The following is a 57,671-nucleotide window of genomic DNA, read 5'->3' on the forward strand; positions in this document are numbered from 1 at the left end:
CTGATCGAAGACCTGCGCGTTGAGGTGAAAAAACGCAAAATTGAGGATGCGGCTGAGCTGCAGCCTGTATTGTCCGAGAAACTGACGGGTCTTCTTCGCGGTGAACAGAATAACGAATTGAAAATGAACCCGGATGGCATTACCGTCATTTTGTTCGTTGGTGTTAACGGTGTTGGTAAAACAACAACGATTGGCAAGCTGGCACATCGATTTAAACAGCAAGGTAAAAAAGTCATCATGGCAGCTGGAGATACGTTCCGTGCCGGAGCCATAGAACAGCTGGAAGTATGGGGGCAACGTGCCGGTGTCGATGTGATCAAACAGCAATCTGGTTCTGATCCAGCAGCGGTTATGTATGATGCGGTACAAGCAGCGAAACAACGGGGTGCGGATGTTCTGCTCTGTGATACAGCAGGTCGTCTGCAAAACAAATCGAACCTGATGGACGAGCTTAACAAGATCTATCGTGTCATTCAGCGTGAAATTCCGGATGCTCCGCATGAAGTACTGATGGTACTGGATGCAACAACAGGTCAAAATGCTTTAAACCAAGCCAAACTTTTCGGTGAGAAAAGCGGCGTAACTGGCCTCGTACTGACGAAACTGGATGGAACAGCCAAAGGGGGGATCGTTGTTGCGATCCGTCAGGAGCTGGACTTGCCTGTGAAGCTCGTAGGACTGGGTGAGAAAATTGATGATCTGCAGCCGTTTGACTCGGAGCAATTTGTGCATGCTTTGTTCGCCGGATTAATCCAGGAACAGCCAGCGGAAAGTGCTGAAGAAGAGGAAGCTAATTCCTAGAATCATTAATAATAGAATGAATTAATAATGTTAACCGTATTGCCAGTGATATACGTGATAAGTGTCACGTGTAATGTCACTGGCAATACGTGTATAATGGAGGAATAAAGCAGGCAATGTTAAAGGGTTAGAAAGGACGGTTGAAAATGGCCAATACGTATACCTATTCTCGCCGTGAAGAAGTCGCCAATGCGGTGACACATGGAATCGGCGCTGCACTCAGTGTAGCTGCACTGGTGATATTGATTGTATTTTCAAGTATGAAAGGCACGGCTTGGCATGTGGTCAGTTTCACGATCTACGGGATCACCATGCTGCTGCTCTATACAAGCTCTACACTCGTGCATGCATGGAAAGATGGAAAAGTGAAAGATTTATTTGAGATTTTCGACCATTCTTCCATTTATTTGTTTATTGCGGGATCGTACACTCCGCTTTTGTTTATTGCTGTTCGCGGTACACTTGGATGGACCCTGTTTGGTATAATCTGGGGAATCGCATTATTCGGCGTGATCTTTAAGGCATTTTTTACGAAAAAGTTTCTATTCATGTCCACGATTTTCTATATTGCGATGGGCTGGCTGATCGTTATTGCCTGGCAACCTCTTATGGCTGCCATTCCTACAGGCGGCATTGTGTTGCTGGTTGCTGGAGGCCTGATGTATACACTGGGTACGCTCTTTTATGTATGGCGTGGATTTCCGTACCACCATGCGATTTGGCATCTCTTTGTGTTAGCAGGCAGTATTCTTCATTTCTTTATGGTACTGCTGTACCTGACACCACTTCGTTAGAACACCATAAACGGATGCATCTCCACGGACTGAGACGCATTCGTTTTTTCTTCTACATAGAGGTGGGTCGCAGGGACACAGATAGAATTTGCTTGTAGTGAAAAAGGGTATAAACCACCCGTTAAACATCGAAATAACGTATCATCAGAGCTGTTTTTATTGTGACAAGTATTTTTGCTTGACAACCTGATTTGTTTTAGGTATTATTAGGAACGTTGCAAGAGTGTAAAGTGTTTTTCCTTGACGAAGGGAGTGCCCCGATGTGAGTCAAGAAAATCGGCTTGAGAAGACAAACCGGATTAACTTGCTGTTTGCTTTTTATGAATTGTTACTTACCGAGAAACAGCAGACTTTTCTAAAGTATTACTTTCATGACGATTTCTCACTTGGTGAAATTGCAGCCGAGTTTGAGATCAGCCGCCAGGCGGTATACGAGCATATCAAGCGTGCCGAACAAGTGCTGGAAAATTACGAAAGCAAGCTGGGCTTGCTAGAAAAGCATGAACGGCGTAATCGCAATCTTGAAGATTTGCAAAATGCATTGGAACGCGCAGGCGTCTCCATTGATAACAACAAACAAATACACGATATCGTTGCTCAGCTTAGTGAATGATAATTGGCTGAGCGGAACGTATCGGTCTTGAAAACAGTATTAAAGCTTAAGGAGGTGGGATCATGGCATTTGAAGGATTAACGACCCGATTACAGAATGTGTTCAGCAAGCTGCGCGGCAAAGGCAAGGTGTCTGATGAAGATGTAGCCGAGGCTATGCGCGAGGTACGTCTGGCATTGCTCGAAGCGGATGTAAACTTCAAAGTGGTCAAGGAATTCATCGCCAAGGTGAAAGAGAAGGCTGTTGGCAAAGAAGTGATGGAGAGCTTCACGCCAGGAATGGTCATCATCGACATCGTTAACAAGGAACTAACGGATTTGATGGGTGGAAGCCAAGCGAAACTGGCTAAAGCAAACAAACCGCCTACGGTGCTGATGATGGTTGGTTTGCAGGGTGCTGGTAAAACAACCACATCGGGTAAACTGGCTAAAATGCTGCAAAAGCAAAACAGCAGACCATTGCTTGTTGCAGGAGATATTTATCGTCCGGCAGCGATCAAACAGTTGCAAGTACTTGGCGAGCAGATCAAAGCGCCGGTATTCACACTGGGAGATCAGACAAGCCCTGTTGAGATCGCACGTCAAGGTCTACAACATGCCAAAGATAACGGTAATGACTATGTTATTATCGATACAGCTGGACGTCTGCATGTTGATGAAGAACTGATGGAAGAACTTCGCCAGATTCACAGCGTAGTGAATCCGGATGAAGTACTGCTTGTTGTAGACAGCATGACAGGTCAGGATGCGGTTAACGTAGCAGAACACTTTAACCAGCAGCTTAATCTGACCGGGGTTGTCCTGACAAAGCTGGATGGAGATACTCGTGGTGGTGCTGCGCTTTCCGTCAAAGCAGTTACGGGTTGTCCAATCAAGTTTGCTTCCCTTGGAGAGAAACTTGACGCTTTGGAGCCGTTCCACCCGGAACGTATGGCTTCACGGATCCTCGGTATGGGTGATATGTTATCTCTGATTGAGAAAGCACAATTAAACATTGATACCGATAAAGCCAAGGAAATGGAACGGAAGATGCGTAATGCAGAATTCACGTTTGAAGATTTCCTGGAGCAGATGGATCAAGTGAAAAAGCTGGGACCAATCGACCAGATCATGGATATGATTCCCGGCATGGGCAAGATGAAACAAGCCAAGGATCTGAAGGTTGATGATAAACAGATGGGCCGGATCGAAGCGATCGTTTACTCAATGACGACCGAAGAGAAACGTAACCCGGACATGATCAACCATAGCCGCCGGAAGCGTATTGCTACCGGAAGCGGAACATCTCTGGCTGAAGTAAATCGTCTGATCAAGCAATTTGATGAGATGCGCCGCATGATGAAACAGTTCTCGGATATGATGGGACCTAAAGGCGGCGGTAAAAATAAAGCTATGAAGCAGCTTAAAGGTATGGGTAAAGGAATGAAGTTTCCTTTCCGTTGATTTAAGCGAAGCTGGATCATATACAGATTTCATTGAAGGAGGTGAATTTTCAAATGGCAGTTCGTATTCGTCTGAAACGTATGGGTGCTCACAAAGCTCCTTTCTACCGCGTAGTGGTATCGGATTCCCGTTCCCCACGTGACGGTCGTTTTATCGAGGAGATCGGTTACTACAACCCGGTTGAACAACCGGCTGTTGTTAAGATCGATGAAGATAAAGCATTGGCATGGCTTCAAAACGGTGCACAAGCATCTGACACTGTCCGCAACTTGCTTAGCAAAGCGGGCGTGATGAAGAAGTTCCACGAGTCTAAATTATCTAAATAAAGTGCTGATTCGGAGGGTCATCTATGGAAGAATTAGTAAGCATAATTGCTAAGGCTTTAGTCGATCATCCGGAAGATGTGACGGTTCGGACGGTTGAGAAAGACCGGCTTGTCGTTTATGAGTTAACCGTTCATCCTGACGATGTCGGGAAGGTAATTGGTAAACAGGGACGAATCGCGAAATCACTTCGTACGGTCGTCACATCAGCAGCAGTTAAGATGGATAAACGGGTTACCGTTGATATCATATCTTAAAGATATACGAAAGGGGGTTAGGATGCATGTCCTAGCCCCTTTTCGTGCATGCTGAACTTAATATGTTGAATTAGATATTGAATTAAAATATTTTGGGTATGAGTGACTTCGGAGCAGTGCAGGGGACGGGATCGATTCTGGAGAAGCGTTAGCGTTCGCCTTTATCACCTCATTTTCACCTTTTAAATTAAGTTCGAAAAATGAGGGGGTAACAGCGATCGAAAGAACGAACCGTCGCCGGAACGACCGTACGAGAGTCGAAGTAGCTGTTTAGTTTGATTTAATTTCGTAGGAGGAACGTATGGCAGAGTTTATGAATGTAGGTAAAATCGTTAATACGCATGGAATTCGCGGTGAGGTGAGAATCATGCCTATAACCGATTTCCCAGAAGTGCGTTTCGCGAAAAATGCAGAGTTGTTTTTCTTTACACCAGATAATCATCCAGTCATTGTTAACGTGGAATCTGCACGTTTGCATAAAAATATGTATATTCTTCGTCTGAAAGAGTATGGCAATATTAATGAAGTAGAGAAGTTTAAAGGCGGTATGGCCAAAGTGTTAAAAGAGAACCTCGCTGAGCTGGAGGAAGGTGAATACTACTTCCATCAAATCGTTGGGTGTTCGGTTATCACCGAAGAGGGTGAAACGCTTGGAACTATCTCTGAAATTTTGACTCCGGGTGCCAATGATGTATGGGTTGTCAAAACGCCAGCAGGTAAAGAAGTGCTGATTCCCGTTATTGATGATGTAGTACTTGATGTGGACATCGAACAGCAGCAAGTGAAGATTCACCTGATGGAAGGGCTGCTGTAACATGAAAGTGGATGTATTAACACTCTTCCCGGAGATGTTTGATGGCGTATTCGGAGCAAGCATTCTGGGTAAAGCCCAAACGAAGGGGCTGGTGTCCCTCGGTGCAACCAACTTCCGTAATTATGCCACAAATAAACATAATACGGTCGATGATGCTCCTTACGGTGGGGGTGGAGGCATGGTGCTAAAACCAGATCCGATCTTTGCTGCTGTTGAAGATGTACTGGAGCAACGCGGAGAAGCCGCGGCAACCATGAAAGCTCCACGTATCATTTTAATGTGTCCGCAAGGTGAGACGTTTACACAGAAAAAAGCAGAAGAACTTGTACAGGAAGATCATTTGATTTTTATATGTGGACATTATGAAGGTTACGATGAGCGCATTCGCGAATTTCTCGTGACGGATGAACTATCCATTGGTGATTACGTACTCACGGGTGGGGAGTTACCTGCTATGGTTGCGATCGACAGCATCGTACGTCTTATACCCGGTGTGCTTGGCAATGAGACAAGTGCTGTGACGGATTCATTCAGTACTGGACTCCTCGAATATCCACACTACACACGTCCACCCGAGTTTAGGGGCATGAAAGTACCGGATATGCTGTTGTCGGGACATCATCTGAACATTGAGGCATGGCGCAGAGAACAGTCGTTGCTTCGTACGCTGGAGCGCAGACCGGAGATGTTGGAAACGGCTGATTTGACGGATAAAGAACGTATTTGGTTGAAAAAGATACGCTCAAACCGTAAACATAGCACAGAATAAGTATATGTATCGTATAAACACGTAAATATATCTTTTTATAGAGTTTGAAAAAGCCAACCTTGATACCAAAGGTTGGCTTTTCTTATGTGTTTTGTAAAGAAAGCTGGATATTCATTGGGTAATTTTATAAAATGGAGATATATTTTAAAACTTAGTTTCATTAAGTGAAACAAAGGCGGTGTAAGAATGAATTACAATATTATTGGTCTTGATCATATTCAGCTCGCAGCACCTGAATCTTGTGAAGCGGAGGCACGTCATTTTTTCAATAAAGTACTGGGCTGGACGGAGATTCCCAAACCTGAAATTCTGAGAAAACGGGGTGGTGTATGGTTCGAGTGTGGCAGACACCAAGTGCATATTGGCGTACAAAAAGATTTTATTCCCGCTACAAAAGCTCATCCGGCATTTCATGTACAACATTTGGATCAGTTGCGTGATCATCTCATTCATAACCAAATTCATATTGTCGATGACGAAGCAAGGGCAGATGAAGGTGTAAGACGTTTTTATATAAATGATCCTTTTGGCAATCGTCTTGAGTTTTTAGAGTGGGCTTAAAATCATTCATTTAAATCGTTTAATTACGTAGGCACTTTTTTGCAGCTTTGAACATTTTTGCATGACCACATAATAGGGTTGTAAAAAACAGGGGTTTTCTTTATGGTGAACTCAGCTGGATTTGAATAACAACGATAAGCTGAGGAGGAAGATGATGAGCATTCAGCCTTATGAAATCGCCAGACTAAATATTAGCCAAGCCGGAGAACGCTGCAAAATGCTTTTGGGAGATCTAAACGGGGATGGCAGACTTGAAATGTTGCTGGTACAGGCAGATGGGGGTATAGACGATCGGTATGTCCCGCATCAGGTATGTTGTTTGACTGCATTTGATCTGGAAGGAACATTACTGTGGCAGGTCGGAACTCCTGATCCCGATGCAGGGGGTCCGGGTTCAGACTATCCCGCTCAGGTAGCAGATTGGGATGGAGATGGAAATAATGAAGTATTGTGTGTCATGGACAAACAATTTCTCGTGTTGGATGGCCGGACCGGAGAGATTAAAGAAACACGTGATCTGCCAGGTGATGAAGCACATGACTGCATTATTCTCACCAACCTGACGGGTAACCAGCAGAAAATGGACATTATACTGAAAGACCGCTATAAGACGTTATGGGCACTCGACCATGATTTTAATTTGTTATGGAAGCATGAAGGGAATCCGGGACATTTTCCATGGGTATATGACATCGATGGAGATGGGAAAGATGAAGTGATGGCCGGATATGACATGCTGGATCATGATGGGACGTTGTTATGGTCTTGTCATAATCTCGATGATCATGCTGACTGTATATGGTTTGGCGACGTTGATGGTGATGGGGAAGTCGAGATTGTTATCGGTGGCAGTGTTACGGTCATGATGGACCGCTATGGTAATGAGAAGTGGCGTTATGAAGATTCGATTGAATCACAGCATATTGCATTAGGCCATTTTTGTACTGGAATGATAGGTTTACAGATTGCAGGTCTGGACCGGATTGTCCGTGGGGATGAGAATGGTAAGGATGGAATGTTCATGTTGGATAGCGCAGGGCAAGAAATATGGAAAGAAAACCGCACGACTCCTGGCTGGTTAACCATTATAGAGCCTGTATGTAACTGGGATGAAGGTGGACTCGATTATATTTTGGCGTATCGCAGAGGTGGAGATGTGTTGCCTTCTTTGGTAGATGGAGATATGAAAACGGTTACTGAATTCCCGAAAGAGGGATATGCGGTACATGCAGACCTGGTTCAGACGGGGAAAGAACAGATCATCATCTATGACGCAGAGGAAGCAGTGATTTATTCCAGCTCTTCGATGACATTATCACTTACCGATGCAAAAAGAGCCAAGCCACAGCTAAAAAGGCTGTATAACTCGACTCTGTATCCGGGCGGTGAAGTTAAAATCTAGGTTTTACTGGTCATTCTCCGATGCAGATGATTCGTTCTGCGGACTGGATTCGGGTTGAAGCAAGGTCGCCAAATCAGTACCTGTCGTTACCGTCAAGCGAGGCAGCTTCATGGGATGATCTCCTGGATGCACAAATCCAGACTTTACGGTAAAAGCCATGCGATATCCATGTTGCTGTAACTTGTAGATCATCTGTGTGCTGGTATAACCAAAAGGATAGGCCAAATAAGGTGTGTCTATTCCGGTTTGCTTCATATGCTGGATATCATCATCCAGAAGACTGGTGTCCAGACCGACAGGAACACTGTTACCACAGCGCATAAATCCCTTGTGATGCAGGTTATAGGTATGGCTATTGAATTCAAATACGTCAGTTGCTGCCTGCATCTCTGGTTTGGAGATGAAACTGTTAATGGCGGGCTCAAATTCCGAAGGTTGATCTTGAATTTTACTGCCTATGACAAACAGCGAGGCATGAAAATTATATTTCTGAAGCACAGGGTAAGCTAATGTATAATTGTTCTGGTATCCATCATCAAAGGTAATCACAACGGACTTCTGTGGCAGGGAAATCTTCCCGCTAACATATTGCTCAAGCTGATCCAGTGTAATCGTTTGGTAGCCTTCATCATGCAGGTATTTCATATTTTGCTCAAAATCCTCCAGATTAATGATGGATTTATTATCTGTCTCTTGATTATTCAATTTGGGCTCTATGTAATGATACATCAGCACAGGAACTTCTGTAGCGGTACCTTGTTCAATTCTAAAGGTAGAACGATCCAGCGCAGATTGGTTAGAGAAGTCAGTGTGTGACAGCTCGAATGCTTTGCGTTTGACTATGTCCCAGGATGTGCAGGCTTTGTGTGACAGTGCATTCGTTGGGTGAGTTACGGCATATGAATATAGTGTAATGGAGCATGTGAGCATGGCGAGTAGGGCAAGTGTGATCTTTTTCCAATATTTCATAAGTCTTGGGATTCTCCTTTTAAAGTGGTCAATAAGTTATATCATAGACGATATTACTACACTGGAAGTTACAGTATTTTTTCCTGTATCAGGTTGACTTGCAGATGAGAGCGTTGATTCACTTTCCATACGGGAGAATGTATTTTAGAATGAAGTTAACATGTGATGGATGAGTTTCAGAGTGGCAGATTGAACAATAGGCATCTGTTTAATTTCTCTTGTGTTTTGATATGCTGCGTGATACAATAAGTCTGTTATGTGGAATACGGCGGTCCTCTATGGATGATGAAGGAGACAAGGTGATCTCTGGAAGAAGTATGAACGCCTGTATGGAAGGAGGGAGTCATAGATGAATATCGTTCAAGCGATTACACAAGAACAACTTCGCAAGGATCTTCCGAGTTTTCGTCCTGGTGACACTTTGAAAGTGCACGTTAAGGTAATCGAGGGAACTCGCGAGCGTATCCAATTGTTCGAAGGTGTTGTGATTAAACGCCGTGGTGGTGGAATCAGTGAGACTTTTACAGTTCGTAAAATTTCTTACGGTGTAGGTGTGGAAAGAGCTTTCCCGCTTCATTCCCCTAAAATCGATAGAATCGAAGTGGCTCGCCGTGGTAAAGTTCGTCGTGCGAAGCTTTATTATCTTCGTGAACTACGCGGTAAAGCAGCGAGAATTAAAGAAATTCGTTAATATAACGGATACCGGGGAGGGCTTGGAGACAAGCCCTTTTCGTTTTTGTCCGGGAAAAGTTGAACCGGAGGTACACTTCCGAGTAAAATGGTATGGCAACACATGCGGGGAATAGTCCGGGAGGCTTGTAAAATCAGTTATTGATAACATTTGAATTGTGGATTAAATGTACTGTAATGCTTGGTGAAAGATTACATAACTGATGTGAATGTTTTGTATCCATCCATTGAGTTATTGGAACGATACAGAATGCTGGATGTGTGTACTGCTATAAACATGTACTGTGAAGAGAGGAAGATCTTGAATGGAACAAGAAGTTCAACATGACCAGGGCAATCCTGCCGAAGAGAAAAACAGTCGATCCAAAAAAGCCAAAAATGAAATTGTTGAATGGCTTAAAGCCATTGTTATCGCATTAGTTCTCGTCATTCTCATTCGGTGGTTGCTCTTCAAACCGTTTGTTGTGGACGGTCCGTCCATGCAGCCGAACTTTGAAACGGGTGAACGTGTGATCGTCAACGAAATCTTATATGATATCAGAGAACCGAAGCGCGGTGAAGTTATCGTCTTCCACGTACCATCCGAAGGTCGAGATTTCATTAAACGTGTTATTGCTGTAGAAGGTGATACCGTTGAGGTTCAAGACGATACCGTGATGGTTAACGGTAAAAAGGTTGATGAAACGTATATTCAAGGAGCCATTGATGCAGCTGAAGCAAATGGTGGAACCTATAACGTGAAGGATTTCCCGAATGAACAGTTCCCTGATGGCAAAGTGCCGGCAGGTCATGTGTTTGTCATGGGAGATAACCGTCCAAATAGTACAGACAGCCGTATGATCGGTTATGTTTCGTTAAAAGATATTATTGGTCGTGCAGATGTGATTTTCTGGCCGATCGGTGAGATTAAGTGGATCAACCACTGAAATTGAAGTAAATAATGAGGTGAAGACAAGTTGACGATACAATGGTTTCCAGGTCATATGACTCGAGCCAGACGCCAGATTCAGGATAAGTTAAAGCTCATCGACGTGGTCATCGAACTATTGGATGCCCGTCTGCCTGTCTCCAGCCGTAATCCAATGATTGACGAAATATTGCTGGATAAACCCCGGATGATTTTGTTGAACAAATCGGATTTGGCAGATGCAAAAGTGACGCAAGAATGGATTGAATATTTCAAAAAAGAAGGAATTACCGCTTTTCCTGTAGATGCTTCGACGGGAACCAATGTTAAAGATATTCCCGTGCAGGCCAAGCTTCTTCTTAAAGAAAAAATTGACCGTCAAATTGCCAAAGGGATTAATCCTCGTGCGGTTCGCGGGTTGATCGTAGGGATTCCCAATGTAGGTAAATCAACACTGATTAACCGACTGGCTGGACGGAGTATTGCGTTAACAGGAGATCGTCCTGGTGTGACGAAGGGGCAACAGTGGATCAAGGTAGGCAAAGAAATGGAGTTATTGGATACTCCAGGTATTCTTTGGCCTAAGTTCGAAGATCAAAATGTAGGTTATCGTCTTGCCGTAACTGGTGCGATCAAAGAGGAAATTTTGAATGCAGAGGATATCGCCTTTTTTGGAATCAGTTACCTGATGCGTTATTACTGGGACGCTTTGGAAGAGAGATACGGACTTCAGGATTTCTCCAAGGATGCAGATGATTCAGATAGTGTTATTGCAATTATGGAACAAGTCGGCCGTATACGTGGTTGCATTGTAAGCGGTGGACGCATTGATCTGGAAAAGGCATCACGAGCATTTCTGCGTGAACTGCGAGCGGGTAAAATGGGACGTTTCTCTATGGAAGCTCCTTATTAAAAAATGGACTCTACACGATGAAGATCATTATCTTCATTTGTTCATTTCATATATACAAGTGCCGAAAGAAGCGGCCGTTACCGGATTACCGGGAGCGGTCGTTTTTTGTGTATACAAACGCGGAAGTAGAGCTGGAACATACGTCGAAAACGATAAAATGGAAGAGGATTGAAGAACAGTACGCTTTATGGAATTGGCCGAACTATATATCAGGTGCATCTAAATCGTGCTATGATAAATGGTGGTGCAATTTAAATTAGACGAGGTCTGATATATTCAATTTAAACCATCAAATACCGATAAATGAAGACATCACTATCTTTATATTATAAATCTCAAGGATAAGTTTTACTGAGAGAGACAGGTTGTACAGAACAAAAGACAGAGGATCTACGTCTATTATAAAAAGTTGTAAGTGATACGTATGCTGAAAAAGCGTGGGTAGAGGAGATGAGCGTTATGGTTGAAAATAATGAAGAGATCGGGTTGAATCTACTGGATACTCCGATTGGACCAAAGAAGAAAAAAGAAGTCAGTGAACCTCGAGATCTGTTGCTCTATGAGCGGGAGTATTGGGACAGTGGATTTGAACGTATTGCTGGTATTGATGAGGTGGGACGGGGCTGTTTGTTTGGGGATGTTGTGGCAGCGGCAGTTATTTTACCGAAGGATCTCATCCTGGAAGGTGTGAATGACTCCAAGAAATTAACGGAGAAAAAACGTGATGCATTATATGACGTCATTATGGAAAAAGCGCTGGCGGTAGGTATCGGGTACGCGGATGCAGAGACAATTGATAGGCTTAACATCAAGCAGGCTGCGAGACTTGCGATGAAACGAGCTGTTGAAGCATTGGGAGAAACTCCTGATTATATGCTGGTGGATGCCGAGAAGGTGGATGTGAATGTACCTCAACTGTCCATCATTAAAGGTGACGCCAATAGTCAATCGATCGCAGCGGCATCTATTATTGCCAAGGTAACGCGAGATCGACTATGTAAGGAAGAATGGGATACATTATATCCGGAATATGGTTTGTCGATACATAAAGGATATGCAACAAAAGTTCATCGGGAGCAAATTATGGCATTGGGGGCAACCCCGATGCATCGACGCAGTTTTCTGGGCAACCTGCTTGGAGAGCAGCAATCGTTGTTTTAACACAGGTTTGAAGAAAGGAGGGGGAGAGATTTGAATATCGGTTCCATGATAAAGGGGTTAATGGGAGACAGTAAGCCCGGCAATGCCAAACCGCTTGAATTAAAGGAAGGTCAGGTGGTTCGTGGCTCCGTCGTTAGTGTATCCGATGATGGGGGAGAAGCAGTTCTGCAGATTCAAGGTGTGCAAGTGCGCGCCAAGTTGGAGACTCCACTCCGTCCGGGTGAGACCACGTTGCTTCAAGTGCAGCCTCCAGGTGAAAATGGCATAACGGTAATGAAACCTATGTCGGGAACACTTGCTGAGCTGCCACAAGCTTCGCTGAACAACCTGCTCAAGGATGTAGGACTGCCGGATACAAAAGGGAACCGGGAACTGTTACTTGCCATGCAGCGTAGCGGAGTGCCGCTCACAAAGGATAATGTGGCTATGGTCCAGAATATGATGACTGCCAAACCTGCACAGGTCCCTGTGGAAGAATGGGTGCAGGCGACAGGGATTGCTTTTCAGCGTGGTCTTCCGGTTACGGCGGAAACAGTAAAAGGATTACACCAGACGGTGTTTGGCCCCCCTCTGCACCAGTTGTTAAGCGGGTTGGCTGATCAGTTGGAAACGATGTTGACACAAACAACAGGTAAACCGGTACTGACTGGAGAACAATCTGCAACGTTGAAGCCATCTGTTATGGCTGGTGTGCCTGTCGTACTAAATGGAGCACAGGCGGAAGAAGGATTGGCTGCATCAGGCAATGGTCGTCAGGTGACTGGAACCGGAACTGGAGCACCAGCTTTGTCGACGCAGCAAGGACAAGCGGCGTTGGCAGGAGGGATCTCCACGACGGATGGTGGGGCAGAGGATGCAGGTACTGTGGTGAAAGGAAATATGCAGACCGGTGGAGGTACAGGAAATGCTGAAGCCGGGGCCAAGGCAGTTGCCAGCAACGTTGAAACGGCTGGCAAAGGAGGCGCAGGTATTCCGTCTGGAACCGGAATACCTGGCGAGAGCCCGCGCGGGGCTGACGCGGGGCAAGCTGGGAGCCGCCCGGGTACAGCGGGGGCGGCAGCAGAATCTGTGGCTGGCCGTGTAATTGCAGGCCAGCCTGAAACAGGCGCGGCCGGTCGGACTGACGGCCGCGCTGAAACGCCTGCTGCTGCGGGGACTCCGTCCGCAGCAGTCCAGGCGGCGCCAGCAGCGCCTACGGCAGCGCAGCTGGCGCCCAAGCTGCTGGCGCTGCTGGACGCCCTGCGCAGCGCGTCCACTGCAGCACAGGCCGCCCCTGCATCGCAGGGCGGCCAGGCGGCTGCGGCTGCCGGAGGCGTGCCGCAGCCGTTGCCAGCCGGCGCTGATGCGCCGCCGGCTGGCGGTAGTGCCGCAGCACCTGCGGGAGCTGCGGCAGTGCACGCGCCTGTCACCCACGAGGGGGACCCGTGGGTGGGGCGCGTGCTGAAGCTGCTCGGTGCGGAGCACGAGCAGCAAGCCGTTCACGGCGCGGCAGTGCAGCCGCGCGTGGGGGATGCGGCGAGTCCGGCAAATGCGGACACGCTGAAGGGCTTGCTGCTGCAGCTTGCCAGCAGCGAAGGTGCACCGGCGGCGCTTAAGGATGCCGCCGGACAGGCCGTGCAATATCTGACAGGTCAGCAGTTATTGCTAACGACAGATCGCAGTGCTACATTTGCACAGATGCACTGGTTTATTCCGATCACTGGACCGGACGGGGAAGAAACGGCGTCTGTTCAGATTCAATCACGTCGTGGATCTCGTGGAGAGCTGGATGCGTCCAACTGCCGTCTATGGTTTGATCTGGACATGAAAAGTCTTGGGCCTACTCTGGTAGATGTCCATGTGGTTAATAACATTGTCAGTCTGCGTGTATTAAATGATCGCGAAGGAATGGGACCGCTTCTGGAGAGCGGACGAGAGGTGATCCATCAGGCATTGGACAAGCTGGGCTATCAACTGTTGACCTTCAAGGCGGAACCGTGGCCTGCGGGCCAGGAGCCGGGCGCGGAACGAAAAACGCGGGCCTCGGACTATAGTCCTGAACGATACAAAGGGGTGGACTTGAAGGTATGAAAGACGAGTCGTCACAACCGGACCTGCTTTCCAAAAAGGCGGTTGCCCTAAAGTATGTCCCTGGAGAGAGTGAAGCACCTGTTGTTGTAGCTAAGGGGCGCGGCAAAGTGGCAGAAGCCATTCTGGATAAAGCCAGAGAAAACGGCGTGGCTGTTCAGGAGGATGCAGCACTTGTGGAGGTACTCTCCAAGTTGGATCTGGATGAACAGATTCCGGCAGAGCTGTATCAACTGGTCGCAGAGGTGCTAACGTACGTCTACCGTGCAGATCGCATGGCCTCAGGACGTGAGGAAAATGAGTCATGGTAGAACGTAGATTGGGTCAGGAGCTAGGATTAAAGCTCACACGACAGCAGAAAGGCCGATTAGGTGAAGAGGCTGCCTGTCAATGGTTGCGAGAGCACGATTATCGGATCATTAGACAGAATTGGCGTTGCCGTAGCGGTGAGATTGACATCATTGCTTCCTGCGAGGGCCTGATTGTCTTTGTGGAAGTAAGAAGCAGGAGTGGAGCCGCTCAGTACGGTACACCTCAGGAATCGGTTGATATGCGTAAAATGCAGCAGGTGCGTTCAACAGCATCCGTGTATTTGCAAATGACGGGAGAGACGGAACTTCAGATCCGTTTTGATGTAATTGCCGTAATGCTTGATCAAGCAGGGAAAACTGTCTCTGTGAATCATATTGTTAATGCTTTTTAAGAATTACACTAGAAGTTATTATTGTATTATTTGATACGAAATGTATCTTTTTAATGTGAGTCGGTCAGTAATTTCGAAGTACAAGTTTAATTATGTCTTATCTTTGCATTCGTTTTAGTTTTAAAATTAGTTAATATACTAAAGCCGTAGTTCCTATTTATACAGGAGCTGCGGCTTTTTTTGATTTAACTATGAAATCAGAAAACAGAGGATAGAGCGTTGATAATAAAATCATTGTATTTCAGAAAATTATAGATACAAAATGTAACATTTGTAATAAAATAAGAAAGTTGAAATTTAAAGAGAGGTTGGTGGGATGTATGAAAGAGTTTCAGAATACTTCGAACAACACAGTAAAACAAGTATGGGAGTGCCCTCGGATGGAAGTGCTGGATATCAGCGAGACCATGAACGGTGGACAGGGGATTTGGCAATATGTTTGGGACGGAGAATTCTGGAAGCTTGAGCTTATGGTCAGTTAATTTAAGAAGTTAAAGAGGAATGTTTGATCAATAAAATAAATGGTGAGGTGTAGTGAGAAGATGCAGACAAGTATCAAATGGATCATTCGACTAAGTACACTATCTTTATGTTTCATTTTGTTTGGAATCATGTATTCCGGAGTTTCTTATGCAGCCGATCCGTCTACACAGGCAAGTGTATCAGGTAAAGTTATTGATCGTCAGGGATTACCTGTCCAGAACGCTACTGTCAAGTATTGGCTTAATTATCGTGGGGATACGTCAGAGAAAAGCGTGAAGACGGATGGGAATGGACGGTATCATATTATAGAGTCCGTTGAAGACAATACGGACATTACTTTTGTAGTTGAAGCAGAGGGTTATGTGACGTACAGACACTATAGCTCCTACGGATTGTCCGGTGGAGAGCAAATACAGCTTGATTTTCATATTTATGAGCCATCCACGATTGTAGGAACAGTCAAAGATCAGGCAGGCAGACCTGTTCCAGATGCTCGTATAAAAGTAACAAGTGTCTTTGATCGTATAGTGAAAACTGATCAGCAAGGTCGATATGCGGTTACAGGAATTGATTACGCCTATAATCCGAACATTGCAATATGGGTAGATGCCGATGATTATATGTTATATGAACAGGATCGCTTGGGTGTCCGGGAGGGAGGAACCTTGAGAATGGATGTTGTTTTGGCAGAGGCGGCACACGTGCGGGGAAAAGTTGTAGATGAGTCGGGCAATCCAGTAAGTGGGGCTAAAGTTAATGCTGGAGGTTCGGCAACAACAGATGCTCAAGGCAACTATTTAATAAAGCGCGTACCAACAGGGGCCAGAACGATAACGGGAGAAGCAGCAGGATATCTAAAAACGAGCCTAAGCGTTACTCTTGTAAAAGGAGATCATAATACGTTTAATATCGTACTTAAGAAGGATGCAGATATTACACCTCCAGTAACCAAGTACAGATTAGTTCCTATTACAGATACTGTGAACGGGAAAATATACATCAAAGGATTTACATTCAGACTTCAGGCAACAGACGAAGTCAAAGGTTCGGGCGTAAAAACAACGCAATATCGAATCAATGGGGGAGAATGGAAAAACTATGAAGGACCCGTCAAGTTTTATGCCCCTGATGTCAAGGTGGTAGAGTACTATAGTACAGATATTGCAGGTAATCAGGAGAAGTACAACAAAATGGATTTTGTTAATGGCACATTTGAAGGGAATGGCACGTTTGAAGGGGCGAGTTATGACGATTGATTACTCGTTGATATGATATGTGAATCAATAACATGAGAATAAAAGACGGTTCTGACTTGATGATTCCTCGTGGTGAATCAACATTCAGAGTCGTCTTTTCTGTTCGTAATGACCTTAACGGTAATGATCTCTGCCGCCCCTTTGAATCTCGTGATCAGATGGGTGTATAATCAAGAAGGTAAACTGGTATTTTATTATGTCATAAAGAAATTATATTGAATGTACAAGGCCGCGAATCACTATTGCGGTTGCAAATGATTTTATAAACAGGAGGTACGGCCGATGAGTAAAGCTACGAAAACAACAAATGAAGTCAGAAATGCGATTCAAAACCGTCGTACGGTGAAAAAATTTAAAAAAGAAGCTGTTCCTACACAGCAGATTATAGAATTGCTGGACACCGCAGTCTGGGCTCCTAACCATAAACTGCGTGAACCTTGGAGATTTTTGTTGTTTACCGGAAATGGACGGAAGAAACTGGCTGAGGCTATTGATGCAGAAATGGGAGAAGACAACAAATTCTCACCCAATATTATGCAAGTTCCATCCGTTATGCTTGTCGTGCTGGAAGAAGATCCAAGACAGAATATCTGGGACGAAGACTTCGCTGCGGTTAGTGCATTGGTTCAGAACTTTATGCTTGCAGCCTGGAGTGAAGACATTGGAACGTTCTGGGTGACCAAGCCATTTTTGTACGCTCCCAAATTCCGCAAACCGCTTGGAATAGAGGCGGGAGAGAAGATTGTAGGCATGATTTATATGGGATATCCTGATGTTATTCCTTCTGCTAAAGAACGCACACCAGCTAAGGACAAACTCACTCTTTTTGAATAATAAATTATTGTAGACCTTAGCTATATAAGATCCCCTTACGTTTACAAGGAAATCTACGTACAAGTACCTTTCTCCACAGAAGAGAAGGGCTTGTACGTTTTTTTGTCATGTTGGTGTATCCGCATTGTAAAATCTGCATAAGGAATCCTTCTCGATCTTCCTCTGCTGTTTACAGTTTCATGCCCATTTCACTGCCTTTGGGTAAATCGACCTGTTCTTCCCTCCATATGCTTCTAAAATAGCTTCAAAATAAAATAAGATCCAATTGACGATACTGGATGGCTTCAGCCACATGAGCTGTCACAATTTCACCTTCATGGTCCAGATCGGCAATTGTCTGTGCCATCTTGATAATCCGATCATGTGCACGCATGCTCAGGTTTAACGTTTGCAGCGTTTGCTCTAACAGTTGCTCTGCCTCTTGGGGGAGATGGATCGTTCGTCGCAAAAGCGTGCCCGAAAGCTGGCTATTCCAACGAACCGAACTTTTGGCATAACGTGTAGCCTGAATTTGATGAGCGTGGATCACTTTTGCCTGCATTTCTTCAGAGGAAGGGGAAGCAGCAGACTTGCGCCACTCGCCTGGTGGAGGAACCTCAACCTGAAGATCAATGCGGTCCAGCAGTGGTCCTGAAATTTTGGCTCGGTACGCGGCAACACGGGCTGGACTACATATGCAGCGTTGCTCCTCCGAATGAGCGGACAAATATCCGCAGGGACAGGGATTCATGGAACATGCAAGCATAAACTGGGCCGGAAAGGTGAATGCAGCCCGTGCCCGACTAATTGTCACTGTGCGATCCTCTAACGGCTGCCTTAATACCTCCAGCACTTGACGCTGGAATTCAGGTAATTCATCCAGAAACAATATGCCCCGGTGGGCAAGGCTCACTTCACCCGGTTTTGGGATACCACCGCCTCCAATTAGACCAGAGGTGGATATCGTGTGGTGAGGGGAGCGAAAAGGTCTGTCTGCAATCAGGCCTTGAGGCGCTTCTTTCAATTTGCCAGCGGCACTTAATACTTTGGTGACTTCCAACGCTTCATCTTCTGACAAAGGAGGAAGGATGGAAGGCAGACGTTTGATTAACATCGTTTTGCCCGTGCCTGGCGGTCCAACGAGCAGTATATTATGCATGCCGGCTGCAGCAATCATAAGCGCGCGTTTTACATGATGCTGCCCCAGAACATCGCTATAGTCATCTGCAAATAATAGTGTTTGTCTCGGCTTCCTATCCGCCATCTTATGAGTCTTGTCAGTTATAGGAGCAGCGAGGTGGGCATAATTTTTCAACACGACTGGTCCTGCATTCGAATTATTTGGTATTCCTGCTGATCTAGCGGGTTGATCTGGGTTTTCCGGAGCAATATCCTGTAAATGACGAATGCCAAACACCTGGATACCTCGAATCAGTGACGCTTCCTCCACGTTATCCAAAGGCAGGAGCACGGAAGTAAAGCCTTGTCGTTTGGCCAGATCCACCATGGATAAAATGCCGGGCACGGACCTGATCGAACCGTCCAACGCCAGTTCGCCAACCACGAGTGTCCGTTCCTGGGGAGGAAGTACAAGCTGACCGCTTGTCATAAGTAAACCAATAGCAATGGCCAGATCAAAGGAAGATCCTTCCTTGCGCAGATCAGCGGGGGCCAGATTGATTGTGATCCGCTGTAAAGGGTACTGATATCCGCAATTTTTAATCGCTGCACGAACACGTTCAGCGGCCTCACGAATGGCTGAATCCGGTAAACCAATGATGGACGTCTGTGGCAGACCATTGGATAAATCAGTTTCCACTTCGATCAGAACGCCATCAATTCCGTACAAACATGCACTATGCAATTTTCCGTACATAACAAAGAAACACCTCACTCGATTCTTGACTCCGCATAATACGGGCCAGTCTACGAATTAAGGTGCTTCCTCAGCTTCTACTAAACATTTTATATAAAAGGAATCATGGAGTCAACCTGTCATTATCATTGCTGTAGTCATCTTTCCTGATCCCTGAATTTTATTTCTGGAAGGAAATCATTAAATAGCTTTGGTGAAAATGGTTACGTATAAAATTTCATTATGTTTATTAAATTTAGCCCGAGAAGGCGTGAATCTGTTCGATGGACTTATCTATTATTGTTGTTAAATCATGGGGATGAACTGCTGATTATCTATCTATATTTATATTTTACACAATATAATTTATCATAATTAAATTGAATAGTAAAATCATTTGTGCTCAATTATTCTGTTTTTTTTCTATTTTGTGATAGTATAGATCTATAGTTCCTGTATTATTAGGAATAGATTGCACAATAGGCAGGTGAGAAAGACATATGCAGACTGACAGTTTGAAGCTGGATAACCAATTATGCTTTGCCATATATGCTTGTTCACGTGAGATTACGAAGATGTACCAGCCTTATCTGGAGGTACTTGGTGTAACGTATTCCCAGTATTTGGTGTTGATGGTTTTGTGGGAACGTGAAGAATGTACGGTTAAGGAGATCGGGGAGGCTCTCTATCTCGATTCGGGAACGTTGACACCCCTTCTCAAACGTTTGCAGTCAGCAGGACTTATTAATCGCGAACGCTCAGCTCAGGACGAACGAAAAGTATTAATTACACTAACCGACTCAGGCCGTGAGTTGCGGAACAAGGCATTATCCATACCTGAATCCATTCAGGGAGATGCGTGTTTGAACAGTACAGAGTTTAAAACATTGCTGGGTCAGTTCAAAGGATTGCTGGAGAAAGTTCACGAAACCAACACTAACGCAGCCAAAAAATAAAATGCAGTTTTACATCAAGGAAACCTTAGCTTTTAGCTGAGGTTTTTTCCATATATACCCAAGCATTCACAATATGGGATCATACTCATATCAAAATACTGTCTATTAAACATTAATTTTTTAAGGAAAGCGTTTTAAAAACGTGTTACAATGAATTGGGTTTAAGTGAAAATAGTCAACATTTGTCTTTTGTTAGTCTACCAACCCGCCTTGTTGCAGTCATGTTGATAGGAGGATTCGAGAATGAATATCCATGAATATCAAGGAAAAGAAGTACTGAAACAGTATGGAGTTACCGTTCCAAACGGAAAGGTTGCTTATACAGTCGATGAAGCGGTCGCGGCCGCTGAGGCATTGGGCAGTCCAGTGACTGTTGTCAAAGCACAGATTCACGCAGGTGGCCGGGGTAAAGCCGGCGGCGTAAAAGTGGCAAAGAGTACGGATGAAGTTCGTGCCTATGCTTCTGAAATTCTGGGCAAAGTATTGGTAACACACCAGACTGGACCAGAAGGTAAAGAAGTGAAACGTCTTCTGATTGAAGAAGGATGCGATATCCGCAAAGAGTATTATGTGGGTGTTGTTGTGGACCGTGCCACAGGCCGTGTAGTTATGATGGCTTCCGAAGAAGGCGGTACTGAGATTGAAGAAGTAGCTGAAGCTACACCTGAGAAAATTTTCAAAGAAATCATTGACCCTGCCATTGGATTGCAAGTGTTCCAGGCCCGTAAACTGGCCTACAGCATTAAGATTCCGAATGAACTGGTGAACAAAGCTGTTAAGTTCATGCTCGCGCTGTACACTGCATTTGTCGAAAAAGATTGCTCTATTGCCGAGATCAATCCTCTCGTTGTTACCGGAGATGGAAACGTTATCGCGCTAGATGCGAAATTAAACTTTGACTCCAACGCCCTGTTCCGTCACAAAGACATTTTGGAACTGCGTGACCTGGATGAAGAGGATGAAAAAGAAATCGAAGCTTCCAAATACGACCTCAGCTACATAGCACTTGATGGCAACATCGGCTGTATGGTCAATGGTGCGGGACTTGCGATGGCAACGATGGACATTATCAAATACTACGGTGGAGACCCGGCCAACTTCCTTGACGTTGGGGGCGGTGCAACAACGGAGAAGGTGACTGAAGCATTTAAGATCATCTTGTCCGATGCCAAAGTAGCTGGGATCTTTGTTAACATCTTCGGTGGCATCATGCGCTGTGATGTTATCGCCAATGGTGTTGTTGAAGCCGCGAAGCAGCTTGGCCTGACCAAACCGCTGGTTGTTCGTCTTGAAGGAACTAACGTGGAGCTTGGCAAACGTATTCTGGGTGAATCTGGCCTGAATATCGTTCCTGCTGATTCCATGGCCGATGGTGCACAGAAAATTGTTGCCCTCGTAAAATAAGTTCATTCCTTAGTACCGGAGCTGTCCGGGAATTGAAAAATAACCGTAAGGATGTGAAGCAACGTGAGTATTTTGATCGATAAAAATACAAAAGTCATTACGCAAGGCATTACGGGTTCAACGGGAATGTTCCACACGAAGGGCGCATTGGACTACGGAACCCAGATGGTAGGCGGAGTTACACCGGGTAAAGGCGGAACTAAGGTGGATATCACGTTGGAAGACGGTACAGTAGCTAGTCTGCCGGTGTTTAACACTGTGCAGGAAGCGAAGGAAGCTACAGGCGCAACAGCGAGCGTCATTTACGTTCCTCCTGCATTTGCAGCAGATTCCATTATGGAAGCTGTTGATGCTGAGCTGGACCTCGTCATCTGTATTACAGAAGGTATTCCGGTTCTTGACATGATCAAGGTTGACCGCTTCATGGAAGGTAAAGATACTGTCCTGATCGGACCAAACTGTCCAGGTGTCATTACACCAGGAGAATGTAAAATTGGTATCATGCCTGGTTACATCCATATGGCAGGGCACGTAGGCGTTGTTTCCCGTAGTGGAACACTTACCTATGAAGCTGTTCATCAACTGACGACACGTGGTATTGGACAATCTTCAGCTGTAGGAATCGGGGGAGACCCTGTAAAAGGCTCGGAGTTCATTGATATCCTCAAACGGTTCAATGAAGATCCACAGACTCATGCGGTCATCATGATTGGTGAGATTGGTGGTACAGCTGAAGAGGATGCTGCAGATTGGGTACGTGAAAACATGACCAAACCGGTTGTTGGCTTTATCGGTGGCGTAACAGCGCCTCCAGGCAAACGGATGGGCCATGCTGGCGCTATTATCTCTGGCGGTAAAGGTACAGCCAAAGAGAAAATTGCGAAGCTGGAATCATGTGGAATCAAAGTAGCACCAACTCCTGCTGAGATGGGTTCGACTTTGGTGAGCGTACTTGAGGAACGCGGTATTTTGAATTTGTGCACGACACATTAATTCTTTTTCGTTATAATAGAAGAAACGGCTCGGAAATGATTTATTTCTGGTAGACCGACTATTATGGTTACGGAAAAGGTAAGCAACCTTTTGTCCTTGAACAGGGCGAAGGGTTGCTTTTTTGCGTTTTTTTACGGGAAAAGGGGGAGGAATTGTCCCTCATCTGCGTAAACGCTTGCATTCCGTGGTCACTTAACACACAATATGGGGGAAGATCTCTTCCCGCTTTGGGAGGTTTATGGTATGGAAGAACGATGGATCTTGTTTGGGTTACATGAGATGGAGGGTATTGGCAAGAAAACAATCTCGAAACTGATTCTGGGACAACATGAATTAACCGATCTATTGAATTATGGGGAAAGCGACTGGGTCGCAGCAGGTTTGCGCAAAGATCAGGCTGCACGTTTGACTAGCCAATTTACTATCGACTGGATTGAGAGTAAAAGAGAACACGTTTACAATCAGGGGATAGAGGTTATTACTTATCTGGATCAGAATTATCCCATATTAATGAAGGAAACCGTTCAGCCTCCCTGGGTAATGTATGCTCGAGGGGATGTTAGTTTGCTACACAATTCGTCTATTGCCATGGTGGGAACTCGTATGCCAACCGTGTATGGGCGCAAAGTTGGAGAAAAGCTGGCAGAGCAATTATGCAATGCAGGACTGACGATTGTAAGCGGGCTTGCCCGCGGTATTGATAGCGTATGTCATGAGGCAGTACTACGTGCTAAAGGAAAAACGATTGCAGTATTCGGAACAGGGATTGATAATATATACCCACCCGAAAATACAAGCCTCGCTGAACGAATCGCGGAGACGGGGCTGCTTTTGTCGGAATATCCACCAGGTACGCGAGCGCGCCAGGGATTATTTCCGGAACGGAATCGAATCATTGCTGGTCTGACACTGGGAACATTGGTTGTTGAGGCTGACATTCGCAGTGGTTCACTCATTACAGCAGATGCTGCGCTTGAAGCAGGCAGGGATGTATTTGCAGTCCCTGGACCTATTACATCGCCGAAAAGTCGGGGAGCACACAATCTTATCCGTCAAGGGGCCAAATTGGTCACTTGTGCAGCAGATGTATTGGAAGAGTATCGATTGGGCTTGCCAAATGCAGAACAACTTCCTTACAATAGAGGACGTTCGACCGAAACAACCGAGCCTTCCGGGCGAGGGATATTCGCTGAGGTTAAGCTCTCTCCAGATGAACAACGTGTGATTTATCTGTTGGAACAGGGAGAGCAATCATTGGATCAACTGGTTGAGCTGCTTGGTTGGGATTTTGGACATTTGCATTCAGTTCTGTTATCTTTAATCATAAAAAAGCAGATTAGCCAATTACCAGGCACTAAATACGCGAGGGTATGACGAAGCTACAACCTACGTAGTGCGTGGAAATATATAATTAGCAGAAGTTATTAACTATGCATAAGCTTACAAAACAGTTTCATGACAGTTTCATGACTGAGAGGAGGATGAACCTATGGCGGATGCACTCGTAATCGTGGAGTCGCCCTCAAAGGCGAAGACGATAGGCAAATATTTAGGCAGCAAGTTCATCGTAAAAGCTTCGATGGGGCATATTCGCGATTTGCCAAAGAGTCAGATCGGCGTTGAGGTAGAGAATGATTTTAATCCGAAATATATTACGATCCGCGGCAAAGGTTCAATTTTGAAAGAACTGAAGGATGCACGGAAGAAAGTGAAAAAAGTGTATCTCGCAGCTGACCCGGATCGCGAAGGTGAGGCTATCGCATGGCATTTGGCCCATGCTCTTGAACTGGATGATACGGCAGATTGCCGGGTAGTATTTAATGAAATTACAAAACAGGCGGTCAAAGATGCGTTCAAAACGCCGCGGAAAATCAATATGGATTTGGTTAACGCGCAGCAGGCAAGACGTATTCTGGATCGACTCGTTGGATATAAAATTAGTCCGTTATTATGGAAGAAAGTGAAAAAAGGTTTGTCTGCAGGCCGGGTTCAGTCCGTGGCTGTTAAAATCATTTTAGATCGTGAAAATGAAATTGATGATTTTGAGCCGGAAGAATACTGGAGCATTACCGCCAAACTGACAGCAGACGGCAATCCGTTTGAAGCCAAGTTTCATAAACTGAACGGGGCCAAAACAGAGCTGGGCAGTGAAGCGGAAGTGCAAGCGATCCTGAAACAGATCGAAGGTGCAGACTTTACGATCAAGGAAGTTAAAGAGAAAGAACGGAGCCGTAACCCCTCCGCCCCGTTTACGACGAGTTCTCTGCAACAGGAAGCGGCACGTAAATTGAATTTCAGAGCTTCCAAGACGATGTCGGTCGCCCAACAACTATATGAAGGTGTAGACCTTGGAAAAGAAGGCACAGTAGGTCTCATCACGTATATGCGTACGGACTCCACACGAATTGCGGCATCTGCACAAGAAGAAGCCAAAGAATATATCGTTGGTAAGTATGGTGAGCCATTTGCACCTGAGACTCCACGAAACTATTCCAAAAAAGCAGCTAATGCTCAGGATGCGCATGAAGCGATTCGTCCAACTTCAATTTTGCGTGACCCTGACTCAATCAAGTCATTCATGAGTCGCGATCAGTTCCGGTTGTACAAACTGGTATGGGAACGGTTTGTAGCGAGCCAGATGTCTTCGGCTATCCTGGATACACTCTCTGTAGATATTGCTGCGGGGGACACCATTTTCCGTGCAGCAGGTTCGAAGGTACGATTCCAAGGTTTCATGAAGGTATATGTTGAAGGAAACGACGATGGTACAACCGATGAAGATCGTCTGCTGCCCCCGTTGAAAAGTGGAGATGTGCTTGAGAAGCAGGAGATTGAGCCAAAACAGCATTTTACACAACCGCCACCCCGATATACGGAGGCAAGGTTGGTTAAGACGCTTGAGGAATTGGGTATAGGGCGTCCGAGTACATATGCGCCAACACTGGAGACCATTCAGAAGCGCGGATATGTTGCGATAGAGGAAAAGAAATTCATGCCGACTGAGCTGGGTGAACTGGTCATCGAACAGATGGAAGAGTTTTTCCCGGAAATTCTGAATGTAGAGTTCACCGCGAACATGGAAGGTGATCTTGACCATGTGGAGGAAGGTTCCGAGGATTGGGTCAAAGTACTCGCAGAATTCTATGAATCTTTTGAGAAACGCCTTGAGTTTGCGGAAGAAGAAATGAAAGAAATCGAGATTGAAGACGAAGTATCCGATGAGATCTGTGAGAAGTGCGGCAAACCGCTGGTTTATAAACTCGGACGTTTTGGCAAGTTTCTTGCGTGCTCAGGCTTCCCTGATTGCCGGAATACCAAACCGATTATCAAGGATATCGGCGTGACTTGTCCGAAGTGTAAGGAAGGTCATGTTGTTGAGCGTCGTAGCAAAAAAGGACGTATTTTCTACGGTTGTGACAAATATCCTGAATGTGATTTTGTCTCATGGGACAGACCTTCAGCCAAACCATGTCCAAGTTGCGGATCGCTAATGATTGAAAAGCGGAACAAAAAGGGAGCACGATTGCAGTGTACTTCATGTGATCATCAGGAGCCGGTGGATGAACCGGATGACGAATCAGCGGATTAATATATATGCGAATCAAATTTAGTGGATTTTGAAATTGTTTTATGGGGGTAAATGATTTTGACGAATGAACAACAAGTAACCGTTATTGGTGCCGGGCTGGCAGGAACAGAAGCGGCCTGGCAGATTGCAAGTCGCGGCGTACGCGTGAAATTATACGAGATGAGACCTGTTGTGAAAACGCCAGCCCATCATACGGATAAATTTGCAGAACTGGTATGTAGCAACTCGCTGCGTGCGAATGGATTGACCAATGCAGTTGGTGTGTTAAAAGAAGAAATGAGAATGCTCAATTCTCTCGTATTGTCAGCAGCAGACAAACATGCAGTTCCCGCAGGTGGGGCGCTTGCTGTGGACCGTGATGGATTTTCAGGTGAGATTACATCCACGTTGCACCAGCATCCGCTCATCGAAGTGGTGAATGAGGAATTAACTTCTCTGCCGGAAGATGGCATCGTTGTTGTTGCAACGGGCCCGCTGACCTCACCTGCATTGTCTGAGCAAATCAAGGCGCTAATGGGGGAAGAGTATTTCTACTTCTATGATGCAGCTGCACCGATCATCGAAAAAGATTCAATTGATATGAATAAAGTGTATCTGGCTTCCCGTTATGATAAGGGTGAAGCGGCATATCTGAACTGTCCGATGACAGAAGAAGAGTTTGATGTCTTCTATGAAGCTCTCATTACTGCTGAGGTTGCTCAATTAAAAGAGTTTGAGAAAGAAATCTACTTTGAAGGCTGTATGCCAATCGAAGTGATGATGAAACGCGGGAAACAGACGGCTCTGTTTGGTCCAATGAAACCGGTAGGTCTGGTTAACCCTCATACAGGAGAGTTGCCACATGCGGTTGTTCAGCTTAGACAGGACAATGCAGCTGGAACCCTGTATAACTTGGTGGGCTTCCAGACGCATCTGAAATGGGGAGAACAGAAACGTGTCTTCTCCCTTATTCCTGGACTTGAAAATGCAGAGTTCGTTCGTTATGGCGTAATGCACCGTAATACATTTATTAACTCTCCTAAACTGCTTCTTCCGACGTATCAGTTTAAAGAGCGTCCAAACCTGTTCTTTGCAGGTCAGATGACGGGTGTAGAAGGATATGTGGAATCTGCTGCATCAGGGCTGATTGCCGGCATGAACGCAGCCAAAGCAGCACTTGGGCAGGAACTGGTGGTATTGCCGGTAGAAACAACACTTGGCAGTATGGCTCAGTATATTACAACTGCTGACTTCAAGCACTTCCAACCAATGAACGCAAACTTTGGTTTGCTGCCGAAGCTTGAAACAAAGATTCGTAACAAAAAGGAAAAAAATGAAGCTCTTGCACAGCGTGCCCTGGATGGCATCACCAGTTTTGCTGCGGCAGAAGGTCTAACTGTTCCGGAACGCGTATAAATTATTCGTGGGAGGATGCTGATATCATGGATATGTCATTTCATGCTACAACGATCTGTGCTGTTCGTCATAATGGTAAGGCGGCAATCGCAGGAGATGGTCAGGTGACCATGGGCCAAAGTGTTGTGATGAAGAATACAGCCAAGAAGGTAAGACGTTTGTACCGCGGACAGGTTGTTGCTGGCTTTGCTGGTTCTGTGGCGGATGCGATCACCCTGTTTGAGAAATTCGAAGGTAAGCTCGAGGAGCACCATGGTAACTTGCAACGTGCTGCTGTAGAGCTTGCCAAGGATTGGCGTCAGGATCGGATCTTGCGTAAGCTTGAGGCGCTGTTGATTGTGATGGACAAATCAGGTATGCTGCTCATTTCAGGCGGCGGGGAGATAATTGAACCAGATGATGACGTTATTGCTATCGGATCAGGTGGAAACTTCGCCTTATCTGCTGCGCGTGCGTTGAAACGTCATGCAGTAAATCTGGAAGCTAAAGATATTGCGCGTGAATCACTTCAGATTGCCTCGGAGCTATGTGTATATACCAATAATAATATTATTGTAGAAGAGTTATAAGCCAAAGAAATCTCCCGTAGTGGAGCATGATTCTGTAATCTGCTCCAGGACGTCTAGGGGATTCTTTGTCCTTGTTAGGAAAAATAAATTCAACATACTGGTAGGAGGGAAGCAATATGAATACTCAAGCGTTAACACCGAGACAGATTGTTGCAGAGCTTGACAAGTATATTGTAGGTCAAAAGAAAGCTAAAAAATCGGTAGCGGTAGCCCTTCGTAATCGTTATCGGCGTAGCCTTTTGCCTGAGCACACTCAGGACGACATTGTGCCTAAAAATATCTTGATGATTGGACCTACCGGTGTGGGTAAAACGGAAATCGCCCGTCGCCTTGCTAAACTGGTAGGTGCGCCATTTGTGAAAGTGGAAGCTACCAAGTTCACTGAAGTAGGTTACGTTGGCCGTGACGTTGAATCGATGGTGCGTGATCTGATTGAGACATCACTGCGGATGGTGAAATTGGAGCGGACTGAAAAAGTGAAGGACAAAGCTGAAGAAGCTGCCAATGAGCGAATTGTACATATTTTGGCTCCTTCACAGTCTAAGTCCAAGAGTCAGCGTAATCCCTTTGAGATGATCTTTGGTAATAATGGCAACAACGTTCAGGAACAGGATGAGCCAGAACCGGATACTGGGGTTGCCGAACGCCGCCGTAAGATCAAGTTTGATCTGTTGTCCGGCAAGTTGGAGGATGACATCATTGAGATTGATGTCGAAGACACTGCGCCTAACATGATGGACATGTTTGCTGGACAAGGTAATGATCAGATGGGCATGAATATGCAGGAGATGTTTGGTAGCCTCTTACCTCGTCGTACGAAAAAGCGCAAGCTCGCTATCAAAGAAGCGCGCAAAGTGTTGATCCAGGAAGAAGCAGGCAAATTGATCGATATGGATGATGTTACCCAAGAGTCCATTCGCCGGGCGGAGCAGACAGGTATCATTTTCATAGATGAAATCGACAAGGTTGCCAGTCAAGGACGCGGTAGTGGACCCGATGTATCCCGTGAGGGTGTGCAACGTGACATTCTGCCTATCGTAGAGGGGTCTACAGTAATGACGAAATATGGTCCTGTCAAAACGGATTATATTCTGTTTATGGCAGCTGGTGCATTCCACGTCGCCAAACCCTCTGATCTGATTCCTGAGCTTCAGGGACGCTTCCCAATCCGTGTGGAACTAAGCAGTCTAACACTGGAGGAGTTTGTATCCATTCTGACTGAACCTCAAAATGCACTGACCAAGCAGTATGTTGATCTGTTGCGCACAGAGAATATTGAGATTGAGTTCTCGGATGAGGCCATTCGCGAGATTGCCAAATTGGCTGAATCCGTCAATCAAAATACAGAAAATATAGGTGCACGTCGATTGCATACGATTCTTGAGAAGCTTTTGGAGGATTTATCCTTTGAGGCACCTGAGCTTACACTGGAACGTATGGTGATCACTCCGGAGTATGTCCGGGAGAAATTAAATGATATTGCGCTTGATCGTGATTTGAGTCAGTATATCCTGTAACATGCGGCTGCGGCTAGTAATGTAGTTGTTAAAATGATGTTATAAATGAACGGTATGCAAGAGAGTAGAGAACATTTGTGTGATCGACAAAGGGACGCGATCCTTAACGAATCACAAAGGCCCTCTTACTTGGCGCATATCGTTTATTTTTGTTTCTATCTAAAGGATTTTGATGTTACAACCGATAAAAGATGTGTGGTTGTTATACGGATCGACAAAACCTAGGACTTGTGCCGCATGTATACGGAGTTAAAACCTATCGGAGTGGTAGTTATTCTTCCATTCCATACCCAATTATTCCCATTAAAAGAATTTTCCTTATTCCAAGTCTGGTCATCGGTTTAGTCGACAGATTGGTAAATGTTGCGTAAATGCGCAAAATGATGAATTGTTGAAAAGTTTGAAGCCACTAATTGTTTTCTTAAAATTAAAATATATAGACCCCACTTAATTGTTAAGAAAGTGTTGTGTGGGCAAGACGAGTTTTCTTTAGTCTTGAAAGATAATTTGTCAATTGATTAATATACAGCTTTGTATGTATACCTATCATATTGTCCTTAAACCCTTAGTATAACAGCAAAAAATTCTAACATTATCAACTATGAAATATTCGGAATTATACATAATTACGGGCGTTATAAGCTCATGTTGAGACTCGAAATTTTTTTTTTATTTTAAGAATGTATAAGAACAATAAGGGAGAGTATTAACATACTTTTGTTTTGGGCCCCAACATTTACGAAAAAATTCATAATTTGCAGAAAATACACAAAAAGCCCCGTCTTTCAGAAAAGATAGGGCTTTTTTCTTATTGTAATAAATCCCAAACTCGAAGAAACTTATGTTATACGACAACATCAGAGTTAATTCTACTTAAGTCCTAGAAAACCGTGTAAAGACGAATGTTTTTGTCGAAAAAAACATAAGAATTTTCAAGGGAAAAGATACAATCTTTTTCCATAACTTCTAAAGAGAGGAGGGGGATTGTGAATCTTTTAAACGATATCAGCTTTAAAAGATTGCAAGGTGCACTCGATGCGTCCAATATCAGACAACGAACAATTGCTGACAACATCGCGAACGCCGATACCCCGTATTTCAAGCGCTCGGACGTTTCTTTTGAAGAAATGTTGCAAGGGCAAATGAATGGAGATATGCCTGTTCTTAAGGGTAAAGTAACTGATGCAAGGCATTTTGTCATAGGTCCTTCCTCTTCCGTACCCACGCCAGTAGTTAATATGGACCAGTCAACCTCCATGAATAACAACGAAAACAATGTCGATATAGACAGAGAAATGAGTCTTCTGGCGGAGAATCAGTTACGTTATAACGCTTATATTCAGCAAGTGAATGAACAAATTAAAATCATGCGTGTTGGCGTGGAAGGGAGATAACCTAAATTGAACATTAGTAATAGTTTTAGTATCAGTAGCTCAGCTCTGACAGCCCAACGGTTGCGGATGGACGTTATATCTTCCAACATTGCCAACGCAGAGACTACGCGCGCGAGCGTATCCAATGGTGAAGCGGTCCCTTACAAACGTAAAATGGTTGTGCTTGAGCCGAATAAAACGTCATTTGGTACGATGCTGCAAAATCAGATGAGAGGTAGCGGTTCAGGAGATGGCGTAAGAGTAACGGAGATTCGCGAGGATCAGTCACCTCTGAAACCTGTGTATGACCCTTCTCATCCGGATGCAAACGCAGAAGGATATGTATTTATGCCTAATGTGGATATTGCGAAAGAAATGGTCGACATGATCTCTGCTTCGCGTTCCTATGAAGCAAACGTAACAGCACTGAATTCAACCAAAGCGATGATCTCCAAAGCTTTGGAGATTGGAAGATAATCTGCTTAAAAATGAAAATAAGAAAAATACAAACCAGGATGAAGGGGAGGGACATTAATGATTCAGAACAACATGTTTAGCACACAGGGGATACAACCGCTACAGATGAAGAGTGCAACCGAAAGTAAGCCTTCTACACCAGCCGAAACCATTCAGAGCTTCGGTACATACTTACAGAATGCATTAGGGTCCGTTGCAGCACAGGAGGCTCAATCGCATGAAATGTCGAATCAATTTTTGGTCGGCAAAGCGAATGTGGATCAAGTGATGATTGCTTCAGAACAGGCCTTGTTAAGCCTACAACTCACAACTCAAGTCCGAAACAAAGTGGTCGAAGCATACCAAGAAGTTATGCGAACGCAGTTATAGAATAACCTACTTGCGCTTCGATAATAGCGCTGATCATTACAACAAAGCAGCTGCGATGCTGCTCCTGATCGTCAACCTATGAAACGGCTAGGGTTGAGTAAGGACAGACTAAGCAAAGTTTCGGATGGGGTGACAGAGTGAATGAGAGAATCGCCCAGTACAGGGATAAGGCATCCCAGTATTGGAATAGTTTTAGCAAAAAGCAAAAAGTATTATTTATATCCACCTTCCTGTTCCTGATTTTGGCTGCAGTTGTACTCACGATGCAATTGTCCAAAACGGAATATGAAGTTGCTTTTACAGATTTGAATGCAAGTGATTCAGCGGGCGTTATCAGTTATCTCGATACATCTAGCATTCCATACAAATTAAGTTCAGATGGCAAGACCATATCCGTACCGAGTACAAGTGTTGCAATTGCAAAGGTGAACGTTGGATCTCAAGGGATTATTCAGAATGGTTCATTAGGGTATAAGTCATTCGAGGAGTCATCATCCCCCATCGGGATGACGGATAAAGAGTTTGATGTAAAGTACAACAACGCTATAAACGGAGAAGTTGAACAGTTACTTCAGCGGATGCAAGGGATACAGGATGCTAAAGTACTGGTTAATATGCCGAAAGATAACATCTTTGCTGGTTTAGAAGAACAAGACAAAGCATCAGCATCGGTAGCTCTTCAATTCAAACCGGGTTATCACCCAAATCAGGCAGCGGTAGATGGCTACTTTAACTTGGTTAAGACTGCAATTCCTAATCTGCCTGTTGAGAACATCACAATTACGAACACAGATGAAGCAGAATTGATTCCAACTGCCCGAGGTGGCAGTGGCGGGTTGTCTTCCGAAGTTCAAGAGAACATGGCACTACAGAAAAAGTTTGAAAACGATGTCCGTAATAACGTAAAGCAATTCCTTTCCCAGATTGTAGGCGAAGACAAAGTTAATGTTTTGGTAGCGTCCAAGCTTAATTTTGACAAAGAAACACGTAAGGAAAATCTGGTGACACCTGTTGATGTAGATAATATGAAAGGCATCGAGATCAGTGTGCAGGAGATTCAAAAGAGCTACACTGGCGCAAGCAATCCAACAGGTGGTGTTGCTGGCACAGGACAAGAGGAAGTTCCGGGTTACCCATCATCTGATGCAACCGGTAACTCTACCTCCGAAGAATCATCAAGCACTATAAACTACGATGTTAATCGAATTGCCAAGGATATCATTTCCAGTCCGTATACTGTAAAAGACTTAACCATTAACGTTGCAGTTGAACCACCGAATGGAGAAACAGAATTACAGGGACCGGTTCAGGACGCAATTGAGAACATTTTGGTTAACATTGTTCGTGCTTCACTGGCAGACTCAGGCACTGTAATAAGTGACGCCGATCTGACAAAGAAAGTTTCAGTCATGTCACAAGGCTTCCAGACTGCCTCTGCAGACAATACAGGTTTCCAGCTTTCCTCAACGATGATGTGGGGTGGAGGCGCACTCATAGCGGCATTGATCGCAGCGGTAGTTATTTTGTTAGTACGCCGTCGCCGCAAACAAAACGAAGTCGAAGAAGAAGAGATTCCTCTTCCAATAGCAACAGAGTTCCCATCCATTACGCTGGACAGTGTAACGAACGAAAGTCAGGTGCGCAAACAATTGGAGAGTTTGGCCAAGAAAAAGCCAGACGAATTCGTCAATCTGCTGCGTACATGGCTGGCTGACGAATAGAGGTGAGCGCATTGGCAAAGGCAAGCAGTCAAGGTTTGACTGGCAGACAAAAAGCAGCAATATTGTTGATTACATTAGGTCCGGAAGTATCGGCTCAGATCTTCAAACATCTGCGTGACGAAGAGATCGAGCAACTCACGTTGGAGATTGCCAACGTTCGCAAAGTTGATTCTTCCGAAAAGGATATGATCATGGCCGAGTTTCACCAGATTTGTCTGGCGCAGGAATATATCTCTCAGGGCGGTATCAATTACGCCAGAGAAATCCTGGAGAAAGCTCTGGGTTCATCAAAAGCACTTGAAGTCATTAATCGTTTGACAGCTACGCTGCAAGTCAGACCATTTGACTTTGCGCGCAAAGCAGATCCGAATCAAATTTTGAACTTTATTCAGAATGAAAGCCCGCAAACGATTGCCCTGGTTCTGTCTTACCTGCAATTCGAACAGGCAGCAGCGATTCTATCATCCTTGCCACAAGAGAAACAGGCAGATGTCGCTCGCCGAGTGGCTGTTATGGATAGTACTTCGCCAGAAGTTATCTCTCAAGTGGAGCGGGTTCTGGAACAGAAACTATCTTCTACCGTAACGCAGGATTACACGAATGCGGGTGGTATCGAATCGATCGTTCAGATTCTGAACGGAGTCGATCGGGGGACAGAGCGTACCATTTTGGACTCGCTCGAGATTCAGGATCCAGAGCTTGCAGAGGAAATCAAAAAACGCATGTTTGTATTCGAAGATATCGTCAATGTGGATGATCGTTCGATTCAGCGCATTATTCGGGATATCGACAACGCAGATTTGCAGCTGGCACTCAAAGTGGCAAGCGAAGAAGTTCGGGATGCCGTATTCCGGAATATGTCGAAACGGATGTCCGAGACATTCAAAGAAGAGATGGAATTTATGGGACCTGTGCGATTGCGTGATGTTGAGGAAGCTCAGACACGTATCGTAGGAACGATACGCAGATTGGAAGAAGCCGGTGAGATCATTATCGCACGCGGTGGAGGAGATGATATCATTGTCTAATTTGATTAAATCTTTCCAGTATGTACCCGTTGATGACCGTAAAAAACTTGAAAATCATCATCATTATGGTGGTGCTGAGGAGTCTGAAACGGAATTATACGGTGATAGTGCTGAAGGTTCTGAAGTAGAAACGCTTCAAGCACGCGTGGACGAAGAAACACAACGTCTCACCGCAGAGATGCTGGAAGATGCCAAGGAGTTTGCAGAAAAGCAAGTACGTGAAGCTTCGGAAGAAGCAGAGCGCATGCTTCAAGAGGCCCGTGAACAGATCGACAGCTGGTGGCAGGAACAACGACAACAGGATGAACATCTGACTGAAGCGCTTCGTTCACAAGGTTTCCAACAGGGTTTTGAAGAAGGCAAAGTACAAGCTGAACTGGATCTCCAGGTGCAGATCGAAAAGATGATGATTGAAGCCCAGGGAGTGCTCAAGGAAGCTTATGTAGCTAAAGATCAGATCATTCAGGAAGCCGAACCGTTCCTCGTGGAGCTCGCTTGCGGGATCGCTGAGAAAGTCATTGATAAGCAACTTACCATTGAACCCGATCATACATTGGAACTGATTCGTCAGAGTTTGTCACGTAAACGGGAACAGGGTTTGATCACACTCTGTGTGGCACCTGATCAGTTTACATTTGTACAGGCAGCTCGTGAAGAATTGTCTCTGTCTATTGACTCTCAGGCAGAATTGCAGATTTTGCCTGATTCAACGGTCAAAGATAAGGGATGTGTCATTCGTTCTTCGTTTGGAAGTGTAGATGCGAGAATTGATACACAGCTTGCTGAGATTAAAAAAGAACTGGTCCGCATAGCACTTGAGGATGAGGAGCGAAAAAATCAACATGAAGGTTCTTAGTTCACAGCGATATATGGAACATTTGCGCCAATTCGATCCTGTTCGTATTAACGGAAAAGTTACTCAGGTCATTGGTCTTATGGTGGAGTCAGAAGGGCCAGATGCAAGTATCGGTGACGTATGTTATATCTATCCTGGTAAATCGGCTAAGCCTCTTCAGGCCGAAGTTGTTGGGTTTCGAGATAACAAAGTGCTGCTTATGCCACTGGGTGAACTTCAATCCATCGGTCCTGGTTGTGATGTAGTCGGTACGGGTAAACCACTCGGCGTTCAGGTAGGCTCCGAATTGCTCGGTAAAGTGCTGGACGGACTTGGGCAGCCGTTAGACGGTTCCCTACTCCCATCCAGAATGCCGATGTATTCTACCTCCAATACTCCGGTTAATCCAATGGATCGTCCGCGTGTACTTGAAACGATGGGTGTTGGTGTAAGAGCTATCGACGGATTGTTGACCGTAGGTAAGGGACAGCGCGTAGGTATTTTTGCCGGTTCTGGTGTTGGTAAGAGTACATTGATGGGCATGATTGCTCGTAATACAGCAGCAGATGTCAATGTCATCGCGCTTGTGGGTGAGCGTGGACGTGAGGTGCGCGACTTTATTGAACGGGATCTGGGTCCAGAAGGACTGGAACGCTCCGTAGTCATTGTTGCAACTTCAGATCAGCCTGCCCTGATTCGGATTAAGGGAGCAGTTATTGCGACCACTATTGCAGAGTATTTCCGAGATCGTGGAATGAACGTGATGCTCATGATGGATTCGGTAACCCGATATGCGATGGCACAAAGGGAAGTGGGTCTGGCCGTAGGTGAACCTCCGGCAATGAGAGGATATACGCCATCGGTTTTTGCGAGTTTGCCCAAACTGCTTGAACGGGCGGGTACAGGGCCTACCGGTTCGATTACAGCCTTTTACACCGTTCTGGTCGATGGGGATGACATGAATGAACCAATCGCGGATGCGGTAAGGGGTATTCTGGATGGACACATTGTATTAAATCGATCCATTGCAAATAAAGGTCATTTTCCGGCGATTGATGTGTTAGCCAGCATAAGCCGTGTTATGAAGGATATTGCTCCAGAAGAGCAGTTGGAAGCCGTTAATAATATGAAACGTTTGATGGCTGTGTACAAAGAATCGGAAGATTTGATCAATATTGGAGCTTACCAGCGGGGATCAAATGCAGCCATAGATGAATCGATAGACCAGATTGATAGTATATGGAACTTTACCAAGCAGAAAGTCGACGAGAAAGTCACTTTAAGTGAAGTACAGGAACGTTTGATTCTTGAATTTGCAAGGAGATGAATGGGTAAACGATGAAATTTCGATATCATTTCCAGAAAGTTGTTGACCTGAAGAGTAATGAAAAAACACAGGCAGAGTGGATGTTATCCACAGCGATCGGTAAACTTCAGACGGAGGAAGAACATCTGATACAACTTCTTAATGATAGAAGTAATCTGATCGGCATTATCCAATCTGCTACGGAAAATACAGCGTCTGTAAACAGTCTGCAGGAGATGCAGCGTTATGTACATCACCTTGACGAGTGCATTTCACGCAAAAATAGTGATGTTAAACATGCTCAGGTCAATGTGCAACGGAATCAGACGTTTCTGAACGGTAAGATGGTTGATGAAAAAGTATGGCTTGGAGCGAGAGACAAGGCTAAGATCAAATTTCAGCAGGAGATGCTCCTCCGGGAACAGAACGATCTGGACGAGATGGCTACTGTACGCTTCGCTGCCAAAGCCGGACGCGCGAATTGATGTGAGCCGGACGCGAAGTTGTCTCGTGAAGGAGGAATAAACGATGGCTGTTAAAGATGATAGCGACATGGAAAAAGAGTCGGGAGGCGGTTGGGAAAAGTTTCTCATGATTTCTATCCCGATTGTATTCACCGTGGTATTGCTAGGTGTACTACTTACGCTATTTAATGTAGATATTCGTAATAATTTGTTTGAATTCGCCAACAAGATACCGGTAGTTAAGGAATGGGTACCTGATCCTGTACTGGATCCGGAGAAGGAGAAGCTGGAGAAGAGTGAGCAGCAGGTTGAAAGTGCTGAAGCCACAATCGAAAAGCTGAAATCCCAAGTAACTGCCAAAGAATCAGAGCTCAAGGCAGCACAGGAAGCAACAACAACCGAAGCGAAGAAGGCCACAGACCTTCAGAAGAAGTTGGATGATGCGGAAAAAGCGGCTGAAACGGCTACAGCAGCAACGCCGGAGACAGAATCTGATTATCAGAAACAAATCAAAGATTTGGCTAAAATGTATGCTGACATGAGCCCAAGCAAAGCTGCACCGATTTTGCAAAATATGACGAATGAGGAAATGGTATTGTTGTTGAATGCCATGCAGTCATCTGCTCGGACCAAGGTGCTTGAAAAGATGGACCCGAAAACGGCAGCCGATGTCACCATGATGATGAAGGATGCCAAACCGTCCGGGGATCTGGCGCTGGATGCGCTGCAATCCAGATTGAAGAAAGAAACCGCAGCAACTTCAACTGCATCCACAACCACAAGCAAAAACCTGGATAAAAACCAGCTTAGTCAAACATTTGCTTCGATGTCTGCTTCAAGTGGTGCCAAGTTATTATTGGAAACATACAAGTTGAGTCCTGACAAAACATTGACCATCCTGAATTCAGTAGATGATGCAACACGCTCTCAATTGCTTGAGAACATGTCTTCAGAGGACTCGGTTGAAACTGCAAAAATTTTGAACAAATTAATGGGCAACAAGTAGATCGGATTACACTGTTTAACCGAGAGGAGGTGAAAATAAAATGTCGATTGTATATCAAATGGCATCCACAGCAACTGCAAAAGCAACAGGAGCAGGTCAGACAACCGGAGCACAATCGAAAGGTTCAGTTGCAGGTGCTAGCGGTGAATTTCTCCAAACTCTTGCACAATCGCTATCTGGAGGAAATACAGAAGGTGATAGTTCAAGCGCTACTGGAAGCTTAACTGCCAATCCGTTGGTGTTTTCCTTTGCTACAAGTGAAGAAGGAGAAGCGGCATCAATCACGGCTATACTGAATTCGTTGTTCACGGACTTGGATTCACTTGACGAAGCTTTGGAAAATGACCCAGCTCTACTTGCAGGTTTGCAAACTCTGATTCAACAGCTGTATACACAATTAAGTAATCCTTCAGGTACTAACACAGAAGGTTCCGACGAGTCTTCGAACGGAGCGGAAAGCGTAAAAACAGTACCCGCAATTGAACTGTCGCAGCATCCGGCAGCAGTACGTTTTGTTCTGCAAGATATGCTTACACAATTAGTAGCTGGAATGAATGATCCTGAGAGTAACGTTGCGAAGAACGCTCCTGAATTCAAACATTTGTTACAATCTCTGCAGAGTCAGCTTCAAGAGGCTGGAGTGGATACCACTAGTAACAAAGGATGGACTGAACTGAAATCCATACTGGATACATTGACTGCAGTTAAGGATCAGACTGCACAGGTCGCTCCAAGTACTACGCTTCAAACATCCAAACAGGATTCGGTCATACCACAAGTTCTTGTTGCAGCAGTGGCGAATTCTGGAACCCAGGTAAAAGATGAGGCTGTTACCACATCTGCTTCAAATGCAGGTGGAGAAGTGGAACACTCAACCATCATTACTGCAGGAGAGCTGTCCTTGCGTTCATCAGGTACAACAGCAGGAAAACCGGCTGAACCTGTAATGCAAACATCACAGTTTGCCAAGGAAATGACACAGTTTGTTGTTAACAAGCTGGATATTGTCCAGCAAAAAGGATTTTCCGAGGCGACCATCTCACTTCGGCCTGAGCATCTAGGTAAATTGGATGTTCAAATTACCTTGCAGAACGGGCAGTTGGTTGCACGGTTTATGACTGAACATACGATGGCTAAAGACATGCTTGAACAACAAATGACGCAGCTGCGTTCTTCACTTCAAGCCCAGGGAATTCAAGTGGAACGACTTGAGGTTACCCAGAACAGTTCAATCGGATCACAGATGTATCAGGACGGAGGCCGTCAGCCGGGAAGTAACTCTCAACAACAACGCCGTTCGCGTGAGCGTGAGGAACAATCGGATGATGCTATAGCTACAGCAGGGATTCAAGAAGAATTGCGTAACTGGCGTAGCGAGCAAGTCGAAGGAAATGAATTACAGAGAGATACGTTTAGTGCTAAGGCTTAAATAGAAATGAGGTGAGCATATGGCTAATGAAATTGTTTCAACGAATAATACCTGGCCGAACTATTCGGCAGCCAATAAAGCAACCACAAGTGCTGCAACAAAAGAATTGGGCAAAGATCAGTTTCTAAAAATCCTGATTACCCAGCTGCAAAATCAAGACCCGATGCAGCCGATGGAGGATAAGGAATTTATCGCTCAAATGGCACAATTCAGCTCAGTGGAGCAACTGGTCAATATTTCTACGCAGCTTAAAACATTGAACCAGTCACTTGGTGCTGTATCCGGCATGATTGGCATGGAGGTAAGTTGGCTTTCTTCTAATAAAGATGATAACGGAACTCTTCGTCAGGGTATTGTAGATTCCATCATTGTAAGAGATAGCGTTCAATACGCAAAAGTGGGCAACGACGAGATTAAGCTGGATGAGATCATTCAGGTGAATTATCCAAAACAGGCAGAAGAGAGTCAAACTCCGGTACAGAACGTTCAGGATGTAACCCCTGAAACGAACGAGAGCCAGGAAGTTGAATCATCCGCTGAAACGGGTGATACGGAAGATAGCGGGAAAACGATATGAGTGATCGCATAACGGTTGGACAATTATACGCAGGCCCGATTACACCGAATATGCTTCAAAGACCCAAAACGGGAGAAGCTTCGGCTATACCCGAAAAACCTTTTGCAAAAGTACTGGAAGATAATCTTCTGAAATTGAGCAATCATGCTGCCAAACGATTGGAGCAGCGCGGTATTGAACTCAAGACTGAGCAAATGGAACAGATTGGTTCTGCTTTGGACAAAGCTGCTGCCAAAGGAGCCAAAGAGTCATTGATTTTAATGCAGGATATGGCTTTTATCGTCAATGTCAAAAATCGTACTGTGGTTACAGCTATGGATAGTGAGAGCATGAAGGATAATGTGTTCACTCAAATTGATAGTGCCGTAATCATTTCTTGACCGGCTGGCCCTTCTCGGGAGCCGGAATGCCGCTGACCGACTGATGCGGTAACCAAATGAAGACTGGGAGGATTTTTAAAAATGATAAAATCAATGTACTCAGGCGTTTCCGGGATGCGGGGTTTCCAAACAAAACTCGACGTAATTGGTAACAATATTGCGAACGTAAACACGGTTGGCTTTAAAGGCAGTCGGGTTATGTTCAAAGATATTATGAGCCAAACAACGGCAGGGGTAACTGCTCCTGGCGATGCAAGTGGTGGTGTCAATGCGAAACAAATCGGTCTTGGTGTAACGGTAGGTTCAATTGATACGCTGCATCTGGCAGGTAGCCCAATGACAACGAATAATCCAACAGATCTTCGGATTAATGGAGATGGATTCTTCTTGGTACGTTTGAGTGAAGATCAGGAAATACCTTACCTGACTCGTGCAGGGGATTTCCATGTGGATGCTGCACGTAACCTTTTGACTTCGGATGGATTGTTTGTTCTGGATAACGGTGGTGGAAATATAACGATACCGGATGATGTTGTTTCCTTCACGATAGGTCAGGATGGAACAATTAACCAAACCATGGCAGACGGAACCATCGAAGCGGGTCCACAGCTTGGAATAGGTAAAGTTGTCAATCCAGAAGGCCTTGAGAAAATTGGGGGCAACTTGTACCGTATGACAGCAAACGCGAATCCGGATGGGGCGCTGGAACCATTAACAGCGAACAGTGCTGAGGACGGAACAGGAGCAATCATTGCTGGACAGCTCGAGATGTCTAACGTGGATCTGACAGGAGAGTTTACTGAGATGATTGTAGCTCAACGTGGATTCCAGGCAAACTCCCGGATCATTACAACGTCGGATGAAATACTTCAGGAAGTTGTTAACCTGAAACGTTAATAACTGATTAATGAATTTTTAAAACGTGGAGGAGCTTGCTCCTCCCACTCTGATTAAGGGGGCTTAGCATGATTTCGGTTACGCGGTTAAATGGTTCTCCCATGTGGTTAAATGCGCTGATGGTTGAAATTGTGGAAGAGACGCCGGATACGTATATTACTCTGGTAACTGGAAAGAGACTGATTGTGCTTGAAAAAGCCGCTGACGTTATTTCCAAGATTAAAGATTACAACCGTGAAATCGGGGTTCAGGCAGCCACTATTAAAGTGCAGCAAACGGAGGAATCCTGATGAAAAAAATGATGCCCTGGCTTGCAACGATGTTGCTGGCAATAACACTCATTGTGGTGGTTGTGTTTGTATTTATGCAAGGACAGAACGGGAATAAGGACGACACACATACGGCGGCGGCTTCAGAAGCCAAGAAGATGACTGCGGATGAGATTGTAGAGGTTTCCTCTGAGCTTGGAGAAATTAAAACCAATTTGGCTGATACGGATCATGTTGTAGTTGTCAGCTTTTCATTCAAGTTGTCAGACAAAACAGCCAAAGAAGATTTCGAGAAAATCAAAGAAATTACAGTGAAGCCTATTATCATTCAGACGTTTGCGGATACAAAGTCTGAGGAGCTGGCTACAGCGAAGGGCCGCGTACAATTTAATGAGAGATTGACGGGGCTAATTAATGAAGCTTTACCTGAAGGTAAGTTGAGCAGCACCAGTTTTTCAGCTTTTGTAATGGCGCCAATGTAAATGAACAGAACACGCTGTAGACCTGTAAGGGGGTGAGAACATGGTGGATGTATTATCACAAAATGAGATTGACGCCCTATTAGCAGCCCTTTCTTCTGGTGAAATGGACGCAGAAGAATTGAAGAAGGAAGAAACTCAGAAGAAAATTAGATCGTACGATTTTAAGCGGGCAGTGCGTTTTTCCAAAGACCATATCAGAAGCTTGACTCGTATTCACGAAAACTTTGCACGCTTTCTCACCACTTATTTTTCAGCCCAACTGCGGACGTTCGTTCAAATCAATGTCGTTCAGGTCGAACAGTTGCCTTATGATGAGTTTATCCGTTCTATTCCTAAGATGACGATATTGAACATTTTTGAAGCGGAGCCACTACAGGGACGAATGGTGATGGAAGTCCATCCAAACGTGGGATATGCGATGTTGGATCGCCTGCTTGGTGGAACCGGAATTGCTCCAACCAAGATCGCATCCATGACGGAGATTGAGACGACCATCATGGAGCGGATATTCAGCCGAGCATTTGAAAGTTTGCAGGAAGCATGGAAGACTGTGTTGGATATTTCCCCAAGGATGGAAGCGCTCGAGACCAATCCGCAATTTATGCAGATTGTATCTCCCAATGAGACCATTGCTCTGATCTCGCTCAGTACCAAAATTGGTGACACGACAGGCATGATCAATCTATGTATACCGCATGTCGTTCTTGAACCTATTATGTCACGGTTGTCAACTCATCAGTGGTTTGTTTCGGAGAAGAAAACGAGAGCTCCGGAGGAGTATGATGCTCTAAAAGAGCGTGTAAACAAAGCCAAGTTACCAATCGTTGCGGAATTGGGAGAATCGAGAATTTCAATTGCAGAATTTCTGGGTCTGTCCGTTGGCGATGTCATTACGTTGAACAAACCAGTTGATGAGGGACTTTCCATAAAAGTGGGTGACAAACTGAAATACATGGGCAGTCCGGGGACAATCAAAGACCGTGTGGCTGTGCAAATAGACAAGATTGTCACCGAAGGAGTTGAAGAATTTGACGAGTAAGGATTATTTATCCCAAGAAGAAATCGATGCTTTGCTCAGGCAATCGGAATCGATAAACAGCTCGGAACCCGCTGAAAAGACGGTTGATGATTTTTTGACCGAGCTGGAGCAGGATGCCTTGGGGGAGATTGGTAACATTACATTTGGTAGCGCGGCAACAGCCTTATCCACGCTATTAGGCCTCAAAGTAGATATTACAACACCTAAAGTTTCTATCATTAGTCGAACGCAGTTTGAAGAAGCTTTTCCTAAGCCACATGTTGCCGTTCATGTGAATTACGTGGATGGATTCGAAGGCATTAACTCACTTGTTATCAAGAAGAGAGATGCCCAAGTCATCGCTGATTTGATGTTGGGTGGAGAAGGAAATCCGGTCGATGAAGAACTGAATGAAATCCATATTAGTGCAGTACAGGAAGCGATGAACCAGATGATGGGTTCCTCTGCAACCTCAATGTCCACGATTTTTAATCGTTTTGTGAATATTTCCCCTCCGGGAATCGATATTCTCAATCTGGAGAGTGGAGAGGGTGTAAGTAATCTTCCAGCAGATGAGACACTTATCCAAGTTTCATTTCGTTTGTTAATCGGGGATCTGATCGATTCCAATCTGATGCAGTTGCTTCCAGTACATTTTGCCAAAAGCATGGTAGATATGCTGATTGGAGGCGCTCAGGAGTCAACTGCCAGCGCACCAGTGGCATCAACACCTGAACCTGCGCCAGCAGCTGTACCAGCAACGCCACCACCGGTTGCGGAGCAGCCGCCCGTTCAGCACCAACAGGCTCCACAGGCTCCACAACAGCCTGCTCAGGACTATAACGGATATGGACAGGCCCCGATGGGTATGCCTCAAGGAATGCCGCCACAGCAGCCGTATGGCATGCCACCGCAGCAACCTTATGGTGCACCTCAACATTACGGTGGAATGCCAAATAGGAATGTTAACGTACAACCAGTTCAATTCGCCAATTTGCAAAATGGGGCGTATGGTCAGGTAGACGAAAACAATTTGAATTTATTGATGGACATTCCCCTTAAGGTCACCGTAGAATTAGGAAGGACCCAGAAGCAAATTAAAGATATTTTGGAACTGTCACAGGGTTCGATTGTCGAACTGGATAAGTTAGCCGGGGAACCTGTCGATATTTTGGTGAATAACAAACTGATCGCCAAGGGAGAAGTTGTCGTTATTGACGAAAACTTTGGTGTTCGTGTTATAGATATCGTTAGCCAATGGGACCGAATTCAGAAATTACAATAAGCACAATTTAGGGAGGACTTGAATCAAGATGGCAAACCGAATTTTAGTCGTAGACGACGCTGCATTTATGAGAATGATGATCCGGGACATTTTGTCCAAAAATGGATATGAGGTTGTTGGTGAGGCACAGGATGGCTCACAAGCAATTGAGAAATTTAAAGAGCTTCGTCCGGATCTGATCACAATGGATATTACGATGCCTGAGATGGACGGCATTGCAGCTTTGAAAGAAATCAAGAAGATTGATGCTAACGCTAAAGTAATTATGTGCTCCGCGATGGGTCAACAAGCGATGGTAATCGACGCTATTCAAGCAGGTGCTAAAGACTTTATCGTTAAACCGTTCCAATCTGACCGGGTTATCGAAGCGATCAGCAAGACACTGGGCGTTTAAGAGACATGATGATGGCTCAGGGTGATATTCCAGGAGGAGCTGGCGTGGGAAGTAATTATTATTTACAGCTTGTATGGGTGATTGTTGTCCTGGCCGTCATCCTGGCCCTTATTGTTTATCTGATCCGTTTTCTAAACAAAAGGAATCAGCAAATGTTCCGGCACGGCACAATTCGTACCCTGGGCGGAGTTGGACTGGGACAAAACAAGTCGTTGCAAATTATGGAAATTGGTGGATGTGTATATCTGCTTGGTGTAGGTGAAGACATCCAGTTGATAGATAAGGTTTCGGATCTGGAAGAGGCCCAAAGAATCATTGATTCCTTCGAACGAGATGCTGCTGCACAACAAGGAAATCTCTCACCTCTCATTGCCAAGCTCACAAAACGTTTCCGTAAAGAAGAACCGCCGCGGGAAATGGAACTAGAGGACACAACTTCTTTTCACGAAATGTTTGAATCCAAACTTCGGCAGATGCCTAACCGTAAAGAGAAGATGGAAAAGCTCCTGGATAAAGACAATACTACAGATCGGTCGAGGGATTCATGAAGAAAAAGATTTGGTTAGCGTGTTGTTTATTAGGACTTATCAGTCTGGCATCTGTAACGGTTGCCTTTGCCGAACCCATTCCGAATATTGATATTCAGATTGGAAACGGTGATGGAGGGACACCAAACACGAGTTCACTGTCCATCATTCTGTTAATTACGGTGCTTAGTATTGCTCCAGCAATGCTTGTACTGATGACCAGTTTTACCCGGATTGTAATTGTGCTCGGTTTTATACGTACATCTTTGGGTACACAACAAATGCCACCCAATCAGGTGCTGGTCGGTTTGGCGCTATTTCTGACACTTTTCATTATGTCGCCGACGTTGTCTTCCATAAATCAGGTAGCGCTTCAGCCCTATCTCCAGGGAGAGCTTACGCAAACCGAGGCACTTGAAAAAGCAGCGGATCCCATGAAGAAATTTATGTTTAGTCACACCAGAGAAAAAGATCTTCTGCTATTTATGAAGTACAATCAGACTGAACAACCAAAGACCTATCAGGATATCCCAATTACTGTTATGGTGCCGGCATATGTAATCAGTGAGTTGAAGACAGCATTCCAGATGGGGTTTATGATTTTTATTCCGTTTCTGGTTATAGACATTGTTGTCGCGAGTACACTCATGGCAATGGGGATGATGATGCTTCCGCCGGTCATGATCTCATTACCTTTCAAAATACTGCTCTTTGTCCTTGTGGACGGGTGGTATCTGGTTGTCAAGTCACTGTTACTGAGTTTTAACACTTGATCCGGAAAGTTAAAGGAGGACGGTCATGACTTCGGAATTTATTATCGGTCTGGCCGGGAAAGCGGTATACACGTCATTGCTGGCCAGCGCACCTATGCTTATACTAGCTCTGGTTGTAGGACTTGCAATCAGTATTTTTCAAGCGACAACTCAAATTCAGGAACAAACATTAGCTTTTGTGCCCAAGATTGTTGCCGTACTTCTGGCAGTACTTTTGTTTGGACCTTGGATCTTAAATATCTTGGTCGATTTTACGTTTAACATTCTCGATAATCTATACAGATACATAGGGTAGGCTTTAGCAGATGGAGACATTGTTGCAAAGTTTCCCTGTCGCTCTGCTTATGTTTTGTCGAATCACATCATTTTTTGTAACTGCGCCAGTTTTTTCGGCTCGAAATGTGCCGGCTTCAGTTAAAATAGGTATCTCTGCATTTGTCACATTATCTGTCTATCTGATTTACGGAATAGACCAGACCGTACCCACAGACCTGAGTTATGTCTTATTGATCATCAGAGAGATTCTAATTGGCCTGCTTTTAGGTTTTGTGGCTTATCTGTTGATGACGGCAGTTCAGACTGCGGGGACCTTTATCGATCTACAGATCGGTTTTGGTATGGCCAATGTATACGATCCAATGACAGGTGCTTCAGCTCCACTTACGGGTAACTTGAAGTATGCATTTGCTATGCTTCTGTTTCTGACGATGAATGGTCACCATTATTTGCTGGATGCGATAGTTTACAGTTACCGGTGGGTACCATTATCTAATGTGTTTTTCCTACGGTTGGCAGATGGAAGTATTGCTGAATTTTTGATTCAGACCTTAGGTCAATCATTTATGCTGGCTTTTCAGATGTCGGCTCCGATTGTAGTTGCTTTGTTTTTGACGGATGTTGGATTGGGTTTTTTGGCCAAAACTGCTCCTCAATTTAATGTATTTGCAGTTGGGTTGCCGCTTAAGTTACTCGTTGGTCTTGCTATTTTGCTTTTGCTGGTTCCCAGTTTCTCCTTTGTATTTAGTCAATTGTTCGAAGCGATATTCAGATCGATGGAAAAATTGCTTGGAACCATTGGACAAAGGCCCGGCTGAGTGAAACGGAGGAAAAGACACGGATGAAACTTCAACTCGACCTCCAGTTGTTTTCAGGGGAGAAGACGGAGAAAGCTACCCCGAAAAAGAGACAGGATACACGAAAAAAAGGACAGGTTGTAAAAAGCGCTGAACTATCTGGCGCATCCATTCTCCTAATCGTGTTTTTGATCATGATGGTATTCAGCAATTTCTATAAAGAACGTATAGTTCGTCTGTTTACAGATATCTTCATCAATCGATTGAGTATGGATATCACCGGAGAGAATGTGATGGCGCTTATGATGCGCTATGGCATTGAGGTTTTGTTATTGATCGCTCCCGCTTTGCTGGGTGCGTTACTGGTTGCTTTGATCGTTAACTACATGCAAGTTGGTTTTCTTCTTGTAGGGGAAGGTTTGAAGCCAAAACTTGAGAAACTGGACCCTATTAAAGGTTTCAAAAATATATTCTCTCTCCGCTCATTAGTGGAATTTGCTAAATCCATTTTGAAAATGTCGATTATCGGTTATCTCGTTTACAGTACAATTAAAGGCTACCAGTCAGATATTGCTTCACTTTCTCATTTTTCATTGGATGCTATTTTACATTTCGCTGCGTCGATCACTTTAAGTCTTGGTATCAAGATTGCAGTGGCATTAATGATACTTGCGATATTTGATTACATGTATCAAAAGTATGACCATGAGAAGAAGATTCGTATGTCCAAGCAAGACATCAAAGACGAGTACAAGAAAATGGAAGGTGATCCGCTGATCAAAGGTAAAATCCGGGAACGCCAGCGTCGTATGGCTATGCAGCGCATGATGCAGGAAGTGCCAAATGCGGATGTGATTATCACGAACCCGACCCACTTTGCGGTTGCGCTAAAGTATGAAGGTTCCGAGATGGAGGCACCACAGATTATTGCCAAAGGTCAGGATTATGTCGCCTTGCGTATTAAGGAAATTGCCAAAGAAAACGGTGTTATTACGATGGAAAACAAGCCGCTCGCACGGGCATTGTTCCAGAGAGCCGAGATTGGTGACGCTATACCGGCCGATTTGTTTCAAGCGGTAGCTGAAGTGCTGGCTTATGTATATAAACTAAAGGGCAGAACGAAATAAAAGGGGATCGGAGGCCGTACATTCATTGAAGATTAAAGATATAGCTGTCCTTGCGGGTATCATTGGCATTGTGTTGATGATGATTCTTCCGATCCCAACCTGGCTGTTGGACTTGTTGCTGGTCGTCAATATTTCAATTGCACTGATGATACTCCTTGTTGCAATGAACAGCAAAGAAGCGTTGCAGTTTTCTATCTTTCCAGCTTTGCTGTTGATCACTACACTATTCCGACTGGCTCTGAACATTTCGACTACCAAGCTAATTCTTGGTGATGGGGATGCTGGAGCTGTAGTTGCTACTTTTGGTAGCTGGATTGCTGGAGGGCAAATTGCAATTGGATTTATCGTGTTTTTGATCCTCGTTGTCGTTCAGTTTATCGTTATTACAAAGGGGTCTGAGCGCGTAGCTGAAGTTGCTGCCCGATTCACCCTCGATGCGATGCCTGGTAAACAAATGAGTATTGATGCGGATCTGAATGCGGGTCTGATCAACGAGCAACAAGCTCGTGAGCGTCGTTCCAAAATTGAACGTGAAGCCGATTTCTATGGAGCGATGGATGGAGCAAGTAAATTCGTAAAAGGTGACGCAATTGCAAGTATTATCATCCTCCTGATCAATCTCATTGGTGGATTTATTATCGGTATGACTGTGCATGGGATGGCTTTCGCAGATGCAATGGCAACGTACTCTGTACTAACTATCGGAGATGGATTGGTAAGCCAAATCCCGGCTCTGCTTATTTCCACAGCAGCAGGACTTATCGTCACCAGAGCGTCATCAGAAGGAAACCTGGCAGATGATATTACGGGGCAACTGTTTACATATCCAATACTAATTTATATCGTAGCTTTCGTTATTGCCATGCTCGGTTTCTTCACACCAATTCATGTTATTACTACGCTTCCGTTGGCAGGTGTGTTGGCATATGCCGCGTGGCGTATGCAGAATAATCTGAATTTGAAACAAGTAGCGGAAGAACAGTTGGAAGAAGAACAGCAGATTGAAGAGGTTAGAAGTCCTGAAAGTGTAATTAACCTGCTTCAGGTGGACCCTATTGAGTTTGAATTTGGTTATGGTTTAATCCCGCTTGCTGATAATCAGCAGGGTGGGGACTTATTGGATCGGATCATTATGATTCGGAGGCAGTGTGCTCTTGAACTGGGGTTGGTCGTTCCGGTTATACGGATTCGAGATAATATCCAGCTCAGACCCAATGAGTATGTTATCAAAATCAAGGGTAATGTGGTAGGTGGCGGAGAACTGTTGTTGAATCATTACCTTGCCATGAGTCCTGGCTATGATGAGGAGTCTGTGACAGGTATTGAAACGACGGAGCCTGCTTTTGGGCTTCCAGCACTATGGATAGATGAAGTGACCAAAGACAGAGCCGAACTTGCAGGATATACGGTTGTTGACCCGCCTTCCGTTGTGGCTACACATCTGACGGAACTGATTAAGAAACATGCGCATGAGTTACTTGGAAGACAAGAGACAAAAGCACTTGTGGATAATCTCAGAGAGAACTACTCTGCCCTTGTGGATGAACTGATCCCTTCTCTACTTTCCATTGGTGATGTACAGAAAGTGCTTGCCAAGTTATTGCGTGAGAAAATATCTATTCGAGATATGGTGACCATCTTCGAGACACTGGCTGACTATGGTACGTATACGAAAGATCCTGATGTGCTGACTGAATACGTCAGACAATCCCTCTCACGTCAGATTACTCAGCAGTTCTCACAGAAAGGTGAGACACTTCGAGTGATTACGGTTGGACCTGGTCTTGAGAAGAAAATTGCTGAAAGTGTGCAACAATCGGATCAAGGCAGTTATCTTGCGCTAGACCCCGTATCTACACAAAGTGTATATCAGAAGCTCAGTGAACAAGTGAACCGTTTGATTCAATCAGGTCAACAACCTGTTGTATTAACTTCTCCAACCATTCGGATGTATCTGCGTCAGGTTATTGAACGTACTATGCAGGACATTCCTGTGCTTTCCTACAGCGAGTTGGAGCCGAATGTTGAAATTCAAAGTATCGGGGTGGTGAACTTATGAGAGTAAAACAATACGTTGTTGAGACCATGCCCGAAGCTATGCTTCAAATTCGCAAAGACCTGGGAAGTGATGCCGTTATTCTGTCCACCAAAGAGATTAAGGTGGGCGGTGTGATGGGAATGTTTCGCAAAAAACGGATCGAAGTTGTAGCTGCAGTGGATAAGGAAGAAAACAAGCAAACAACAAAGCCAGTACAAAATCAATTCACACCTGTACCTCGTGCATTTGTACCTGAGGCTTATCGGCAAACAGCTCGTTCGTTTGTTGCGGCTTCTGATGAGTCGGTGGCAACGAATACAGCTGATCAAAGTGTACAGGACCAATCTGCGGCTGCACCGTCTGTGTTTGAATCGCGTAATATCGGTTCAAACATAGACAGCGGCTCAGGTTCTTCGAGCACGGATCATAAACCGCGACCGCAAGGGGCGGATTTTTCGGGTTCAACAACTGGTCCGAAGCCAACAGGTTCAGACCTGCAGCAGGATAAGTTGATGACTGAATTGCAGGATCTTAAACAGATGGTGACCAGGCTTTCAAAGCAGGGTACTTCTGCAGACCCTGTGCCAGAGGAACTGCATACGATCCGAGAACGTTTGACAGAACAAGATGTTTGGCCTGAAGTGTGGGAATCCTGGTTTGATTCAATTCAAGCAAAACGGTCTGAGGATGGATTAAAAGAACAGGGTGTAGAGCAAATAGTGAAGCTTGAGGTTATGCACTTTTTGGAGCAACGTATTGAAGAAGGCATTCTTCCTACCACGCGAATCGTCTATGTAGCTGGACCAACCGGTGTAGGGAAAACTACGACAATTGCAAAATTGGCTGCTGAACAAATGTTCAAAAAACAGCGTAAAGTGGGATTCATTACATCAGATACGTATCGGATCTCGGCGGTAGAACAGCTTAGAACGTATGCATCTATACTGAATGTTCCACTTGAGGTTGTACAATCGCCCGGTGATACACAACGTGCCATTTCTCGATTAGAGAATTGTGATTTGATCTTTATGGATACAGCGGGTAGAAACTACAGAAATGAATTACTTGTTTCAGAACTGCAAAGTTTGCTTGCTCCTGTAGAGAATAGCGAAACCTTTCTGGTCATGAGTATGACTTCCAAAAGTGCTGATATGGTGCAGATCACTGAACATTTCAGTAAATATGGACTGGATAAGGTGATTTTCACCAAAATGGATGAGACTGGGAGCTGCGGTCCGCTATTTAACTTGTTACACCGTTTTCCACTCAAGCTCGCATATGTGGCAAATGGACAAAATGTTCCGGACGATTTGTTGAAACCAGATGCAGATTCGTTGTCCAAACAGTTGCTGGGAGAATGGTCACAATGAAGGATCAGGCAGCTGCACTTCGAAGTATGGTCTCCGCGCCATTGGAAATGGAAGGCATTGAGCGAGATATTCGATCCTCGAAAATCATTACTGTGGCCAGTGGTAAGGGAGGTGTTGGCAAATCCAATTTCACACTGAACTTTGCCTTGGCATTGCAGGCTTTGGGGCAAAAGGTACTTGTATTTGATGCCGATATTGGAATGGCTAATATTGATGTTCTTATGGGTACGTCTTCTTCCTATAATCTTTACCACCTGTTGTACCGACAAAAAACCATAAGGGAAATCATACAACTGGGTGCCAGTGGCTTGCCTTACATTGCTGGAGGATCGGGCATGAAAGAGTTGTTCTCATTGTCTGATCGTGATCTGGAGTTTTTCGCCAGTCAAGTCGAGGATATTGCCCAGGAAATGGATTATGTCATCTTTGACACTGGGGCAGGACTCTCCAGAGAGAATATGAAGTTCATCGGTGCTGCTGATGAATGCCTGATTATAACTACACCTGAACCGACTTCAATAACCGATGCTTATGCTTTAGTCAAAGTTATGCACGGCCAGGAAAATGCTACGCCCTTTCGGATGATCGTTAACCGGGTGGAAGACGAACGAGAAGCGGAACGGGTGGCAGAAAAAATAGCTGGAGTGGCGAGGCGGTTTTTGCAGACGGATATTCCGTTGCTTGGGTATATTTCAGAAGATGCCCAGGTAGTCAAGGCGGTTAAAAGGCAAATGCCCTATAGTCTGGCTTATCCGAATGCCAAAGCCTCTAAAGATATAGAGAAACTTGCTCTTCGTTATCTGGCTGTACCTGCAACTCCGGGATCCGGAACCTTGACAGGAATCAGGGGATTTATGAATAAGTGGCTTAGACGGACAACATGATTTCTGAATAAAGGAAACAGGGGTGACACAACATGGCGGCGTATCAAGTATTGGTTGTCGATGATTCCGCTTTTATGCGTAAGATTGTTACGGATTTGATCCAAGCGGATCCGGAATTCAAGGTTACGGCAACGGCATCAAACGGTAGAGAAGCGATTCAAAAATCACTAGAATTGAAACCCGATATTATTACAATGGACGTTGAGATGCCCGAAATGAATGGGTTGGATGCATTAAAATCAATTATGAAGGAATCTTTCGTTCCTGTGATTATGCTCTCTGGTATCAATGAACAAGGCATGAAAGAAACCATTATGGCGCTTGAAGCCGGGGCATTTGACTTCATTCGCAAACCATCTATTTCACATGACCAGGATATTGCTCAAGTTGGTAAAGCCTTGGTTGAGCGCATGCGTGCTGCGATGAATGAGATCAAAAGAAAAGCTGATCGTGAGTTATCCATGAAAAATAGAGACATGTTGCGAGGAGCAGTTGCTCCCCCAACTCAGCCAGTGCAGAAAGAACTGCCGGCTAGGGATCGAGCGGAGCCTGTGAAAAAAACGATCGAACCTGTCGAGACGATTCAACGCTCTCTTCGAGAGCGGACTGAAGCCTTTCAGGCCAAAGCAAAGAAACCAATTGAACCATTGTCACCTTCAAAACCAGGTCGCGTAGAGAATAAACCGGAGCCTTTGCCAAAGGCTGAACGTAATTTGGGGACGAAGGCAGAAAAAGCAGTGAGGTCAGCTAATCCAGTACAGACTCCAAAGGAAGTTCGACTACCTAATGCAGCTAGAGTGGCAGCTGATCAAATAGCGGCAACTTCTGCCTCTGCAAAAGCCAAGGATGTAATCAAGCCTAATCCTGTTCCCAAAGGTGGAGGGGGGCTGGAAGGACCATTCAACAAACTTGTGGCAATAGGTTGTTCTACGGGTGGACCGAGGGCTCTCAAGACATTGCTCGAGCAGTTGCCTGCTGATTTGCCTGCACCGGTCATTATTGTGCAGCATATGCCGCCCAATTTCACACGTTCTCTGGCTCAACGATTGAATACATTCAGTCCACTGCATGTGGTTGAAGCTGAAGAGGGCATGGTTCTGAAAAAAGGAACCGCCTATATAGCACCCGGCGGATTCCATGTGAAAGTTAACAAAACAGCAGACGGGAAGTTTATCGTGAAGCTGACTGAAGATCAACCAGTGAATGGCCACAGACCTTCAGTGGATACGATGTTTGAGTCACTTCTGCCGTTTACATCTTTACAAAGGCATCTTGTTTTGCTGACGGGAATGGGAAGTGATGGAGCACGTATGATGAAGCGATTATACGAAGCTGGAGTTACATCAACCTTTGCCGAGAATGAAGAAACATGTGTTGTATATGGTATGCCGCGTTCTGCTGTAGAGCTGCAATGCGTTCGTCATCTTCTGCCATTGCAGGAGATTGCGTCTAAACTTGTTCAAGCAGTGAAATAACGGAGTGTAACTCACGGAGGAGGTGCCTCACAATGGACATGAACCAATATTTATCCATGTTTATTGATGAGTCTAATGATCATCTGCAATCGCTTAACGAAAACATGCTTCAACTTGAAGGCAATCCGGAAGACCTGGGCATAGTTCAGGTTATATTCCGCTCTGCTCATACCTTGAAGGGTATGGCAGCAACTATGGGCTTTGAAGATTTGGCATCACTGACACATAAAATGGAAAATGTGTTGGATCTGGTTCGTAATGAGAAGTTGAAAATGCAGGATTACATTTTTGATACCATGTTCAAGAGTCTGGACGCTTTGGAAACCATGGTTCAGGATATTACCGAAGGTGGACAAGGTAAAGCAGATGTGTCGTCAATCGTAGCTTCACTTCAAGCCATTGAAAATGGTGAAATGACAAACGGTAATGGACCTGCTACAGAAACAAACAAGCCGGCTAACGCTTCAATCTCTTCGGCTGTGGAGCTGGATGAATTCCAATATTCAGTGCTGGATCAGTCGATCGCCGAAGGTCATCGTGTGTTCTACGTGGATGTGCTTGTTAGCGAGCATAGCCAGTTAAAAGGTGTACGGGCTTATATGGTCTTTGATATGCTGGAACGTTCAGGTGAAGTCGTTAAGGCTTACCCATCCGTTCAGGATATTGAGCAGGAGAAGTTTGAGCGCAGTTTCTCGTTGTATTACATAACAACTAAAGAGGCGCACGAACTGGAAGAAGGCATCATGAGTATCTCTGAGATTGAAAGTGCAAAGCTCATTCAACTGGATCAGGAGACTCTTCAGCAGATGGCCAATCAGGTAGCAGCTACAGTTGAAGCGCCACCCGCACCAACAGCTGTAGCTGAGGTTGCTTCGCCGGATAAGAATTCTGTACCCAAAGAAGAAGCCACAACGGCACCAGCTAAAACAGCTGCACCGAAGCAAGCTGCTGCACCTTCACGTACCATTCGTGTGGATATTGAACGTCTTGACGTATTGATGAACCTGTTCAGTGAATTGTTGATTGACCGTTCACGTCTGGAGCAACTGGCCAGTGAAACAGGCAACAATGATTTATCCGATACAGTAGCTCATTTAAGTCGAGTTAGCACAGATTTGCAAAATATTGTACTGAAATTGCGGATGGTTCCGGTAGATACCGTATTTAATCGATTCCCGCGCATGATCCGTGATCTGGCTAAGACACTTGATAAAAAAATCGATCTGGTGATTACAGGTGCTGAGACGGAACTGGATCGTACGGTAATTGATGAGATTGGTGATCCGCTTGTGCATTTACTGCGTAACGCGGTTGACCATGGTGTGGAATCCATTTCAGAGCGTGTAGCTGCAGGTAAACCAGAGATGGGTACAGTAAACCTGCGTGCCTTCCACAGTGGAAATCACGTATTTATCGAGATTGAAGATGATGGTAAAGGTATCTATCGCGACAAGCTTTTGAAAACCGCGATCAAACGTGGTGTTGTAACCGAAGAGCAAGGTGCCAAGATGAGTGACGATGAAGTGAATCAACTGTTGTTCGCACCTGGTTTTAGTACTGCTGATATTATCTCGGATATCTCTGGCCGGGGCGTTGGCTTGGATGTAGTAAAATCGAAGATCACTTCACTTGGCGGTAATGTAACGATTCATTCAACTCCAGGCAAAGGCACGAACTTCTCTGTTCAGCTTCCGTTGACTCTATCCATTATTGCTGCAATGCTTGTACGACTTGGTTCAGAGAAATATGCTGTTCCGTTGTCCTCCATTGTAGAGACGGCCATTGTACAACGTGAGCAAGTTCGTAATATTCACGGCAATAAAATGATCACGTTCCGTGAGTCACTGATTCCGTACTTGTCTTTGAGCGAAGTATTCTCTGTACCGGATTTCAATGACGCTGATGAGCAAGAAACAGAAATTGTCGTGATTCGCAAAGGCGACCGTCTTGCAGCCGTAGCTGTTGAAGAATTTATTGGACAAAGTGAGATTGTTCTCAAATCAATGGGAACCTATCTTCCTGCTATTGAAGGAATCTCTGGAGCAACCATTCTCGGAGATGGACAAGTAGCCCTGATTCTTGATCCTAATGCATTTATTAAATAAGCATAGAGCTAAGTCTTACATTTAATAGGGAGGTTTTTTACATGGAAGAAGAGTTGAAAGTCATCGTCTTTAAATTGGGTTCCGAAGAGTATGGTATTGAGGTAGACAAGGTTCAGACGATTGAGCGCATGATGCCAATTACCCGTGTTCCCAAGACACTTTCCTTTGTAAAAGGAGTTATTAATCTACGCGGTGTTGTAATTCCAGTCATTGATCTACGCGGTCGTTTCTCCCTTCCGGAAACGGAATACACGGATCAGACTCGTATTGTTATCGTAGGTGTAGACGACATGCAAGTTGGCTTTATCGTAGATTCTGCCAATGATGTTATTGATATCAAGAGCAGTGCGATCGATAGCCCACCAGAAGTGGTTGGCGGCGTCAAAGCGAGATACCTGCGAGGTGTTGCTAAATTGGAAGATTCACGCTTGTTGATTATGCTCAACCTAAACGAAGTATTAAATAAAAGCGAGATTGTACAGCTGGAAAGTGTTGAGGGCTAGTACCGTGGAGATGTTCAACCGATTTGAGGTATTCCAGATGGATGTGCTCAAAGAGGTCGGTAACATTGGAGCAGGCAACGCCGCAACGGCGTTGTCTCAACTCCTCAACAGACCGATTGACATGGGTGTACCTACAGTACAAATGCTTCCTTTTGAAGAAGTTGCCGAAAAAGTGGGCGGAGATGAACGCATCGTGGTTACCGTGTTTCTTCGTGTAGAAGGCGAAGCACCGGGAAATCTTTTCTTTATGATGACACCAGAGGCTGCTAAAATGTTGTTAAATAGACTTGCCGGGTTTGATCTGAAAGAAGGACTTGATTTTACAGATATGGAACAATCAGCGCTTTCCGAGATTGGAAATATTTTGGCTGGATCCTATCTTTCTTCTCTGGCAGATTTCACGAAGTTGTCTATGTATCCAACTGTCCCTGGACTTGCCATCGACATGGCAGGTGCCATTCTAAGTTATG

The 57,671-nt window shown here is 45.0% G+C and carries 60 protein-coding genes (2 of these 60 running past the window's edge); 58 read left to right on the plus strand and 2 right to left on the minus strand.

All coding sequences use genetic code 11. The features are described from left to right. The 10 genes from ftsY to EL84_RS17220 all read left to right on the plus strand — a co-directional run. Positions 1-801, plus strand: the 3' portion of a protein-coding gene (gene ftsY, locus EL84_RS17175; RefSeq protein WP_036609455.1) for a signal recognition particle-docking protein FtsY. It extends 213 nt beyond the left edge of the window; only the last 801 of its 1,014 coding nucleotides appear in the window; the start codon falls outside the window, past its left edge; its stop codon occupies positions 799-801. 146 nt (positions 802-947) lie between these two features. Further along, positions 948-1,595, plus strand: coding sequence for a PAQR family membrane homeostasis protein TrhA (gene trhA / locus EL84_RS17180; protein ID WP_017689222.1), 648 nt, complete (start codon positions 948-950; stop codon positions 1,593-1,595). A gap of 262 nt (positions 1,596-1,857) precedes the next feature. Continuing rightward, positions 1,858-2,208, plus strand: coding sequence for a YlxM family DNA-binding protein (gene ylxM, locus EL84_RS17185; RefSeq protein WP_017689221.1), 351 nt, complete (start codon positions 1,858-1,860; stop codon positions 2,206-2,208). A gap of 62 nt (positions 2,209-2,270) precedes the next feature. Next, on the plus strand, positions 2,271-3,650 hold the full coding sequence (gene ffh, locus EL84_RS17190) for a signal recognition particle protein (protein ID WP_017689220.1): 1,380 nt from the start codon (positions 2,271-2,273) through the stop codon (positions 3,648-3,650). A 53-nt stretch (positions 3,651-3,703) separates the two neighbouring features. Continuing rightward, positions 3,704-3,976: a 30S ribosomal protein S16 gene (gene rpsP, locus EL84_RS17195; RefSeq protein WP_017689219.1), complete on the plus strand. Its 273-nt coding sequence runs from the start codon at positions 3,704-3,706 to the stop codon at positions 3,974-3,976. Between the two features lie 23 nt (positions 3,977-3,999). Continuing rightward, positions 4,000-4,230, plus strand: a complete 231-nt coding sequence (locus EL84_RS17200; RefSeq protein WP_017689218.1) for a KH domain-containing protein — start codon at positions 4,000-4,002, stop codon at positions 4,228-4,230. 301 nt (positions 4,231-4,531) lie between these two features. Continuing rightward, the gene (gene rimM, locus EL84_RS17205; protein WP_047842461.1) at positions 4,532-5,044 is read left to right on the plus strand and encodes a ribosome maturation factor RimM; all 513 of its coding nucleotides are present in this window, start codon (positions 4,532-4,534) and stop codon (positions 5,042-5,044) included. 1 nt (position 5,045) lies between these two features. Next, entirely contained in the window at positions 5,046-5,813 is a 768-nt protein-coding gene (gene trmD, locus EL84_RS17210; protein WP_036670343.1) for a tRNA (guanosine(37)-N1)-methyltransferase TrmD, read from the plus strand. Between the two features lie 186 nt (positions 5,814-5,999). Then, positions 6,000-6,374 carry a VOC family protein gene (locus tag EL84_RS17215; protein WP_047842462.1) on the plus strand — a complete coding sequence of 125 codons (375 nt, stop codon included), beginning with the start codon at positions 6,000-6,002 and terminating at the stop codon, positions 6,372-6,374. A 154-nt stretch (positions 6,375-6,528) separates the two neighbouring features. Then, on the plus strand, positions 6,529-7,776 hold the full coding sequence (locus tag EL84_RS17220; RefSeq protein ID WP_047842463.1) for a hypothetical protein: 1,248 nt from the start codon (positions 6,529-6,531) through the stop codon (positions 7,774-7,776). A 3-nt stretch (positions 7,777-7,779) separates the two neighbouring features. Here the strand turns inward: EL84_RS17220 and EL84_RS17225 are convergent, their stop codons facing one another. Beyond that, a complete protein-coding gene (locus EL84_RS17225) occupies positions 7,780-8,745 on the minus strand; it encodes a polysaccharide deacetylase family protein (protein ID WP_047842464.1) in 966 nt (321 codons plus the stop codon). Between the two features lie 349 nt (positions 8,746-9,094). Between EL84_RS17225 and rplS the strand changes: the two genes are divergently transcribed. The 10 genes from rplS (at position 9,095) to EL84_RS17270 (ending at position 17,759) form a co-directional block, all read left to right on the plus strand. Continuing rightward, positions 9,095-9,436: a 50S ribosomal protein L19 gene (gene rplS, locus EL84_RS17230; protein ID WP_017689212.1), complete on the plus strand. Its 342-nt coding sequence runs from the start codon at positions 9,095-9,097 to the stop codon at positions 9,434-9,436. 304 nt (positions 9,437-9,740) lie between these two features. Then, positions 9,741-10,361, plus strand: a complete 621-nt coding sequence (gene lepB / locus EL84_RS17235) for a signal peptidase I (RefSeq protein WP_047842465.1) — start codon at positions 9,741-9,743, stop codon at positions 10,359-10,361. Between the two features lie 30 nt (positions 10,362-10,391). Next, the gene (gene ylqF, locus EL84_RS17240) at positions 10,392-11,255 is read left to right on the plus strand and encodes a ribosome biogenesis GTPase YlqF (protein WP_047842466.1); all 864 of its coding nucleotides are present in this window, start codon (positions 10,392-10,394) and stop codon (positions 11,253-11,255) included. Positions 11,256-11,714: 459 nt separating this feature from the next. Further along, entirely contained in the window at positions 11,715-12,416 is a 702-nt protein-coding gene (locus tag EL84_RS17245; protein WP_081745912.1) for a ribonuclease HII, read from the plus strand. Between the two features lie 30 nt (positions 12,417-12,446). After that, the gene (locus EL84_RS17250; RefSeq protein ID WP_047842467.1) at positions 12,447-14,486 is read left to right on the plus strand and encodes a hypothetical protein; all 2,040 of its coding nucleotides are present in this window, start codon (positions 12,447-12,449) and stop codon (positions 14,484-14,486) included. Further along, entirely contained in the window at positions 14,483-14,794 is a 312-nt protein-coding gene (locus EL84_RS17255) for an EscU/YscU/HrcU family type III secretion system export apparatus switch protein (protein WP_036609395.1), read from the plus strand. The genes EL84_RS17250 and EL84_RS17255 overlap by 4 nt, the downstream gene beginning before the upstream one ends. Further along, on the plus strand, positions 14,788-15,186 hold the full coding sequence (locus EL84_RS17260; RefSeq protein WP_082219050.1) for a YraN family protein: 399 nt from the start codon (positions 14,788-14,790) through the stop codon (positions 15,184-15,186). The genes EL84_RS17255 and EL84_RS17260 overlap by 7 nt, the downstream gene beginning before the upstream one ends. A 320-nt stretch (positions 15,187-15,506) precedes the next feature. Next, positions 15,507-15,668, plus strand: a complete 162-nt coding sequence (locus EL84_RS31790; RefSeq protein WP_133120486.1) for a paeninodin family lasso peptide — start codon at positions 15,507-15,509, stop codon at positions 15,666-15,668. A 60-nt stretch (positions 15,669-15,728) separates the two neighbouring features. Beyond that, positions 15,729-16,925 carry a carboxypeptidase-like regulatory domain-containing protein gene (locus EL84_RS17265; protein WP_047842468.1) on the plus strand — a complete coding sequence of 399 codons (1,197 nt, stop codon included), beginning with the start codon at positions 15,729-15,731 and terminating at the stop codon, positions 16,923-16,925. Between the two features lie 282 nt (positions 16,926-17,207). Continuing rightward, a complete protein-coding gene (locus tag EL84_RS17270) occupies positions 17,208-17,759 on the plus strand; it encodes a nitroreductase (protein ID WP_036609391.1) in 552 nt (183 codons plus the stop codon). A gap of 244 nt (positions 17,760-18,003) precedes the next feature. Here EL84_RS17270 and EL84_RS17275 read toward each other — a convergent pair whose 3' ends face one another. Beyond that, positions 18,004-19,614 (minus strand): YifB family Mg chelatase-like AAA ATPase, encoded by a 1,611-nt coding sequence (locus tag EL84_RS17275; RefSeq protein ID WP_047842469.1) that lies wholly within the window; start codon positions 19,612-19,614, stop codon positions 18,004-18,006. Between the two features lie 479 nt (positions 19,615-20,093). On the opposite strand from EL84_RS17275, the gene EL84_RS17280 reads away from it, so the two are divergent. The 38 genes from EL84_RS17280 to EL84_RS17465 all read left to right on the plus strand — a co-directional run. Continuing rightward, the gene (locus tag EL84_RS17280; RefSeq protein ID WP_047842470.1) at positions 20,094-20,549 is read left to right on the plus strand and encodes a MarR family winged helix-turn-helix transcriptional regulator; all 456 of its coding nucleotides are present in this window, start codon (positions 20,094-20,096) and stop codon (positions 20,547-20,549) included. A gap of 243 nt (positions 20,550-20,792) precedes the next feature. Next, on the plus strand, positions 20,793-21,953 hold the full coding sequence (gene sucC / locus EL84_RS17285; protein ID WP_036609384.1) for an ADP-forming succinate--CoA ligase subunit beta: 1,161 nt from the start codon (positions 20,793-20,795) through the stop codon (positions 21,951-21,953). A 63-nt stretch (positions 21,954-22,016) separates the two neighbouring features. Further along, positions 22,017-22,946, plus strand: coding sequence for a succinate--CoA ligase subunit alpha (gene sucD / locus EL84_RS17290; protein WP_047842471.1), 930 nt, complete (start codon positions 22,017-22,019; stop codon positions 22,944-22,946). Between the two features lie 243 nt (positions 22,947-23,189). Next, the gene (gene dprA, locus EL84_RS17295; RefSeq protein ID WP_047842472.1) at positions 23,190-24,320 is read left to right on the plus strand and encodes a DNA-processing protein DprA; all 1,131 of its coding nucleotides are present in this window, start codon (positions 23,190-23,192) and stop codon (positions 24,318-24,320) included. Positions 24,321-24,435: 115 nt separating this feature from the next. Next, the gene (gene topA / locus EL84_RS17300) at positions 24,436-26,535 is read left to right on the plus strand and encodes a type I DNA topoisomerase (RefSeq protein WP_047842473.1); all 2,100 of its coding nucleotides are present in this window, start codon (positions 24,436-24,438) and stop codon (positions 26,533-26,535) included. A gap of 51 nt (positions 26,536-26,586) precedes the next feature. Then, complete coding sequence (gene trmFO / locus EL84_RS17305) at positions 26,587-27,930, plus strand: FADH(2)-oxidizing methylenetetrahydrofolate--tRNA-(uracil(54)-C(5))-methyltransferase TrmFO (RefSeq protein WP_370511405.1); 1,344 nt, start codon at positions 26,587-26,589, stop codon at positions 27,928-27,930. 26 nt (positions 27,931-27,956) lie between these two features. Next, positions 27,957-28,499 (plus strand): ATP-dependent protease subunit HslV, encoded by a 543-nt coding sequence (hslV, locus tag EL84_RS17310; protein ID WP_017689194.1) that lies wholly within the window; start codon positions 27,957-27,959, stop codon positions 28,497-28,499. A 116-nt stretch (positions 28,500-28,615) separates the two neighbouring features. Beyond that, positions 28,616-30,016 (plus strand): ATP-dependent protease ATPase subunit HslU, encoded by a 1,401-nt coding sequence (gene hslU, locus EL84_RS17315; protein WP_047842474.1) that lies wholly within the window; start codon positions 28,616-28,618, stop codon positions 30,014-30,016. Between the two features lie 986 nt (positions 30,017-31,002). Then, entirely contained in the window at positions 31,003-31,410 is a 408-nt protein-coding gene (gene flgB / locus EL84_RS17320) for a flagellar basal body rod protein FlgB (RefSeq protein ID WP_036670359.1), read from the plus strand. Between the two features lie 6 nt (positions 31,411-31,416). Next, positions 31,417-31,866, plus strand: coding sequence for a flagellar basal body rod protein FlgC (gene flgC, locus EL84_RS17325; RefSeq protein ID WP_017689191.1), 450 nt, complete (start codon positions 31,417-31,419; stop codon positions 31,864-31,866). A gap of 57 nt (positions 31,867-31,923) precedes the next feature. Further along, positions 31,924-32,235: a flagellar hook-basal body complex protein FliE gene (gene fliE / locus EL84_RS17330; RefSeq protein ID WP_017689190.1), complete on the plus strand. Its 312-nt coding sequence runs from the start codon at positions 31,924-31,926 to the stop codon at positions 32,233-32,235. 137 nt (positions 32,236-32,372) lie between these two features. Next, on the plus strand, positions 32,373-33,956 hold the full coding sequence (gene fliF, locus EL84_RS17335; protein ID WP_047842475.1) for a flagellar basal-body MS-ring/collar protein FliF: 1,584 nt from the start codon (positions 32,373-32,375) through the stop codon (positions 33,954-33,956). 11 nt (positions 33,957-33,967) lie between these two features. Further along, positions 33,968-34,984, plus strand: coding sequence for a flagellar motor switch protein FliG (fliG, locus tag EL84_RS17340; protein ID WP_047842476.1), 1,017 nt, complete (start codon positions 33,968-33,970; stop codon positions 34,982-34,984). Beyond that, a complete protein-coding gene (locus EL84_RS17345) occupies positions 34,977-35,840 on the plus strand; it encodes a FliH/SctL family protein (RefSeq protein WP_047842477.1) in 864 nt (287 codons plus the stop codon). The genes fliG and EL84_RS17345 overlap by 8 nt, the downstream gene beginning before the upstream one ends. After that, positions 35,827-37,146, plus strand: coding sequence for a flagellar protein export ATPase FliI (gene fliI, locus EL84_RS17350; RefSeq protein ID WP_036609365.1), 1,320 nt, complete (start codon positions 35,827-35,829; stop codon positions 37,144-37,146). Before EL84_RS17345 ends, fliI begins: the two co-directional genes overlap by 14 nt. Before the next feature lie 11 nt (positions 37,147-37,157). Next, entirely contained in the window at positions 37,158-37,610 is a 453-nt protein-coding gene (gene fliJ / locus EL84_RS17355; protein WP_036670362.1) for a flagellar export protein FliJ, read from the plus strand. 43 nt (positions 37,611-37,653) lie between these two features. Then, positions 37,654-38,595, plus strand: coding sequence for a MotE family protein (locus tag EL84_RS17360; protein ID WP_047842478.1), 942 nt, complete (start codon positions 37,654-37,656; stop codon positions 38,593-38,595). Between the two features lie 40 nt (positions 38,596-38,635). Continuing rightward, positions 38,636-40,024 (plus strand): flagellar hook-length control protein FliK, encoded by a 1,389-nt coding sequence (locus tag EL84_RS17365; RefSeq protein ID WP_047842479.1) that lies wholly within the window; start codon positions 38,636-38,638, stop codon positions 40,022-40,024. 19 nt (positions 40,025-40,043) lie between these two features. After that, positions 40,044-40,601 (plus strand): flagellar hook capping FlgD N-terminal domain-containing protein, encoded by a 558-nt coding sequence (locus tag EL84_RS17370; RefSeq protein WP_047842480.1) that lies wholly within the window; start codon positions 40,044-40,046, stop codon positions 40,599-40,601. Continuing rightward, positions 40,598-40,981 carry a TIGR02530 family flagellar biosynthesis protein gene (locus EL84_RS17375; RefSeq protein WP_047842481.1) on the plus strand — a complete coding sequence of 128 codons (384 nt, stop codon included), beginning with the start codon at positions 40,598-40,600 and terminating at the stop codon, positions 40,979-40,981. The genes EL84_RS17370 and EL84_RS17375 overlap by 4 nt, the downstream gene beginning before the upstream one ends. Positions 40,982-41,062: 81 nt before the next feature. Next, a complete protein-coding gene (flgG, locus tag EL84_RS17380) occupies positions 41,063-41,878 on the plus strand; it encodes a flagellar basal body rod protein FlgG (RefSeq protein ID WP_047842482.1) in 816 nt (271 codons plus the stop codon). A 68-nt stretch (positions 41,879-41,946) separates the two neighbouring features. Further along, on the plus strand, positions 41,947-42,168 hold the full coding sequence (locus EL84_RS17385; protein ID WP_017689179.1) for a flagellar FlbD family protein: 222 nt from the start codon (positions 41,947-41,949) through the stop codon (positions 42,166-42,168). Next, a complete protein-coding gene (locus tag EL84_RS17390; protein WP_036609360.1) occupies positions 42,168-42,629 on the plus strand; it encodes a flagellar basal body-associated FliL family protein in 462 nt (153 codons plus the stop codon). Before EL84_RS17385 ends, EL84_RS17390 begins: the two co-directional genes overlap by 1 nt. A gap of 40 nt (positions 42,630-42,669) precedes the next feature. Continuing rightward, positions 42,670-43,668: a flagellar motor switch protein FliM gene (fliM, locus tag EL84_RS17395; RefSeq protein ID WP_036609359.1), complete on the plus strand. Its 999-nt coding sequence runs from the start codon at positions 42,670-42,672 to the stop codon at positions 43,666-43,668. Next, on the plus strand, positions 43,658-44,932 hold the full coding sequence (gene fliY / locus EL84_RS17400; protein WP_036609358.1) for a flagellar motor switch phosphatase FliY: 1,275 nt from the start codon (positions 43,658-43,660) through the stop codon (positions 44,930-44,932). Before fliM ends, fliY begins: the two co-directional genes overlap by 11 nt. Before the next feature lie 28 nt (positions 44,933-44,960). Further along, positions 44,961-45,326, plus strand: a complete 366-nt coding sequence (locus EL84_RS17405; RefSeq protein ID WP_017689175.1) for a response regulator — start codon at positions 44,961-44,963, stop codon at positions 45,324-45,326. Between the two features lie 11 nt (positions 45,327-45,337). After that, positions 45,338-45,874 (plus strand): flagellar biosynthetic protein FliO, encoded by a 537-nt coding sequence (locus EL84_RS17410; protein ID WP_100529395.1) that lies wholly within the window; start codon positions 45,338-45,340, stop codon positions 45,872-45,874. Then, complete coding sequence (fliP, locus tag EL84_RS17415) at positions 45,871-46,626, plus strand: flagellar type III secretion system pore protein FliP (RefSeq protein WP_047842484.1); 756 nt, start codon at positions 45,871-45,873, stop codon at positions 46,624-46,626. The genes EL84_RS17410 and fliP overlap by 4 nt, the downstream gene beginning before the upstream one ends. 25 nt (positions 46,627-46,651) lie before the next feature. Beyond that, complete coding sequence (gene fliQ / locus EL84_RS17420; RefSeq protein ID WP_047842485.1) at positions 46,652-46,921, plus strand: flagellar biosynthesis protein FliQ; 270 nt, start codon at positions 46,652-46,654, stop codon at positions 46,919-46,921. Between the two features lie 10 nt (positions 46,922-46,931). Further along, the gene (fliR, locus tag EL84_RS17425; protein ID WP_036609353.1) at positions 46,932-47,720 is read left to right on the plus strand and encodes a flagellar biosynthetic protein FliR; all 789 of its coding nucleotides are present in this window, start codon (positions 46,932-46,934) and stop codon (positions 47,718-47,720) included. A gap of 23 nt (positions 47,721-47,743) precedes the next feature. Then, entirely contained in the window at positions 47,744-48,826 is a 1,083-nt protein-coding gene (gene flhB / locus EL84_RS17430) for a flagellar biosynthesis protein FlhB (protein ID WP_200904534.1), read from the plus strand. A 25-nt stretch (positions 48,827-48,851) separates the two neighbouring features. Then, complete coding sequence (gene flhA, locus EL84_RS17435; protein WP_047842487.1) at positions 48,852-50,885, plus strand: flagellar biosynthesis protein FlhA; 2,034 nt, start codon at positions 48,852-48,854, stop codon at positions 50,883-50,885. Further along, positions 50,882-52,234 carry a flagellar biosynthesis protein FlhF gene (gene flhF / locus EL84_RS17440; RefSeq protein WP_047842488.1) on the plus strand — a complete coding sequence of 451 codons (1,353 nt, stop codon included), beginning with the start codon at positions 50,882-50,884 and terminating at the stop codon, positions 52,232-52,234. The genes flhA and flhF overlap by 4 nt, the downstream gene beginning before the upstream one ends. Further along, the gene (locus EL84_RS17445; RefSeq protein ID WP_047842489.1) at positions 52,231-53,118 is read left to right on the plus strand and encodes a MinD/ParA family protein; all 888 of its coding nucleotides are present in this window, start codon (positions 52,231-52,233) and stop codon (positions 53,116-53,118) included. The genes flhF and EL84_RS17445 overlap by 4 nt, the downstream gene beginning before the upstream one ends. Positions 53,119-53,150: 32 nt before the next feature. Next, the gene (cheB, locus tag EL84_RS17450; RefSeq protein WP_047842490.1) at positions 53,151-54,593 is read left to right on the plus strand and encodes a chemotaxis-specific protein-glutamate methyltransferase CheB; all 1,443 of its coding nucleotides are present in this window, start codon (positions 53,151-53,153) and stop codon (positions 54,591-54,593) included. A gap of 32 nt (positions 54,594-54,625) precedes the next feature. Continuing rightward, positions 54,626-56,698, plus strand: coding sequence for a chemotaxis protein CheA (locus EL84_RS17455; RefSeq protein WP_047842491.1), 2,073 nt, complete (start codon positions 54,626-54,628; stop codon positions 56,696-56,698). Between the two features lie 41 nt (positions 56,699-56,739). Continuing rightward, positions 56,740-57,201 (plus strand): chemotaxis protein CheW, encoded by a 462-nt coding sequence (locus EL84_RS17460; RefSeq protein WP_036609340.1) that lies wholly within the window; start codon positions 56,740-56,742, stop codon positions 57,199-57,201. Positions 57,202-57,211: 10 nt separating this feature from the next. Then, positions 57,212-57,671 carry the 5' portion of a chemotaxis protein CheC gene (locus EL84_RS17465; RefSeq protein WP_091017763.1) on the plus strand. The gene runs 161 nt beyond the window's last position, so only the first 460 of its 621 coding nucleotides appear in the window; the start codon lies at positions 57,212-57,214; its stop codon lies beyond the right edge, outside the window.

It is taken from the genome of Paenibacillus sp. VT-400, assembly GCF_001029205.1.
Classification (GTDB): domain Bacteria; phylum Bacillota; class Bacilli; order Paenibacillales; family Paenibacillaceae; genus Paenibacillus; species Paenibacillus amylolyticus.

What these genes read in the sequence shown, in the direction of transcription:
- trhA (WP_017689222.1), top strand. Translation starts at nt 948, where the DNA reads ATGGCCAATACGTATACCTATTCTCGCCGTGAAGAAGTCGCCAATGCG.
- ffh (WP_017689220.1), top strand. Translation starts at nt 2,271, where the DNA reads ATGGCATTTGAAGGATTAACGACCCGATTACAGAATGTGTTCAGCAAG.
- rpsP (WP_017689219.1), top strand. Translation starts at nt 3,704, where the DNA reads ATGGCAGTTCGTATTCGTCTGAAACGTATGGGTGCTCACAAAGCTCCT.
- EL84_RS17200 (WP_017689218.1), top strand. Translation starts at nt 4,000, where the DNA reads ATGGAAGAATTAGTAAGCATAATTGCTAAGGCTTTAGTCGATCATCCG.
- rimM (WP_047842461.1), top strand. Translation starts at nt 4,532, where the DNA reads ATGGCAGAGTTTATGAATGTAGGTAAAATCGTTAATACGCATGGAATT.
- trmD (WP_036670343.1), top strand. Translation starts at nt 5,046, where the DNA reads ATGAAAGTGGATGTATTAACACTCTTCCCGGAGATGTTTGATGGCGTA.
- EL84_RS17215 (WP_047842462.1), top strand. Translation starts at nt 6,000, where the DNA reads ATGAATTACAATATTATTGGTCTTGATCATATTCAGCTCGCAGCACCT.
- EL84_RS17220 (WP_047842463.1), top strand. Translation starts at nt 6,529, where the DNA reads ATGAGCATTCAGCCTTATGAAATCGCCAGACTAAATATTAGCCAAGCC.
- EL84_RS17225 (WP_047842464.1), bottom strand. Translation starts at nt 8,745, where the DNA reads ATGAAATATTGGAAAAAGATCACACTTGCCCTACTCGCCATGCTCACA.
- rplS (WP_017689212.1), top strand. Translation starts at nt 9,095, where the DNA reads ATGAATATCGTTCAAGCGATTACACAAGAACAACTTCGCAAGGATCTT.
- lepB (WP_047842465.1), top strand. Translation starts at nt 9,741, where the DNA reads ATGGAACAAGAAGTTCAACATGACCAGGGCAATCCTGCCGAAGAGAAA.
- EL84_RS17245 (WP_081745912.1), top strand. Translation starts at nt 11,715, where the DNA reads ATGGTTGAAAATAATGAAGAGATCGGGTTGAATCTACTGGATACTCCG.
- EL84_RS17255 (WP_036609395.1), top strand. Translation starts at nt 14,483, where the DNA reads ATGAAAGACGAGTCGTCACAACCGGACCTGCTTTCCAAAAAGGCGGTT.
- EL84_RS17260 (WP_082219050.1), top strand. Translation starts at nt 14,788, where the DNA reads ATGGTAGAACGTAGATTGGGTCAGGAGCTAGGATTAAAGCTCACACGA.
- EL84_RS31790 (WP_133120486.1), top strand. Translation starts at nt 15,507, where the DNA reads ATGAAAGAGTTTCAGAATACTTCGAACAACACAGTAAAACAAGTATGG.
- EL84_RS17265 (WP_047842468.1), top strand. Translation starts at nt 15,729, where the DNA reads ATGCAGACAAGTATCAAATGGATCATTCGACTAAGTACACTATCTTTA.
- EL84_RS17270 (WP_036609391.1), top strand. Translation starts at nt 17,208, where the DNA reads ATGAGTAAAGCTACGAAAACAACAAATGAAGTCAGAAATGCGATTCAA.
- EL84_RS17275 (WP_047842469.1), bottom strand. Translation starts at nt 19,614, where the DNA reads ATGTACGGAAAATTGCATAGTGCATGTTTGTACGGAATTGATGGCGTT.
- EL84_RS17280 (WP_047842470.1), top strand. Translation starts at nt 20,094, where the DNA reads ATGCAGACTGACAGTTTGAAGCTGGATAACCAATTATGCTTTGCCATA.
- sucC (WP_036609384.1), top strand. Translation starts at nt 20,793, where the DNA reads ATGAATATCCATGAATATCAAGGAAAAGAAGTACTGAAACAGTATGGA.
- dprA (WP_047842472.1), top strand. Translation starts at nt 23,190, where the DNA reads ATGGAAGAACGATGGATCTTGTTTGGGTTACATGAGATGGAGGGTATT.
- topA (WP_047842473.1), top strand. Translation starts at nt 24,436, where the DNA reads ATGGCGGATGCACTCGTAATCGTGGAGTCGCCCTCAAAGGCGAAGACG.
- trmFO (WP_370511405.1), top strand. Translation starts at nt 26,587, where the DNA reads ATGATTTTGACGAATGAACAACAAGTAACCGTTATTGGTGCCGGGCTG.
- hslV (WP_017689194.1), top strand. Translation starts at nt 27,957, where the DNA reads ATGGATATGTCATTTCATGCTACAACGATCTGTGCTGTTCGTCATAAT.
- hslU (WP_047842474.1), top strand. Translation starts at nt 28,616, where the DNA reads ATGAATACTCAAGCGTTAACACCGAGACAGATTGTTGCAGAGCTTGAC.
- fliE (WP_017689190.1), top strand. Translation starts at nt 31,924, where the DNA reads ATGATTCAGAACAACATGTTTAGCACACAGGGGATACAACCGCTACAG.
- fliI (WP_036609365.1), top strand. Translation starts at nt 35,827, where the DNA reads ATGAAGGTTCTTAGTTCACAGCGATATATGGAACATTTGCGCCAATTC.
- fliJ (WP_036670362.1), top strand. Translation starts at nt 37,158, where the DNA reads ATGAAATTTCGATATCATTTCCAGAAAGTTGTTGACCTGAAGAGTAAT.
- EL84_RS17360 (WP_047842478.1), top strand. Translation starts at nt 37,654, where the DNA reads ATGGCTGTTAAAGATGATAGCGACATGGAAAAAGAGTCGGGAGGCGGT.
- EL84_RS17365 (WP_047842479.1), top strand. Translation starts at nt 38,636, where the DNA reads ATGTCGATTGTATATCAAATGGCATCCACAGCAACTGCAAAAGCAACA.
- EL84_RS17370 (WP_047842480.1), top strand. Translation starts at nt 40,044, where the DNA reads ATGGCTAATGAAATTGTTTCAACGAATAATACCTGGCCGAACTATTCG.
- EL84_RS17375 (WP_047842481.1), top strand. Translation starts at nt 40,598, where the DNA reads ATGAGTGATCGCATAACGGTTGGACAATTATACGCAGGCCCGATTACA.
- flgG (WP_047842482.1), top strand. Translation starts at nt 41,063, where the DNA reads ATGATAAAATCAATGTACTCAGGCGTTTCCGGGATGCGGGGTTTCCAA.
- EL84_RS17385 (WP_017689179.1), top strand. Translation starts at nt 41,947, where the DNA reads ATGATTTCGGTTACGCGGTTAAATGGTTCTCCCATGTGGTTAAATGCG.
- EL84_RS17390 (WP_036609360.1), top strand. Translation starts at nt 42,168, where the DNA reads ATGAAAAAAATGATGCCCTGGCTTGCAACGATGTTGCTGGCAATAACA.
- fliM (WP_036609359.1), top strand. Translation starts at nt 42,670, where the DNA reads ATGGTGGATGTATTATCACAAAATGAGATTGACGCCCTATTAGCAGCC.
- EL84_RS17405 (WP_017689175.1), top strand. Translation starts at nt 44,961, where the DNA reads ATGGCAAACCGAATTTTAGTCGTAGACGACGCTGCATTTATGAGAATG.
- EL84_RS17410 (WP_100529395.1), top strand. Translation starts at nt 45,338, where the DNA reads ATGGCTCAGGGTGATATTCCAGGAGGAGCTGGCGTGGGAAGTAATTAT.
- fliP (WP_047842484.1), top strand. Translation starts at nt 45,871, where the DNA reads ATGAAGAAAAAGATTTGGTTAGCGTGTTGTTTATTAGGACTTATCAGT.
- fliQ (WP_047842485.1), top strand. Translation starts at nt 46,652, where the DNA reads ATGACTTCGGAATTTATTATCGGTCTGGCCGGGAAAGCGGTATACACG.
- fliR (WP_036609353.1), top strand. Translation starts at nt 46,932, where the DNA reads ATGGAGACATTGTTGCAAAGTTTCCCTGTCGCTCTGCTTATGTTTTGT.
- flhB (WP_200904534.1), top strand. Translation starts at nt 47,744, where the DNA reads ATGAAACTTCAACTCGACCTCCAGTTGTTTTCAGGGGAGAAGACGGAG.
- flhF (WP_047842488.1), top strand. Translation starts at nt 50,882, where the DNA reads ATGAGAGTAAAACAATACGTTGTTGAGACCATGCCCGAAGCTATGCTT.
- EL84_RS17445 (WP_047842489.1), top strand. Translation starts at nt 52,231, where the DNA reads ATGAAGGATCAGGCAGCTGCACTTCGAAGTATGGTCTCCGCGCCATTG.
- cheB (WP_047842490.1), top strand. Translation starts at nt 53,151, where the DNA reads ATGGCGGCGTATCAAGTATTGGTTGTCGATGATTCCGCTTTTATGCGT.
- EL84_RS17455 (WP_047842491.1), top strand. Translation starts at nt 54,626, where the DNA reads ATGGACATGAACCAATATTTATCCATGTTTATTGATGAGTCTAATGAT.
- EL84_RS17460 (WP_036609340.1), top strand. Translation starts at nt 56,740, where the DNA reads ATGGAAGAAGAGTTGAAAGTCATCGTCTTTAAATTGGGTTCCGAAGAG.